Raw genomic sequence first — 43,446 nt, forward strand, 5'->3', positions numbered from 1 at the left:
GTGTTATTAACGGTTGTTTTATTGCCTTAATTGGTTTTGGGGGTTAGGAGATTTTATGCTAGAATGTTTGAAATTTGAGCGAAACTCATTTATATGAAACAAAAATTTAATAAATTTTCAATATATAATCAAAGTTGCTTAAAACAACAAAGTGCTTTTACGTTATTTGAGCTAATAGTAACAGTTGCTATCATAACAACTTTGAGTCTAATTGCAATGCCGATGGTACGAAAATATTTGCAGGATTCAGAGGCTACCCATGTAAAGCAAATTTTAGCGATAGTAACAAAAGAAGCACAGCTTCTTAGTTTTTCATATAGAACTAATTTAATAGTTTGTCCGGCAGATAATAACAATCAATGTAATCGTATGGCAAAGGACAAGATTATTATTTTTACTGATCGCGATAATAATCAACGTTTTGATGGTAATGAGGAATTAGTTAAAGAATACCCTTTAGGAATTAAGTATGGTAATTTTGAAATGCGTATGTCATTACATCGTCATTATATGAAGTATTTTGGCGATTCAGGGCATCCAAGAGGGCATTTTGGTCATTTTTTATATTGTTCACCATCATCAACGCCAAAATCAAGCTATAAGATTGTTGTCAGTCATATAGGTTATGTGTCAGAACAGCGAGGTTGTTTATAAATAATAAAGTTAACTTAAAAATTTATTGTAATAGATAATATACAAGGCAACTTGGATAAAACATGGCACAAAAACCACAGTAAGCAAACTAGCTTTGTAAAAATTGCTAAACACAGCTATTTTATGTTTCATGAAGATAATTATTTGGTATATTGATAAATATTAAGTTTAACCAAGAAATGTTATTAGTAACATTAAAAATTGAATAAAGTTTTTATTTGAATTATAAATCAGGATTAAGATTGCTATTTAAATGAGTATAAGCATAGTTACTACTTTGTATATAAAGCAAGATAAGTTTTTTTGCAAAAAGATTAAAAAATATTTAGTTTTAGTAAATACAAACTACATTATACAAATTATAATAATTTAGAATTAGAATGGTTCCTATTACTTCCAGGTTGTTATGTATGAACATTTACAGTTATTTGGATGGGCGTCATGAATGGATTTTGTCTATACATATAAGTAACTGCAAATTTACAAATATATACAAAAATAGACAATTTAGCTTAAAAAATACTAAAGAAAAACCCAAATGACGACTTACTACGCCCATTCCGTGCAAGACAAATTCGGCAACGTCTTACCTTACGAACATTGGCAAACCTTGCAAAGCCATTCGGTAAATGTTGGTGAAATGGCGGCGGAGTTTGCTCGGGTATTCGGTGCGCAGGAAATTGCCTACCAGACGGGACAGCTTCATGACTTAGGGAAATATTCGGAAGCCTTTAATCACCGATTGCATGGCGGTCCTCCAGTTGATCATGCCACCGCCGGAGCAAAGATTGCGGTGGAACGCTGGGGAAATGTGATCGGCAAGCTGATGGCGTTTTGCATTGCGGGGCATCATGCCGGATTGGCAAATGGAAACGGTGAAGGCGATAACCGCCGCACATTAAAACAGCGTTTGGCGTTGCAATTTGGCGCAGATATTCCTGCCCTTGATAACTTTTGGCAACAAGAAATCAAGCTCCCCCAAAACCTGTTCGCACCGCCACTCAAAGCCGACGCGCATCATCCTTTTTTCTCCTACGCCTTCTTCACCCGAATGCTCTATTCCTGCTTGGTGGATGCTGATTATCTTGACACCAAAGCCTTTTATTTAAACCTAGAAAACAAAGCCAGTGAGCGCGGCGGTTATCCCAAGTTAAACGCCTTACAACACAATTTCAATCAATTCATCAACGATTTCAGACGACGTATCGCCCAAGCTCCAGAGCAAACCGAAGCCGAAAAACGCAATGCCGCCTTAAACCGCCTGCGCAGCGAAATTCTCGATTACGCCGTAGAACAAGCGGCACAACCGCAAGGGCTGTTCATGCTCACTGTGCCGACCGGCGGCGGCAAAACGTTCACTTCCATGGCATTCGCGCTGGAACACGCCAAACGGCATGGTATGCGGCGCGTGATTTACGTCATCCCGTTCACCAGCATCATCGAACAAAACGCCGCCGAATTTCGCAAAGCCTTTGGCGAATTGGGCGAACAAGCCGTGTTGGAACACCACAGCACCTTCGACGACGGCAAATTACAAGGCGACGCCACCAAAGACAAATTGCGCCTTGCCTCGGAAAACTGGGACGCGCCGATTGTCGTGACCACCGCCGTGCAATTCTTCGAATCCCTCTTCGCCGACCGCTCCTCGCGCTGCCGCAAGCTGCATAACATCGCAGGCTCCGTCATCATCCTCGACGAAGCGCAAATGCTGCCGCTCAATCTTTTACTGCCCATCATGCAAGCCATCAAAGAATTGGCGCAAAACTACCGCTGCAGCGTCGTCATGTGCACCGCCACCCAGCCAGCCGTGCAAGCCGAAAACGGCTTCTATCGCGGCTTTGAAAACGTGCGCGAAATAGCCCCAAAACCGACCGCACTTTTCGACAAACTGCGCCGCACCACCGTGCACCACATCGGCACACAAACCGACGCCGACCTGCTCGCCAAACTTGCCGAACACCCGCAAATGCTCGTCATCGTCAACAACCGCCGCCACGCTCGCAGCCTGTACGACCAAGCCAAACACCTTGACAGCACGTTCCATCTGACCACCTTAATGTGCGCCAAACACCGCAGTCAAAAGCTCGATGAAATCCGAGGTCGCCTGAAAAATGGCGAACCCTGCCGCGTCATCGCCACCTCCTTAATCGAAGCCGGCGTTGATGTGGATTTTCCGCTGGTGATGCGAGCCGAAGCTGGTTTAGACAGCGTTGCGCAAGCTGCAGGACGCTGCAACCGCGAAGGAAAAAGGCTACCTGAAAACAGCTTTGTCTGGATATTCGCGCCCGAAGATAAATGGAAAGCCCCGCCTGAACTTGCCGCCCAAGCCGCCGTTATGCGCCTGACCGCCGACAGCTTTTCAGACGACCTCTTATCCACCCCAGCCGTCGCCGCCTACTTCGCCGAGCTTTATCAATTAAAAGGCAGCGAACTGGACAATAAAAAAATTCTGAAAATGCACAACGATACAGGACAAAGCCTCGATTTTCCCTTCCAAACCATTGCCGACAAATTCCGCATGATCGAAAGCCATATGCAGCCGCTGATTATTCCGTTCGATGTTGATGCCGAAAACCTCATTAGCAGCCTGCACCACGCCGACCACATCGGCGGACTCTTACGCAAACTGCAACCTTACACCGTCCAAATCCCCGAAAAGGCCCTAGCCGCCTTGTATAAAGCAGGGCGTATCGAACCGATAAACGAGAAAAACTTCGGCAAACAGTTTTATACGCTGATCGGGCTGGATTTGTATGATGACGTGGCGGGGTTGAGTTGGGAGGATGTGGAGTTTTTGAAAGGGGAGAGTTTGGTGTTTTAAAAGCTATCAATATTTCCTCCAGAATGATACTATCTTGCGCCATATTTATATGGCCAGTTAGATTTTAACAATAGGAGTTTTAATGAAATTAATTCAGAGCAAACTTGACTTAATTAATAAAACAAGAACCAGTAGATTACCTTGGAAAGGACAATTTTCCCCCCAGTTTATTGAATATTTATTGAGTGAGTTTAAGGAAGCAAATTATATTTACGACCCATTTTGTGGTAGTGGTACTGTGCTTTTTGAATCTGCCATTTTAGGAAAAAAAGCTATTGGCTCAGAAATAAATCCTGCCGCCTGGTGTTTAAGTGCTCTTTCAGAAAAAACAAGCTTATCTGAAATACAAGAAATTAAAGAACAAATAATACAATTACAAAAGGCTCAAGATTTAATTGGATATGTAAAAGATATTTCCTTAAATAAAAGTATTAATTTATTAACAAAAAGGATACTGCATACAATAATTTTATTATCTATGGGAAACTCTAAAGAAATTAAAAACAAAAATTATAACAAAGCAATATCTTTAGTTGAAAATTTAATATTAGATAGCAACATGTATTTAGGAACGTCTAAATGTAATTTAGAAGATGCTAGATATTCAGAGGTAGATGAAAAAAGTATAGATTTAGTGATTACATCACCACCATATATTAATGTTTTTAATTATCATCAAAACTATAGGCATGCTATGGAATTATTAGGTTGGCGTCCTTTAGAGGCTGCAAAAGGAGAGATTGGGGCTAATAGAAAATTTAGACAAAATAGATTTCTAACGGTGATTCAGTATGCTATAGATATGGGACTAATTTTAAATCAATTATTAAGAGTTACTAAGATAAACGGAAACGTTGTACTTATAATTGGAAGAACATCTTCTGTTTTAGGACAGCAATTCTCTAATTCTGGAATTATTTTAGATATGATTAAAGAGTCTAATATATTTATAATAGACAATATATACGAAAGATCTTTCATGAATAATTATGGAAAAACTATTACTGAGGATGTTTTAGTATTAAAAAGAAATGAAAGTAATAATATTATAAATAAGGATGTTTCAAGAAGTATAGCTGAAAGATACCTAAAAGATATAAAAACTAATAATGAAGAAACAGGAGTATTATTGAAATTAGCTATCGATAAAATAGACACCATAAACGAATCAGAGAAGGTTTTTATATCCAACCCTATTTTACAATAAAAGGAATCTATTATGAATATCCATAATACATCTCACGGTAGCAAATTATTAGCTTTATTAGATAATAAAAAATTACCAATGTCTGATAAATCTAAGGTTTGCGCTGCCATAGAATTTTATAAACAATGGTTACATGATCTTAGTTCATTAAAAAGTGAATATCTATTAATAGATATGGTTAAAAAGCTAAATGAATATAAAAATTATATAGATATCGAACTTATATTTAAATCTGAAAATGATTTCCTATATAGACAAAATGGTCAATTAAAATTATCTAACAGTATTCTGGAGGAATTTTTACCATTTTTGTTTGATCCCCGTTTAATACCTGGTTTAAAAAATTTTAAAAATCTCAGATCAGGTTCTATATCATCTTTTTCAGGGTTGAGTTTTGGCCCAGTCTATTTACCTACTAGCCAAAAAGTTAGTTTAAAAGTAAAAGATCAAGATTTTTCAGTAGCGCAAAAACATAGAATACAAATTTGTAGTGTAGATGAAAATGATAAGAGTGCTACAAATAATCTATTCTCTTCTGATTTTTATATTTCTTATTTTGCTGCTGAAATTAAAACAAATCTTGATAAAACAATGTTTCAAGAAGCAAGTCAAACTGCCGCAGAACTAAAAACTTCTATTCCATCATCAAAGTATATACTTGCATGTGAATTTTTAGATATGACTCCAATATCTACTAAGTTAACTGCTATAGATGAGGTAATTATTTTAAGGAAAACAAAACGGATTCCCTCTTATAAGCGTAGCGATTTCAGTACTTATTCTGGAAGGCAATCAGCTCTCAATTTATACCAAGATTTTATTGAGCAAAATCCTTTATCTGTTGATGGATTTGAAAGAATATTAATACATTTGAGACAGGTTTTCCCAGAACAAAATAATGAGTCAATAGATGCTATTCTTAATAGAGGTTATTTTTAATATATAGATAATAGAAATAAATTAAATTGTTCCATCCCAAAAGGAGAACCAAATGAACCAAATCCGCCTACACGTTTGGGGCGATTATGCCTGTTTTACCCGTCCGGAGATGAAGGTGGAGCGGGTGTCTTATGATGTCATCACGCCGTCGGCGGCGCGCGGGATTTTGGCTGCGGTGCATTGGAAGCCGGCGATTCGCTGGGTGATAGACCGCATTTATGTGTTAAAGCCGATTCGGTTTGAGTCGGTGCGGCGTAATGAGTTGGGCGGCAAGATTTCGGTAGGTAAGGTCAGCGGTGCGATGAAGCGCAAGAGCGTTGCCGATTTATATACGCTGATTGAAGACGACCGCCAGCAGCGCGCGGCGACGGTGCTTAAAGATGTGGCTTATGTGATTGAAGCTCATGCGGTGCTGACGGCAAAAGCGGGGGCAGATGAGACTGTTACCAAGCATATTGAGATGTTCAAACGCCGTGCGAAAAAAGGGCAATGCTTTCAGCAGCCTTGTTTGGGCGTGCGTGAATTTCCTGCCGATTTTGCGTTGATTGACGAAGACGAGCCGCTGCCGCCGTCGGCATTATCGGAAAACGAGGCAAACCGCGATTTAGGCTGGATGCTGCACGATATTGATTTTGACCACGGCAACACGCCGCATTTTTTCCGCGCACAAATGAAAGATGGCGTGATTGATGTGCCGCCGTTTTATGCCGAGGAGGTGAAAGCATGATTCTTGCGTCCCTTGCCCGCTATTACCGCCGTTTGGCAGCAAAAACCGATGAAATGGGCAACCCGAAAGTGCCGCCTTATGGCTTTAGCGAGGAGAAAATCGGCTGGATTTTGGTGTTGGATAAAGAAGGTCGTCTGAAAACCGTTGTGCCGAATCTGACTGCCGATAAAAAGCCGCAGCCGAAGCTGATGAGCGTGCCGCGCCCTGAAAAACGCACGTCGGGCATCAAGCCGAATTTTTTGTGGGATAAAACCGCCTACGCACTTGGCGTGGAAGCCAATAAAAACAAAGCCGAAGCAAAAGAAAAACCGTTTACGTCGTCTGAAAAAACTTTTGAAGCCTTCAAGCAATACCATCTCGATTTACTACAAAACAGCGAAGATGAAGGCTTGCAAGCCTTGTGCCGTTTTCTACAAAACTGGCAGCCTGCACATTTCGCCGCCGAAAATCTGCCTGCCGAAATGCTCGATGCCAACATCGCATTTTCTCTTGAAAAATCGACCGCACTTATCCATAAACGCGAAGCCGCGCAAACCTTATGGGCAGGCTGCCTGAAAAGCGACGAGGCGCTTGAGGGCTTGTGCTTGATTAGTGGCGATACTGCCCCGATTGCGCGGCTGCATCCGGCGATTAAAGGTGTGTTTGGCGGGCAAAGCTCCGGCGGCTCGATTATTTCGTTTAACAAAGAAGCCTTTGCCTCTTTCGGCAAGGAGCAAGGCGCAAATGCGCCTGTTTCCGAACAATCCGCGTTTGCCTACACCACCGCGCTGAACTATCTGTTGCGCCGCGAAAATAATCACTGCTTGACCATTGGCGATGCCAGCACAGTCTTTTGGGCGGAAGCGGACGATAACGCTACGGCGCAGGCTGCCGAGGGCTTCTTCGCACAAGTGTTCACGCCGCCGGATGATGAACAAGAAAGTGCCAAAATTTTTAATGTATTAGAACAAATCGGCAAAGGTTGCCCGCTGCAAGAAATTGCGCCCGAACTATCTCCCAATACCCATTTTTACATCTTAGGGCTTGCCCCTAATGCCGCGCGGATTTCTGTTCGCTTTTGGCTGGACACTACCTTTGGGCAGCTGGCGGAAAATTTGGCGCAGCATTGGAAGGATTTAGCCCTTGAGCCTTGCGCATGGAAAACGCCGCCGTCTATTTGGCGACTTTTATTGCAAACTGCCGTGCTGGGCAAAAGCGAAAACATCTCGCCCGTATTGGCAGGTGAAATGACTCGCGCCGTGATTTGCGGCACGCCGTATCCCTTGAGTTTACTGTCGCAACTGATTACCCGAATCCGCGCCGACGGCGATGTAAACGGCTTGCGCGTGGCAATGATGAAAGCCGTATTAGAGCGGCGTTTTAGAAAAGGTTTTATCGAAGAAGGAGTTCCTATGAGTTTGAACAATGAAAGCCCGAATCGCGCCTATCTTTTAGGGCGGCTGTTTGCCGTGTTGGAGCGCATTCAATATCAGGCGTTGGGCGAATTAAACGCCGGTATCGCCGACCGCTATTACGGCTCTGCATCTGCCGTGCCGTTTTCGGTTTTTCCTCGCCTTTTGTCGGGTGCAAAACACCATTTATCGCGCTTGCGTAAAGACAAAGCCGGTATGGCGGTGAATTTGGATAAAGATTTGGGCGAAATCATTGCCAAACTGCCCGAAACCTTTCCGCGCCATTTGAGCATTGACGAGCAAGGCCGCTTCGCCATCGGCTATTACCACCAAAAACAAAGCTATTTTGCTAAAAAAGAAACCGCTGAAACTATTGAAAACTAAGGAGCCAGAAAATGTCTGCCATTCAAAACCGCTATGAATTTGTTTACTTTTTTGACGTAACCAACGGCAACCCCAACGGCGATCCCGATGCGGGCAATATGCCGCGCCTCGATCCCGAATCCAGCAAAGGTTTGGTAACTGATGTCTGCCTGAAACGCAAAATTCGTAATTTTGTCGAAATCAGCAGCGAAAACAAAGCCGGTTACGAAATCTATGTCAAAGAAAAAAGCGTGTTAAACCTGCAAAACAAACGCGCTTATGAAGCACTCGGCATTGAGTCAGAAGCCAAAAAACTGCCTAAAGACGAAGCCAAAGCCCGCGACATTACCGCTTGGATGTGCAAAAACTTCTTTGATATCCGCACCTTCGGCGCCGTGATGACCACTGAAGTCAACAGCGGACAAGTGCGCGGTCCGGTACAACTGGCGTTTGCCCAATCCATCGACCCGATTGTACCGCTGGAAGTTTCCATCACCCGCATGGCAGTAACCAACGAAAAAGACTTGGAAAAAGAACGCACTATGGGGCGCAAATACATCGTTCCGTACGCGCTCTACCGCGTGCACGGCTTTATCTCCGCCAATCTTGCCGCCAAAACCGGTTTTTCAGACGACGACTTAGCCAAACTCTGGCAAGCCCTGACGCTGATGTTTGAACACGACCGCTCCGCCGCCCGTGGCGAAATGGCAGCGCGCAAACTGATTGTTTTCAAACACGACAACTCACTCGGCAGCCAGCCTGCACATAAACTGTTTGACGCCGTGAAAGTTGAACGCGTAAACGGCGAATCAGGTACGCCGGCAAGCGGTTTTGGCGATTACAAAATCAGCGTGGTTTCAGGCGGCCTAAATGGCGTGAGTGTGGAAGAGTTGCTGTAAAAAAACTTAAAAAGATGACCGCACTTTTAACCGAAAGCCAAGGGGAAAATCAGGACACGCGCCTGATTCCCCTTTCTGCCTTGCAACACTATGCCTTCTGCCCGCGTCAATGCGCGTTGATTCACAACGAGCAGGCGTGGGCGGAGAACTATTTAACCGCGCAGGGCAAGGCGCTGCATGAGCGGGTGGATTCGGGCGAGCCGGAAACGCGCAAGGGCGTGCGTTTCGAGCGAACGGTGCATGTATCGGCGGAGAAGCTGGGCATCAGCGGCGTGTTGGATTTGGTGGAAGTGGAAACGAAAACAGGCCGTCTGAAACCCGTGGAATACAAACGCGGCAAGCCCAAACCTGATCCAATGGACGAAATCCAGCTTTGCGCCCAAGGCTTGTGCCTAGAAGAAATGACAGGGCAAACCGTCTCTGAGGGCGCACTGTGGTATATGCAAACCCGCCACCGCGTCCCCGTCGTGTTTTCAGACGGCCTGCGCGCCCAAACACTCGCCACCATCACCGCCGTCCGCGAACTTTTAAACAGCGGCCAAACTCCGCCACCCGACTACGACAAACGCTGCAAAGCCTGCTCACTGGTGGAGATTTGCCAGCCGGAGTTGTTGGGAAAACGGGATAGGAGTGTGGGGTATGTGGAGGGGTTGTTTGGGGAGTGAGAAATTCTATATTTGCAATACCTTGTAGATTATTCTAAGTAATCATCAGCTTAATTAAGGAGCTTAATATGTCTTTAAATAGAATCGAAATTTTAGGTTATAGAGGATTTCAAGAAAAACAAGAAATTAAATTTGCTGTACCTAGAAAAATAGAAGAACAATCTGATTTTGGTCAAAATGGTTTGATTAAAGGAAGTGGACTTACAATTATTACAGGAGCGAATAATTCTGGTAAATCATCTATTATTGAATGTCTTAAGGCTAGAGAGGGGTACAATCCACCAAGTTTTCCTAATGGAGTACGAAACGCTTTGGTAGAAGAGGTTTTAATCAAATATTACTTTAAAGATGGGGATGAGGTTCTAAAATCTGTACGAAAGGGATCTAGTGAAACCGAATATTCAAGAAAGGCTGATAAAAAATTTTTTGTAGTTCCATCAAGAAGGGCTTTTGAACCATATTTTGGAAAGTCTAAGATAGACAGGGATTCTTATATTTTACAAACAGGATTCCAAGCTAGAAGAAGAGCTATGCTTGATCAGTTTTCATATAGATTATTTGCTATAGAAAAAAATGCAGATACAAAAACAAAATTTGATAGTATTTTAGAAAAAATTTTAGGCTTTAAGCCAGAATGGGCTATTGATCAAAATGAAGAGTCTCAATATTTTTTAAAATTTATTTCTGGAAGAAATAGTCATTCCAGTAATGGCATGGGAGAAGGAATAGTCAGTATTTTTGTTATTGTGGATGCGCTTTATGACTCTAAACCAGGGGATATAATTATTATAGACGAACCAGAGCTTTCTTTACATCCGTCACTACAAAAACGCCTAAATAAACTATTTATTGAATATTCTAAAGATAGACAAATTATTATTTCAACACACTCCACTTATTTTATTGATATTGATGCTTTGTCAAATGGTGCTGCTTTGGTTAGGGTTACTTCTGGTGAAGAAGGTACTAAAATTTACCAATTATCTGATAGCTCAAAGAACTTAATTTCTAATCTAGCAAAGGGAAATTTATATAATCCACATACTTGGGGATTAGATGCTCGAGAATTCTTTTTTCAGGAAGATGGCATCATTCTTGTTGAAGGGCAGGAAGATGTTCTTTTATATCCTGAAATTGCTAAGCAATTAGGAAAAGAAATCCAAGGAAGTTTTTTTGGATGGGGTGCAGGGGGAGCTGATAATATTCCACATTTATGTAGCATTGCAAAAGATTTAGGGTTTAAAAGAGTGGCTGCTATTTTAGATGGAGATAAAAAAGACTGTTTTGAAGATTTGAAAAATAATTTTTCTGAATATCATTTTGAAATCATTCCTGCTGATGACATCAGAACAAAGCCTGCCCGCAAGGCGAATCTTGAAAAACCAGGTTTATTAGATAAAGGTAAAGATAAAGATCTAGTTCTTCAAAGTAAGTATTTTGAAGCAATGAATAGTATAGTTGATAACTTAAATTGCTATTTGCAAGATGAAGGTACGCATTGCTAGGTTATCTGCTTTTTATTCTATGCCACCTGAAGTCTGATTTTTTCAGACGACCTTAGAAGCCGCTAATAAATAAAATGCGTGCGTGGCTTGCTATAAGCATAGAGTAGGATGGGCATTTATGCCCATCCTACGGGAACTATGGTAAAACTTTTTTCAGACAGCCTAAACAACAAGCCGTTTTAAAAAAGCACGGTCAAAACCCAAGGAGTCTTCCCATGCGCAAACTGCAAAACACGCTCTACATCACCACTCAGGGCAGCTATCTGCATAAGGAGCGGGAGACGCTGGTGGTGGAGCAGGAGCGTAAGAAGGTGGCGCAGTTGCCGGTGCATTCCATCGGGCATATTTTCTGCTTTGGGAATGTGCTGGTGTCGCCGTTTTTGCTGGGGTTTTGCGGTGAAAATAATGTGAATTTGGCGTTTTTTACCGAAAACGGACGTTTCTTGGGACGGCTTCAAGGGCGGCAGAGCGGCAATGTGCTGTTGCGTCGAGCGCAGTATCGGGTGTCGGAGCAAAATCCCGTGCCGATTGCGCGCAATATCATTGCGGCGAAGATTCAGGCGAGTAAGCGGGTGCTTCAGCGACAGATTCGCAATTATGGTGAGAATGCGGCGATTCAAAGTGCGGTCGATGCTTTGAATATTTCGCTGCGGCAGTTGAAGGGCGCGGCGGAGCTGGGCGTGGTGCGCGGTATTGAAGGCGACGCGGCGGCGCGTTATTTCGGCGTATTCGGGCAGCTTTTGAGCGAGAAAAGCGGCTTTACTTTTGACGGGCGCAACCGCCGTCCGCCTAGAGACGGAGTAAATTCGCTGTTGTCGTTTGTATACAGCATCTTGGGCAAGGATATCAGCGGCGCGCTGCAAGGAGTGGGGCTCGATCCGCAGGTGGGTTTTCTGCACGCCGACCGACCGGGGCGCGACAGTTTGGCGCAGGATATTTTGGAAGAATTTCGCGCGTGGTGGGCAGACAGGCTGGTGTTGTCGCTGATTAACCGCGGGCAAATTAAACCGCAGGATTTTGTTACCGAGGCAAGCGGCGCGGTGAGCCTGAAAGCCGATGCACGTAAGCTGTTGTTCCAAGCTTTGCAGGCGAAAAAGCAGGAGAAAATCGTGCATCCGTTTTTGGGCGAGGAAGTGGAAATCGGACTACTGCCGTATATTCAGGCAATGCTGTTGTCACGCCATTTGCGCGGGGATTTGGCGGAATATCCGCCGTTTTTGATGAGATAGGTTTGCAGGTCGTCTGAAAACGGGCGGGACATTTTCAGACGACCTCTAAAGCAGCCTGCACATGGGAATACAAAATGCTGATGCTGATTACTTACGATATTTCGCTGGAAGACGCAGAAGGACAAGCAAGGCTGCGGCGCGTGGCAAAATTGTGTTTGGACTACGGCGTGCGCGTGCAGTATTCGGTGTTCGAATGCGACATCGCGCCCGACCAGTGGGTTGTTTTAAAAGACAAACTCTTGAAAACCTACAACCCCGAAACCGACAGCCTGCGCTTTTACCATCTGGGTAGTAAATGGCGGCGCAAAGTGGAACACCACGGCGCAAAACCAGCGGTGGATGTGTTTAAAGACGTGTTAATTATATAAAAAAGCAGACCATAAGGTCTGCCTTAATGTTCTATCTTTTTATTTTTTTCGAGCAGGACCAAGCAGCATACCCATTTGGCGACCCTCTACTTTAGGTGCCTGTTCCACAGTTGCTACATCGGCAGTATCTGTAATGATGCGCTCTAATTGCGCCTTACCAATATCTTGGTGTGCCATTTCGCGACCACGAAAACGTATAGAAACCTTTACCTTGTCCTTATCTTCTAAAAATTCCATGATTTTACGAAGTTTTACTTGATAATCTGCTTCTTCAGTGCCAGGACGTAGTTTAATCTCTTTAACTTGCGTTTGTTTTTGGTTTTTTTTGGCTTCTTTGGCTTTTTGCTTTTGGTCGTACAAATAGCGTTTATAGTCCATAACTTTACAAACAGGCGGTTTAGCATCAGGAACAATTTCCACTAAATCAAGCCCTTCATCACTGGCGGTTTTTAAGGCGGTTTTTAAGTCAACCACACCCAGTTGTTCGCCATCTTCTTTGACTAAACGCACTTCTTTGGCGCGAATATCTTCGTTAATATTTAAACGGTTTGACGGTTTAATAAGTCTTACTCCCTAAAAAATGTTGTAAACGTCATTTTACTTGTTTCTGTGATGAGTTACAAGAGAGAAATGTCAAATAATTCTCCATAATGCATTGCTTTTTTAATAATGTTGTTTTTGGTATTAGTATTTTATCATTTATAATTTGCAGGTGCGAATTATAAGAATAATTTTTTAATCTCAGATAATCTGTAAATTACTGTATTGGGCATAAATGCACTATTTGATAATTTGTATTTTAAATTGACTATTAAAAACGATATTTTAATAAGTCGTATAAATAACCATAATTTTATTATTAATAAAAAACTGATTTAAAACAACTGGTTGTATTTTTAAGAGTTTTTAAGTGCGTAACCCATCAGTGTGTTAAAATAACAACTTTATTAATTTATTGGATTGTTTATGGACTGGTCAAAAGAGCTGATAGAGTCAGCGATTTGGATAAGCAAAAGTTTGGGTATTACAGCGGTGATTTTCACGCTAGCAATGTGGCTTTTGATTCGTTTTACGCATTGGGGGCAGCAGTTTTGGGCGATGGCAAAGGGTTATTTAACGCCAAAACGCAGCATTAAACCAATTTTATTTTTTACATTTATTGTTACTTTGACGCTTCTGGAAGTACGAATTAGTTTAATTCATTCTAATTGGTATAATATCATGTACAGTTCCCTACAAGATTTAAATCAACCAGTTTTTTGGCAGCAGATGGTGGTGTTTTGTTTTATTGCTGCAGCTGCGGTTTCAAATGCATTATTAACTTATTATGCTGAACAACGATTTTGCATTAATTGGATTGAAGAGCTTAATAAAGAGCTTTTGGATAAATACATGGCAAATCAGGCTTATTATCGCACCCAGCAGATTTTTGGTGAGCTTGATAACCCTGACCAACGCATTCAGCAAGATGTGCAATCCTATGTCAAGCATTCTCTATCCTTGGCAACAGGGCTCATCTCAGCGGTCAGCTCCATTATCTCTTACACCATTTTGTTATGGGGTCTGGCAGGACCGATGAAGGTTTTGGGTGTTGAAATTCCTCATATGATGGTATTTTTAGTGTTTGGTTATGTGATTATTGCTACAGTGATTGCGTTTTGGCTAGGTCGTCCATTGATTGATTTAAATTTTGCGAATGAACGACTAAATGCTAATTATCGTTATTCTTTAATTCGCGTCAAAGAATACGCAGAAAGTATCGCCTTTTATGCAGGTGAGAAAGTAGAAAAATCATTATTATATCGCCAGTTTAATCGGGTGATTGATAATATGTGGTCAATTGTTTTTCGTACTTTAAAGTTTTCAGGATTTAACCTAATTATTACTCAAATTTCGGTGGTTTTTCCATTATTGATTCAGGTGGGACGATATTTTGCAGAGCAAATCAAATTGGGTGATTTGATGCAAACGATGCAAGTTTTTGGTCGTTTGCATGAAAATTTATCCTATTTTCGCAATGTGTATGATACGTTTGCAGAATATAAAGCGACCTTAGACCGTTTGACCAGTTTCGAAAAAGCCACTGGCGCCATCAGTGAAAACAAAACAATTATTAATCATCATGACACTGATGTGATTTTTAAAGATTTAACCATTAAAACACCACTTGATACCATATTGATAGAAAAGTTGAATTTAAGCCTACCCAAAGGCTCAAGTTTGCTGATTCAAGGAAAATCTGGCTCGGGTAAAACCACGCTTTTGCGAACAGTAGCAGGTCTTTGGATTTACTCAGAAGGTGTGGTTATGCGTCCAACCAATGCTTTATTTTTATCGCAAAAACCCTATCTGCCACAAGGTCGATTGATTGATACTATCTATTACCCAAACATTGCTCCAGATGCACATGATGAGATAGTTTTACAAACGTTATTACAAAAAGTTCAACTTGGACATTTAGTAGATAAACTTACTCAGACTTGTGATTGGACGCACGTTTTGTCGCTTGGAGAACAGCAGCGTTTAGCATTTGCAAGACTTTTATTACTAAAACCTGATGTAGCATTTTTGGATGAAGCATCCGCCAGTATGGATGAAGGGCTTGAAGATGCAATGTATCGTTTATTAAAAGAATCTTTGCCAAACACTACCATTATTAGTGTTGGACATCGAAGTACATTACAAAAATACCATCAGCAAACCTTGCAAATCCACGAAAATAAAAATTGGAATGTGATTTAGTTAATACGCTGTTAAATATAGGGTTTACACTGATTTTGTTTGAATTTTGTTTTAGTTAAATTCTAAACACAGTAAGATAACGCGGTGGTATAATGATTTGATATCAGATTTATTAGATGGCTATTTTACACAAGATTGGAGTTTTATTATGAATATTACCGTTGTTAATCATCCTTTGGTGCGTCATAAATTATCTTTGATGCGTGAAAAAGATTGCAGCACTTACAAGTTTCGTACACTTACCAAAGAATTGGGTAGATTGATGGCGTATGAAGCTAGTCGTGATTTTGACGTTGAAACTTTTGAGATGGATGGTTGGTGTGGCGTGATAAACGGCGAGCAAATTAAAGGTAAGACCGTAACACTGGTACCAATTTTGCGTGCAGGGCTGGGAATGCTAGATGGTGTTTTGGATTTATTGCCCACCGCTAAAATTTCTGTAGTTGGATTGCAGCGTGATGAAACCACACTTGAGCCCGTGCCATTTTTTGAAAAATTTGTCAATGATATTAACAAACGACCTGCCTTGATTTTAGACCCGATGCTGGCTACAGGTGGTAGTATGGTTGCTACCATTGATATGCTTAAAAAACACGGCTGTACTAACATTAAAGCTTTAGTTTTGGTTGCAGCACCAGAAGGCGTAAAACTGGTGAATGAAGCCCATCCCGATGTAAAAATTTATACGGCTGCATTGGATAGTCATCTAAATGAAAATGGCTACATTATTCCAGGTTTAGGTGATGCAGGTGATAAAATCTTCGGCACAAAACAGCTATAAAGTAAGTCAAAAACAAAGCGCCTGAATCAGCTCAGGCGTTTTTACTGGGTAATTTAATTAATTTTGAGGTTGATTTGCTTGGGGTGCTGGAGGCTGTCCATCTTGTTCAACTTCCATTTTTTTGTCTGCTGATATTGGCGATTCTGTTTGCATTTCCACAGGTTCAGCACTCATCACCCCAGTAGGTTCGGCAGGTTCTGCCGACATAGGCACTTCTACTTCAGTTGCTGCAGGAGCAGGTTGTGGCGGCTCAGGCTCTTTTTTACCACAAGCGCTTAACATAAATAAACTACCAATAATTAGTGAACTTGCAATTAAAAGTTTCATTAAAGTTTCCTTTTTACTTAAAAACCCATTGGGTAAAATAAAAATCTATTAATACATTAAACCAGTTTGCCATGACATTGTTTGTATTTTAATCCAGAACCACAAGGACAGGGGGCATTACGGCTAATATTGCTCGGAATTTCCACATCCTCTGGCAATGCTTCTGGTAAAATATCCGCTGATTTTTGGGCATTGGCTGTGTTGCCTAAATTTAGGGTAATGTGCTGTACAGCAGCTGCACTTTTGGGCTGTTCTAAATTTTGATTATCGTCATCACTGCCTGAATGTTCAAAACGCATGCGAATCTGCTCAGCTTCCAAACGACGAGCTTCTTCCATTTGTGCAATTTCTTCAGCAGTTGGAATGTGAACTCGCGCTAAATCTTGCACCACGTCTGATTTAATAGCCCCAAGCATGGAACGAAACAGTTCAAACGACTCTCGCTTATACTCTTGTTCTGGATTTTTTTGGGCATAACCGCGTAGATGGATGCCTTTACGCAAATGATCCATTTGAGTTAAATGTTCTTTCCAATGACGGTCAAGATTACGCAGCATAAAGTCGCGCTCTAAACGCATGGCATTTTCTTCACCCATTTGGGCGCGTTTTTCTTCATAATGAGCAATGGCAGTATCAATGATTTTTTTGCGCAATCCTTCTTCATCCAAGCGTCTGTCAGCATCAAGCCAGTCGTTGATTGGCATATAGTAGCGAAATGCTTCTTCAATCTCATCTTCCAAACCATCGATATTCCATTGGTCATCCACCGAGCCGGGCGGTACAAATTGATTGATTAGTGCGGTATAAACCTCATGGTGCATTGCCTTGATGTCATCAAACAAATCCGCTTGACCAAGCAAATCATCGCGCTGTGAATAAATTACTTTACGTTGTTCGTTGGCAACATCATCGTATTTTAATAGACTTTTACGGGCATCAAAATCGCGAGCTTCTACCTTGCTTTGGGCGTTTTCAATTGAACGAGATACCATTTTGTGTTCAATGGCTTCATCATCTTTTAAGCCCATTGCTTTCATCATATTAACAACACGGTCGCCTGCAAAAATCCGCATCAAATCGTCTTCTAATGATAGGAAAAAGCGAGAGTATCCAGGGTCGCCTTGTCGCCCCGCGCGTCCACGTAATTGGTTGTCAATACGGCGCGATTCATGACGCTCTGAACCAATGATGTGTAGCCCGCCTGCTTTTTTGACTTGTTCATTTTTGATTTGCCAATCTGCTTCTAAGGCTTTACGTTCTTCGGCTGATAGTTCATTCAGGTTTTCAATGCTTGCCTGCCAATTACCTCCCAAGATAATATCGGTCCCACGTCCTGCCATGTTGGTGGCGATGGTAACGGTTGCAGGTCTGCCTGCTTGAGCGATGATTTCAGCTTCTCGCTCGTGTTGTTTGGCGTTTAAAACGTTATGAGCAATGCCTTCTTGGTCTAATAAAAATGACAATTCTTCGGAAGCTTCAATGGTCGCTGTTCCTACTAAAACCGGCGCGCCTTTGGCGGTAATTTCACGAATTTCACGAATGATGCCTTTATATTTACCCAATTTGGTTAAAAAGATTTGGTCGTTTAAATCCAAACGAGCAATTGGTCTGTGCGTTGGAATGATGACAACATCAAGATTGTATGTGGATTTAAATTCCACCGCTTCAGTGTCAGCTGTACCCGTCATGCCTGACAATTTGTCATATAAACGGAAATAATTTTGAAACGTGGTGGTTGCCATGGTTTGGTTTTCGGCTTGAATCTCAACCTTTTCTTTGGCTTCTACTGCTTGGTGCAATCCATCACTCCAGCGACGACCTGGCATGGTTCGACCAGTGTTTTCATCCACGATAACCACTTCGCCTTCATCATCTACAATATAATGGATGTTTTTGATAAAAAGATGATGGGCCCTGATTGCTGCTTGAACATGAGCAAGTAAGGGCAGGCGTGCAGGCGAATATAGACTTTCTTTTTCTCCAAGCTCACCAACTTCTATTAAAAATTTTTCAATCTTTTCATAGCCTTTTTCACTGATTTCAATGGCACGGTTTTTTTCATCAATCCAAAAGTCGCCTTCTTTGTTTTCTTTGTTTAATTCTTCGTCTTTAGAACGCACCAGTCGTGGAATGATGGTGTCAATGAGTGTGTATAAATGGGCTGAGTCCTCAGTTGCTCCAGAGATGATGAGTGGCGTACGTGCTTCATCAATCAAGATACTGTCAATTTCATCAATAATACAGTAATTAAGCGGACGCTGTTTTTTCTCATCCATACTAAATACCATATTATCTCTTAGATAATCAAAGCCGTATTCGTTATTTGTACCGTAGGTAATATCGGCTCGATAAGCATCAAATTTTTCATATCCTGGCTGTTGGCTATAAATTACTCCAACGGTCAGCCCTAAAAAATCAAATAAAGAACGGTTTAATTCAGCATCACGAGTTGCCAGATAATCATTGACTGTAACCACATGAACGCCTTTGCCACTCAAAGCATTCAGATAAATGGCAAGCGTTGCCATCAAAGTTTTGCCTTCCCCTGTTTTCATCTCAGCGATTTTGCCTTCATGTAGGGTAATTCCACCAATTAATTGCACATCATAATGACGCATGCCATTAACGCGCTTGGAGGCTTCACGACATACCGCAAAGGCTTCTGGTAAGATTTTATCCAAACTCTCGCCTGCTTGATAACGTTCTTTAAAACTTTGGGTTTTTTGGCGTAATTCTTCATCTGACAAAGCAGAAATGCTAGGTTCGTAAGCGTTGATTTTTTCAACGATTTTTCTCATGCGTTTTAATTCACGCTCATTTTTTGTGCCAATAACACTGCTGATGATTTTTGTTAGCATAACTTTTTTACCAAATAATTTTTTTTACCAAATAATTTTTTACAAATTTATTGTTTATAAAATATAAATCTTAAACAACACAATCAATGTGCTACCTGATATCTTTTAAATAATCTGCAAGAAAGATAAAGCACCTTCATCTATTGTTATAAATAAAGGCGAATCTTCATCACCTTTATTTTGTGTTGTCTTTATATAATTGCCAATTTATCAAAATCAAGTAAATTTGTCATAAAGACAGATGTTTATCAAAGCGACCCAAACACCTTATCTGCCGCTAAAAGCGTTTCATCAATATCATCATCACTGTGAGCAATTGACATAAATGCTGCTTCAAAGGCAGATGGCGCTAGATAAATACCTTGTTCTAACATGCCATGAAAAAATTTGGCGTATTTTTGGCTGTTAGATAAACTTACTTCAGTAAAGTTTTTTGGAGCAGTTTTAGCAAAATGCAGTCCAAACATGCCGCCAACATGACAGGTTGCAAAATCCACACCATGTTTATTTGCCAAATTTTGTAATCCTGTTGTTAATTTGGTGGTTTTTTGTGTTAATTTTTCATAAAAATCAGATTTGATAAGCTCTTCAAACATGACTTTGCCAGCTCGCATTGCCAAAGGGTTTCCAGATAATGTGCCTGCCTGATATACGCCACCTAAAGGGGCAATGTGTTCCATAATTTCACGTTTGCCACCAAACGCCCCAACAGGAAGACCTGCGCCAATGATTTTACCAAAGGTTGTTAAGTCGGGCGTGATGTTAAAATGCGCTTGAGCCCCCTTTAAACCCACGCGAAAACCTGTCATTACTTCATCAAAAATCAGCACTGTTTTGTATTCATCACAAAGGGTGCGCAAAGTTTGATGAAATTCTTGGCTTGGAATGACCATGTTCATATTGCCAGCGATGGGTTCAACAATAACACAGGCAAGCTCTTCACCAAACTTTGCAAAACAGGTTTTTAATGCGTCGATATCATTATAGGGTAAAGTTATGGTGTGCTTGGCAAAATCGGCAGGTACGCCTTTTGATGTTGGTTCGCCAATGTCAAGCATACCAGAACCTGCCTTAACCAAAAGACTGTCTGAATGACCGTGATAACAGCCCTCAAACTTAACTATTTTATCACGTCCTGTATAACCACGAGCTAAGCGAATGGCGCTCATGGTTGCCTCAGTACCAGAGCTTACCATGCGAATCAAATCAATGCTAGGCACAATCTCACAAATTAAGTCTGCCATTGTGGTTTCAAAGGATGTTGGTGCCCCAAAGGACAAACCATCATCAGCCGCTTTTTTGACCGCGTCAATAACTTTGTCGTGAGCGTGCCCCAAAATCATTGGACCCCATGACCCCACATAATCAATATATGCTCGACCGTTTGTATCGTACATTTTTGAGTCTTTGGCACGGCTGATAAAAATAGGCGTTCCGCCAACACCTGCAAAAGCACGTACGGGGGAATTGACACCGCCAGGAATATGGCGTTTGGCACTGGTAAATAATTCTTCGTTGGTGGTCATGGTGGTTGTCTTTTTATGTTGTGATGAATTGGCTATTTTAGCATTTTTTACCAATCATTGCTTGGCTTGTTTATTATTCTATTTTTGGCAAATTGGTTTCTAAGATTTAACATGATGCGTTTACAAAAATCTACAGTACCGTTCCGGCATCATCATGATTTTATGTTATTATTTTTTCTTGTAGCACTTATCCTAACAAATAAGCAGTTTGTCTTAAAAATCTTAAATGGATTTATTTTCTTATAAATTTGGCATAAATCTTGCTCATGATTTTTTAGACTGATTGTAAGATGTTCTGCCCACCAAAAACAACTCAATCAATTCTGTTAGGCAAAGTCCTATATTTGACTAACTTGCTTATTGTTTAATAAGTTTTTACAACACTAATCATAAGGTGAATTTATGCGTACCGATATGTTCCAACAAATCTTGGAAGATTTAAATAGCTCATCAGCAGACGTAGAAGCGTCAGCCCTGATTTCTACAGATGGTTTGATGATTGCATCAGCCTTGCCATCAGGGATTGACGAAGACCGTGTGGGTGCGATGAGTGCCGCTCTACTTTCTTTGGGTGACCGCGCCGGTAGCGAACTTGGTCGTGGTAGCACAGACCGCGTTTTGGTTCAAGGCGAAAAAGGCTACGTTATTATGACTTCAGCCGGTTCTGAGGCAGTATTGACAGTACTTGCCAAATCCAATGCTAAACTGGGTTTGATTTTCTTGGATATCAAACGTGCATCAGAAGCTCTATCAAAACTTCTTTAATTGATAATGCTCAAAAACACAAAGTTGGTCATTTAAGATTTTGTGTTTTTGACACATAAAATAGCAAAATATAGGAATGATTGTCATGACACAATTACCCGATATGCAAAGACCTGCTGGCGATTGCACAGAACACACACTAACTTTTTACGATGGCACTACTCGTACTGTTTATGATACTGGGGTTGAACACCCTTACCCAGATGGAAAATTGATTGTTTCAAGCACTGATTTAAATGGTATTTTAACACATGCTAATGATGCTTTTGTGGAAATTAGCGGTTATGAAAAAGATGAGCTAATTGGTATGCCGCATCATATCTTACGCCATCCTGACATGCCTGCTGAAGCGTTTAAAGATTTATGGGAAACCGTTAAAGCTGGCAAAAAATGGCATGGCTATGTAAAAAATCTATGTAAGGATGGCGGACACTATTGGGTGTATGCAACGGTTGTACCTAATGTACGTCGTGGTGAAGTAGTAGGCTATACTTCTGTACGTCGTAAACCATCGCGTACAAAAATTGAAGCTGCCAGTCAGCAATATGCCGCCCTAAAAGGAAACTAAATTATGTCTCATCGTTTTGTGATTGCCCCTGATTTTCCACCAAATCTTTTTAGTGGTTGGTATACTTTAAATACCTTGCTACAAAAACGCTCAAATTTGGCCGTGCATTTAGAAACTCCAGCATCGTCTTCTGAGCAGTCTTTGATGATTGCCAAAGGTGATATTGATTTGGTTTATGCCAATCCTTTTGATGCTGCTGAATTGATTCGTGAAAAAGGCTATAAAGCAATTGCTCGTCCTGTTGGCAAATCAGATGAAATGGTTATTGTATCTTCTGCTAAAGGCGATATTAAACAATTGTCTGACCTAAAGCCCGGTGCAAAAATTGCTATGGCTGATAACCGCGATGTAAAATTGATTGGTTTACGTTTGCTTGAAGCTGTCGATTTGACTGAAAACGACGTAACCTTTGAAATTACTGAAACCTATCAAGCCGCTGCTAAACAAGTTGCTCAAGGCAATGTTGATGCTGCATTTTTTATCGCTGAGATTTTCCATTCTTTGTCTAACTTAACTCGCATGCAATTAAATGTGTTAATCGAAAGTGATTTGGCGGATATCACCCATGTACTTTTGGTTAAAGATAGCTTTGGTGAGGCTGATGCAGTTCGTGATGTCTTATTAAACCTAAAAAATGATGCTGATGGTCAAGCAGTTTTGGCAGAACTTGGCATGCCTAATGGTTTTGAAGCGGTTAGTGAAGAAGAAGCTGAATTTATGATTGATTTGATGGATACATTATTAAGCTAATGGTTAGCGGTTAAAGGATTTATTAAAACGCCAAAAAAGTGCAAACTGGCAATCCGCCAACTGATAACTTATTGATTAGACTTGAATTTATCATGAATTCATTTTAAAATAGCCTGTTTAAATAAATAAAATGGCATATTTGGCATTGGGTAAGTTTGCCCAATGCTTTTTATGCACCCATAAAAACCTGTTTTATGTTAACACCTGTTTTTACTGCATTTTTTACACTGCATTTTTGCTGTATTTTATGAAACCGATTATTAACTTTTTTTAAAATAATATAAAAATATAAAAGAATGATTACTGTTTAAAGGTGGCATATGAGTGAATTACAAAGAACTTCGGCGGCTGTACGCGAACAATATCGCCGCATGTCTCGACGAATTATCATCGCCCCAAATTTAGCTGCCTATCACAAAGAACGCATTCGCACAGCCTTAAATTTTTTTGAAAATGAACCTTTACAAGGCGCTTTGGCGGATTATTTTTATGGTTGTTGGTATGATGTGCCTTTTTTGGGTAAAGAGATTTTAGATGAAGCCAAAGAACGCTTACCTGCGACAATTTATCAAGCCTTCTTAAACTGTGTGCACAAAAAATCTTATATCTGGTCAATCAGTCATTTGGCTACTCGTTGGAGTGTTTTGGTTACACCATCCATGGACGTACCAGCTCACAAACTGCGTACTAGCAGTGATAATGCTTGGTATGTTGCTGACAACATCATCATTACATTATTAAAAGCGCGTGATGACAAAAATCAAGCTCTAGGACAAATGGAAAATGACTTTTTGGAGCATTGCATTGCTTGTGCTGATCGTATGGCATTTATGATGGTTTGGTTTCGCTTAAATAAGGAAGATTGGGTATTTGATGATCGATGGATGGCCTGTCGCAATACTTTAGAAACCTTATAAATCAATAGAGATAGAGTTTTGCAATTTATGTATTGAATACATTGTTAAACTTGTTATTTTTAAAACTGTCGTCTTAAAAATTACTAATTTTGATGTGGTTGTCAACAAACCATCCATCAATTATCTAAACAAAGGAAATCCTTGATGAAATTACTGCTTGTGGGCTTTTCTGAACAAAACGCTAATCTTTTGAGTTTTTTAATTCAACAACATTTTAAAGATGTTAATTGTATTCATATTGACCGTGGTTTAACCAGTGATTTAAAGTTTGTTCTGCCAGAAATTCCCAATAAACATAAAGAGGCTCGAGGTTTTATCATTAATCTTGGTGGAGTGGGCATGCTGTCATATCAGCATCAACATAGCCAGATGATTATGGAGTATGTATCAGGTCGTCCAGCATTATTAACCACGCGTACAACCATCAATATTTGGGAAGAAGTATTGGGTATGCATGGCAATTTTCTTTATTTACAGTCGCCTTACACCAAGGATACCATCTTACCAGTTTTGCAAAACTTAATAGAAAAAGCCAAACATTTTGTTGTTATCCCAAAAAATGAAATTCAGATAGATAAGCCAGATACAATTATAGAAAAACCCATCATTACCCCCAAGGTTACCGAAGAAGATAAATCTGTACTCAGACAGCCACTATCACACAACGATTTGTTGGCACTGCCTAATAGCCCCGTGCAAAATGCATTACAACATATGCTAAAGGAACATTTTTCGTTGGTTTATACGCTACCCATGATTAAAGAATTTAGTAAACTGTTTTATCAAAATACGCCTTTTATTTTAAAAACCAGTCGTTACGATGTGTTGATTGACCCAAAAAACAATTTAGCGGTTAGTACCAATATCGCTCGAGTGTTGGATTATTTTACTGTTGCCAAAAGTCATCCAGAATTTGCAAATTCCATTACAATTGAAATATTAAACGTCAGTGAAAGTTTAAGCCAAGTAAGAAAGATGGAGCAGGCGGGTGCTAAAAAATACATCTTAAGCACATTACTATGGCAAATTTATGAAGCGATTTTGCCGGATGAAATTCAAACAATGGCACATAATTTGCAACTAAAGCTGAAATTTATGCCCAATTTTGCTGATATAGCAGGCACACCCAGTTATGTGCAGGCAGTCCTGGCGTCTTGTTTATCCACGCCAAAAACCATTAAAAATTTACATACTTTGTTTAGTGAAATTAAGCCTGAAACCATTCATCGTATTTTTTTATTGGCTAATCTTGCCAAAATTGCTGATGAAAGTGTGATTGGTACTATGGGCTTAGATGATGAGAAACCATCTGGACGCATGACCCAAAAAAATGCGGGTGTAAACAAGGCAGCCAAGGTTGGATTTTTTCAGCGTTTATTAAATAAATTAACAATGTAAGTTTTGGTAATCAATTCAGCATAAATAGGCATAATAATAAAAACAAACTAGATAGCTGCAATTGTTTTAAATAATTGAGCTGATTTGATTCATTTTGTACATTTTGTACGCCCCATTATATAACTCAATCGTTGGAGCATTTATGTCAGATTTAGAAATCGGTGCAGGCACCTACAAACTCATTATTGCAGGACCGGTAGGCGCAGGAAAAACCCAAGCAATCCGCTCATTATCAGATAAAGGCGTTGTAACCACCGAAGAAATCGCATCTGATGGTGTTGGTAAAATGAAAAAAACCACCACCGTTGCCATGGATTATGGGGTAATGATTTTAGATAGTGGCGAACAAGTCCGTTTATACGGTACTCCAGGACAGCGTCGCTTTGATTTTATGTGGGAAATCTTAAGTGAAAATGCTTTAGGTTTGGTGTTGTTATTGAACGCTGAAGAACAAGACCCTGTTGATGATTTGGCTTATTATTTGGAAAGTTTTCAACCTCTAATTAAAGGCAGTGCTTTGGTGGTTGGAGTAACACATGCCGAAAATGCCCCTTGGGATTTACATCAAAGATTATCGGACTTTTTAGTTCAAAAAGGGGTCGCTGCTAACGTTACTATGGTTGATGCTCGTGAACGTGAACAAATGCAAACTTTAGTTCGTTCGCTAGTTTATATGATTTCTGGTTAATTTTTACACTTTATTTATTGTTGTCTTGTAAACATTACGATAAAACCGTGAGCAGGGACGTTTTTAATTTTTGGGATTGGCTTCATGCATATACATTTTACCGATGACTCTTATATTATTTTAACACCTGCTGGCGTGTTTGAGGCATTTGCTCCAATCAAACCCAATGAGCAGCAAAAATCATTACAAGAAATTATTTCGGGTAAGGTTTGTATTCAAGTATCATCTTGGACAAATAAATATTATCGTGAATGGTTGGAAGATTTTGCGGGCAATGGTTGGATTGAATTTATGGATACACCATTATCTGCACCCAATCTGCCATTAGATAAATTTTTACCTTATGTAGTTGCTAGTTTATCTGGCTCAAGACGTGCCGCCATTGGCTCAAATGAAGGTTTTTGTTTGGCGCGTATTGGTTATACCCAAGAAGAAGCAGATACATTAAGTGTGGCAGCTGCGGATTTTTTTGATTTTTTAAATCGTCAACAGCAGCGCGGTTGGGTCATCAAAGAGCAGGCAATTTCTTTTTTTGGACAAATTGATTTATTAATGCCAAAAACTAGCTTTGTATTTTTGTGGATTGATGGTGGTGGTTATGTGCTTATTTTGGATGGCGAGCCACTGACCAATAATCGAGCATTTGTTGAGCTTATTTGGGCAATTAAAACATCTGGTTTGCGTTTTGAAGCGGGCGAATGATAAAAAGTTTCTAATCCAAATGAAAATATGGTAATGTCAGTTGATATTACCATATTTTTTAAAAGATAAAGTATTTCAAAAATAAAATCCAGTTACTTGATTTGATTAGCGATGATAATTTTTACGTCGTTTATGGCTGTTAAAATTATAACAAGTAAGCACAGCATTATTGTATTCCACGACAACCACCCCGCCTTTATCCAAAATTTGTTTTAAAATTTTTAAATCGTGCTGCAATGATGCTTGTTGGGATGGTGTTGCTTTTCGGCAGTTTTTTTGTAAATCATGAATGGTTTTTTGAGTGTTTTTTTGGTTTAAGACATAAGAATCGCAATTGATTTCACCATATTTTAATACAATTTGCGTATGTGCTTGCGTGATGCCCCGTTCGTGCATACGCTGTGTGGCGTGCATAGTATAGGTGGCAGAGGGTTTCATGATTACTCCTTAAATTACTGATTGTAACCCAGTATGAAACATCTTGCCAGTGATTTTAAAAATTTAATTATATTTTATAAAAAAATCTAATTTATCAATATGTTAATTATCGTATTTAAATATTACAGCGCTGTTTTTCTAGCTTGATTAGTTTTTCAAAGATAACCTGCATTTCTTTAGAATCTATTTTTTGTACATTGGTTTCTGCCTTTTTGGCAACGTCACTTTGCAAAAATTCATCAATTTTCTTTTCTTCTTCATCAGTTAAAGTAATGGGTTCGCCTGCGGGCTTGTTTTGTAATTTTAAAAGCTGCTGTTCGGTAATTTGAATGACCTTTTGACCTTCAGGTGTGCGATAAAAGTCATCAGCAATTTTTAAACCATCTTCCCCCATCGCTTTGGTCAGTGACAATCTGCCCTCTTGTAAGTAATTTTCTATATTGTTTTCATCTTCCAGGCATGATTTTTGACTATCGTTGATTTTTTGACTGCTATTAATCATGCCATTAACCGCAAATTTAATCCCTTTTACCCATAAAAATAGTGTGGGTGATTGTGATTTGATATCGTTATTGGAATTTTGATTTTCAGTGGTTGGCAAAACGGTTGAATGTTCTTGGGTTTTTTTAGATTGTATTTGTTTGGGTTTTTCACAAGCACTCAAAAAAGCGCTACAAATTCCAATAACTAATAAAGTTTTTAAAAGATTCATGATATTACCTTGGTAAAATAAAAAATATCATAATACAAAAAATTGTTTTGCAAAATAAAAACTGCCCCAAAAGAGCAGTTTTTGTCAGTGAAGTGGTAACGGTTTAGATTTTGCCAACCAAATCTAGACTTGGTTTTAGAGTTTCTTGACCAGCTTCCCAAGCAGCAGGGCAAACCTCACCATCATTTTCGCGTACGTATTGGGCAGCTTTTACTTTACGAATCATGTCTTTAGCAGAACGACCAATACCCAAATCGTGGATTTCAGCAACTTTAATCAAGCCGTCTGGGTCAACTAAGAAAGTACCACGAAGAGCAGCGTGCTGACCTTCAATCATGACATTAAAACCGCGAGTGATAGCACCTGTACCGTCGCCAAGCATTGGATATTGCACTTTACTGATGGCAGGTGAAGCATCATGCCATGCTTTGTGTACAAAATGAGTGTCTGTAGAAACAGCATAAACCTCAACGCCCAAGCCTTTTAGCTCTTCGTAATGGTCTGCCATATCTTCAAGTTCAGTTGGGCAAACAAATGTAAAATCATGTGGATAGAACATAAAAATTGCCCATTTGCCTTTTACATCTGCGCTAGTAATGGTTTTAAATTCACCATTAACAAAGGCTTCTGTGCTAAATTCTGGAATGTGTTGATTGATAATTGCAGTCATAATACACCTTTTATTTAAAAAGTTATCCAAGGAGAAAAACGCTAAAGCGTGTCACTATAATAACAAAAAACTACCAACAGCCAAGTTAAAACTTTTAAATGTACTGTTTTGTTTTATTAAACTTAGGTGTACAATAGAAAAGTTAAATTAAATGCGGAGAAATAAAATGATTACATTACGTCAGTTAGAGTTTGCTTTAGCGGTTGCCAAGCATAAGCATTTTAAACGTGCTGCTGAAGAATGTAGTATTTCCCAATCCGCTTTATCTTTGGGGATTGCTGAACTTGAAAAACAGCTGGATACCCAAATTTTTGAACGTAATAATAAGCAGGTATTAATCACACCAATTGGTGAGCAGCTACTACAAAGGGCTCAAACGATTTTTAGCGAAATTCAAGATTTGATTACGATGGCGCATAGCCATCAAACACCACTTGCGTATCCAATGACCATTGGCATTATTCCAACGATTGCTCCTTATTTGCTACCTAAAGTTTTACCTGCTTTGACTGATAAATATCCAACCTTTGAGATGACAGTAGTTGAGAAGCAAACCGAACGATTGCTCGATTTGGTGCGTTATGGGCATATTGACACGGCAATTATTGCTTTGCCTTATGTAGTGGAGGGCTTACATGTTTTTGAATTTTGGGCAGAAGATTTTTTTGCTGTATTTCCTAAAGGCAGTGATTTGGCGCGTTTAGACCATATTACAAGCAGTCAGCTGTCTAAGACTAATTTACTGCTTCTGGGTGAAGGACATTGTTTGACTGACCAAGTGTTATCCATTTGTTCTATGAGTAAAGAGCAAATTAAGTCTGGTTTTTCAGATGCCAGCTTAAATACCATTATTCAGATGGCATTGGCGGGTATGGGCACAACACTTGTGCCTGAGATTGCTATTGACCAAATCGCAGGCGATAATGTGATGGTTGTGCCATTAGCGGAAAAAGGACCACATCGCAAATTGGCTTTTGTAACGCGTCTTAATTATGCCAGAGTCAATGATGTAAAAATTTTAAGTGAAATTTTTAGTACTGTCTTGGCGGAAAATAATAACTAATATTAATTTTGAATTTATTTTATAAAATTAAGACTGATAATTGTATCAGTCTTTTTTTATCATGATTATTGAGTAACTATAATAATATTATCAATGCCTTATTATTTATAATAAATTCCTAAAGTTGTCAATCATATAATAGATTATTTATAAAATATTAAAAAAATGATGACTCAAAATAACAAATTTTAATTTAATAAAATAATATATTATTGTAAACATTAGTTTGACCCACTGCCAACTTTAAGCCGCTGCCAAATATCCTCAGTTATTTTTTCTGGAGTTCGATGGGCGTCAATGCGAATAATTCTTTTGTTGTCATTTTGATATTGCTGGCAAAATCCTTGATAGACTCGATGAAAAAACGCCTCATCATTTTGTTCCATTCTGTCAGCTTTACCGCGTTGTTTTGCGCGCATTAATCCGATTTTTGGGTCTAAATCCAACCAAAATGTCATATCTGGTAAGCGCGGAACAAAGTTTTGAATCAAAAAATCAATAATATTTAATTGTTTTTTATCACCATGATAACCGCCAAAACCTTGATAGGCAATCGTACTATCAATAAATCGGTCACAAATTACCCATGTGTTTTGAGCTAGAGCGGGTAAAATGACCTTATGTAAGTGGTCAGCACGAGCACTAAAGACTAGTAAAAGCTCACTATCAATGGTCATATCAGCTTTATTATCCAGTAAAATTTTGCGGCAACTTTCAGCAAACTCGCTACCGCCAGGTTCACGAGTGCGAATAAAAGAAATATTTTCTTGGCTTAGTTTTTCACACAAACGGTCAATCGCGGTAGTTTTTCCAACGCCTTCGGTACCTTCAAAGGTGATAAATTTTGCTGACATGGAGATTTCCTTATTGGGTGGAGTCAGATTTATTTTGAGCTTTAATTGCGCGATATTCGCCAACAGCTTGTTCGTGTTCAGCAAGTGTTTTGCTAAATTTATGCCCGCCTTTACCTGTTGCTACAAAATACAAATAATCCACATCGCTTGGATGTAAGGCGGCTTGGATTGCTTCGGCAGATGGTAGGGCAATTGGTGTCGGCGGCAAACCATCAATTTGATAGGTGTTGTAATCGGTGCGTTCTGCAATATTGCTTTTGTAAATTTTGCCATCATAACGGTCAAACAGTCCATAAATGATGGTTGGGTCAGTTTGTAGACGCATTTTTTTGGTGAAGCGATTGACAAATACTGCTGATACGTCGTTTCTTTCTGATTTGATGCCCGTTTCTTTTTCAATAATACTTGCCATAATCAACGCTTCATAAGGTGTTTGATAGGGCAAGTTTTCAGCACGATTTTGCCATGCTTGATTTAAAATATTTTTTTGAGTGTCATAAAGTCGCTGCAAAATCACTTTATCCGATGTGCCTTGTGCAAAAAAATAAGTATCAGGTGCAAAATAGCCTTCTAAATTACCATTAGGCGATTGAATGCCTAAAGACTCACTAACTGCTTTATTGTCTATAGCAACATCAGCCCATGTGTAGTTATCATTTTTTGGAGTTAGGATTTGCAGATTGATGCCATCGGTATTTTTAAGGGTATTGTATAAATCTTTGACTGTTTTTCCTTCTATGATTTGCACTTTTACCATAGCAACTTCAGCGCCTTTGCCTAAAATTTCAACTACTTCTTTTAAACTGGCGCCAGCAGGAATGCGGTAAACTCCTTGGTGTAATGAGCCTTTGGCGTGAAATTTAAGATATAGACGGGCGATAGGCTGTAAACTCAAAGGAGAATTTCGCCAAAGTTCTTTTCCTGCCAAAACTGAATAATAAGTATCGCCTTTATTAATAGTAAGAGTATGGGCATTTTTATCTGTTTTGGCAAAAGCAGTTTGATGCACCAAAGTAGCAAATAAAACCATTGCCATTACCAGTAATACAATCAGCCATTTTAGTACACTAAACTGTAATTTATTTTTCATCATAAAATATTTAAATATATTATCTTATTAAATTTAATCATTAAAGATTTCTATCATTGGTTCTGAAGTAATCTCTTGGCATGATTTATCTTTGGAATTTATTTTTAGATACGCTAAAGCATCGGATGTTTTTATTAATTGCGGTTTTTGGTTAAAATCAATAACAAATTTACCATGAATATCAATATAACCAATTTGTTCTTGACCGCCAATGGTTTGAATAATTTGGGCAACTCCGCAATTGTAAGAATCAATAAAAGTGTATTTTTCATCTAAGAGTTTTTTGCCGTTTTTATTATATAATCCATATTTACCATCTTTTTTGACAATAATTGGCAATTTTTCCTTATCATAATAAATATATTCATAAATAGGTGATAAAATTATTTTTCCATGAGTGTTGTACAGTCCAAAGTATTCATTATTGGATTTTTTATCATAAAAATTGACAGTAATAAAACTATTGATAATATTTTGATCTGGAATAATATTATCTTTGTAATTAAAAGATAAAATCGCTTTATTTTGTTTATTAATAAATTGATAACTTGTATTATTTTTTACCAAAGCTAAGTCATAATTTTTATTAAAATGGTAGGCATCTTGGTAGATAAAATTAATAACGGTTTTTCCATTTTTATCTAAATAGCCACATTGGTTATTTTTGCAAGCTGATGCCAAGCCATCAGAAAACGCATCTATTCGGCTGTAATTAAAATCCTGAACAATTTGATTATGTTGATTGACAATCCCCCATTTACCGTGTTTTTCAACAACAAACACCCCTGTATTTTCATGATAAGGTTGAATCTGGGTATATATGGGTGGAATCAAGATTTTGCCTTTATTATCAGCAACTCCCCATAAGTTATTTTTTTGTATATAAAAATAAGGGTAATTATCTTGAACGTCTATTTGTTCATATTGATTATCAATAATGATTTTGCCTTTGTTATCAATTGCCCCCAACAAATTTTTGGTGTTTTCAGTAATAAATAAGCCATGATGACTGCCACAATCTATACTGTCATATTTTTGTTTGATGGTTTGGCTAAAAGTATCAGATTCACAAATAGGTAAGACGTAAGCATGAGCTAATAAGGGGCATGTCAAAAAACCCAACATCATCAATTTTTTCATAACTAATCTCTAGATAATTATTTTGTAGAACTTATGCCATTATTGCTTGATGGCGAATTAAAAAACTGGTAATTTCATTTATTTTGTCTTGTAATAATAAATCATCACCACGAGTTTCAATATTTAAGCGAATCAAAGGTTCGGTATTTGATGAACGTAAATTAAATCGCCAATGACCAAAATCCAAACTTAAGCCATCTAGGGCGTCTTTGGTAAAATTTTGATTTTGATAATGTGCCTCTAATGCGGTTTTAAGATCATCAGCCTGAATACCAGCTAATTTAAAATTTAATTCTCCAGAGCTTGGGAATTCTTTAATATAATCATTGACAAGTTCTGATAAAGTTTTTTTGGTAACCGATAATAATTCAATAACCAAAAGCCAAACAATCATGCCGCTATCACAAAAGAAAAAATCCCTAAAATAGTGATGGGCAGACATTTCACCGCCATAAACTGCACCTGTTTTTCGCATGACGTCTTTGATAAACGAGTGCCCAGACTTGCTGATTTGTTTAATGCCGTGATTTTTATCAATGATATTTTGGGTGTTATAAATCACTCGAGGGTCATAGACGATTTGCTCATTGGGGTATTTTTTTAAAAATGATTCAGCAAGCAAACCCACAATATAAGAACCTTCAATGAATCGTCCGGTTTCATCAAATAAAAAACAGCGGTCAAAATCGCCATCAAAAGCTATGCCAATATCAGCTCGATGCTTGATAACAGCGTCGGATGTACTTTTTTGATTGGCAATAATCATTGGATTTGGAATGCCATTTGGAAATGAGCCATCGGGCGTATGATGAAGATTAATAAATTCAATAGGCGCATTGGCATCTTTGAAGCGTTTTTGTAGTTCATCAACAACCGGACCTGCCGAACCATTACCACTATTAATCACCAACGTTTTTGGCGTCAAATTATCCAAATTAATAAAACTCATCAGTTTATCAATGTAAGCTGTTTTGTCAGTATTTACAGTGACTTTGCCTTGCTGATGCTCAGTAAAATCACCACTTTGGGCAAGCTTTTGAATGTCGGCTAGTCCAGAATCGGCACTGATGGGTTTGGAGTTTTCACGTACTAATTTCATGCCATTATAATTGATTGGGTTATGACTTGCAGTCACTTCGATACCACCGATGGCATCATAATAACTGGTAGCAAAATAGACTTCCTCTGTACCAGTCATACCCAAATCAATCACATCAACACCAGCATCAATTATGCCATCAATAGCGGATAATTTGAGCTGCTGACTGCTTGGGCGAATATCGCAGCCAATTACAATGGCAGGATTGGTGTGGCTGGTTTGACTAAGTAAAATTTGGGCAAATGCGCGCCCAATACGGTAAGCAATGGTTTCATCAAGATTAACCCCAAGTTCGCCACGAATATCATAGGCTTTAAAACAATCAATGGTTATTGGGGAAAAGGTTTTCATATTAGGCTCTCTTGATGTTAAATAATGGCAAAAGTTTAGCAAATTTACAGAAACTTTACCAGATGATTAAGATGACAATTGTTATAAAATGATGATGACTTAATAGCAATTGGGTTAATTTTGTTCGAATATGTTATGCTAAAACAGAATAAAAACACCAAAATTTAGCATAGTTGTTTGGTGTGATAAAACTATAAAAAGCCTAAAAAATTTGTTATGCTAATTCAAACAGTAACAATTATCACTTGATAAAAGAGTAAAGATATGAATATTGCAAAAAACATTACTGATTTGATTGGTAATACGCCACTGGTTGAATTAAATCACTTAACAGATGGTGTCAAAGCTCGTGTGGTTGCTAAACTTGAATACTTTAACCCAGCCAGTTCAGTCAAAGACCGCATTGCTTTGGCGATGATTGATGATGCTCAAAAATCAGGAATAATCACTAAAGATACCGTCATTGTTGAAGCCACTTCAGGAAACATAGGTATTGGACTTGCGATGGTGTGTGCGGCTCGTGGTTATAAACTGGTGATTACCATGCCAGAAAGCATGAGTCTAGAACGTCGTGCTTTACTACGTGCTTATGGTGCAGAACTTGTTTTAACGCCAGCTTCTGAAGGTATGGGCGGAGCAATTGCCAAAGCTAATGAACTGGCAGAACAAGGTGGTTATTTTATGCCACGTCAATTTGATAATCTTGCCAACCCAGAAATCCACCGTCAAACCACCGCCCAAGAAATTTGGCGTGATACGGATGGTCATGTGGATATGGTGGTGGCAGGTATTGGCACAGGTGGCACAATTACTGGTATTGGAGAAGTATTAAAAGCTAAAAAATCAGACGTCAAAATGATTGCGGTAGAACCTGCAGACTCCCCTGTATTTAGTGGCGGCGAAAAAGGCGCACATAAACTGCAAGGATTAGCGCCAGGTTTTGTGCCAAGTATTTTAAATACCCAAATTTATGATGAAGTCATCACCGTAACCACCGAAAATGCTTTTGATACCGCCAAAGCGATGGCAAAACAAGAAGGAATTTTAGTAGGCATTAGTGCAGGTGCTGCGGTTTGGTCGGCTTTGGAAGTGGCAAAACGTCCTGAAAATGAAGGTAAATTGATTGTGGTGATTATTCCATCATCGGGCGAACGTTATTTATCTACCGCGTTGTTTGCTGATTTGGCTCAATAAGTAAATACAGCCAAAGAAAGACGAAATTCCCATAAAAAACCATTGTCATGATATAATTGGCAATGGTTTTTATTGCGATGAATGATTATGACAAACTGCCCAAAACCAACAAATGATTTTCAAGATTTATTGCAATTAATGGCAATTTTACGCGCCAAGTGCCCTTGGGATAAAAAACAAACTAATGACAGTTTGTTAAAGTATGCTGTTGAAGAGGTTTTTGAGCTTGTAGAGGCGGTCAAAAATGACGACAATACAGCATTTGCAACCAGTGAAATCAAAGGCGAGCTTGGCGATGTGTTGTTGCAGGTTATTTTTCATGCACATTTATACCAAGAGCAAGAACGATTTGATATTGGTGAAGTCATTTATGCGTTACAAGAAAAACTAATCCGCAGGCATCCACATGTTTTTGATGCAGAAAACCTCAAAACTGATGAAGATGTTAAAAAACGCTGGGATGAAATTAAAGCCTTTGAAAATCAACATAAACCTAAACGGTTATTGTCTGATGTAAAAGCAGGTACAGCACTAACTCAAGCACAAAATCTGCAAAAAAAGGCTAGCGAAGTCAATTTTGATTGGCAAAATTTAGAAGGTGTTTTGGTTAAATTGGATGAAGAAATCGCAGAATTAAAAGCAGTTTTACCTGATTCATCATTTTGCCATAAAACTGATAAACTAACCAATGAACAAAAACAAAAAATCAGTGATGAACTGGGTGATTGTTTGTTTGCTTTAGTTAATGTTGCAAGACATTTGAGTGTGGATGGTGAAATGGCATTGCAAGATACTATTGCCAAATTCCGCCGCCGTTTTGCTTATGTAGAAGAAAAAATTAACCAGTCTGGAAAAACTTTTGAGCAAAGCACACTTGAGCAAATGGATGTTTATTGGGAACAAGCTAAAAAATATGATAAAAATCACCCATAAGCTTTTGTATCTTTGGCTGATATTGTCGCCAGTATTAAGTTTTGCTCAAATATGTTATCCAGATGCTAAGTCAGCCTATCAAGCGATATTGGCTGCAGAAAATCAGCAAGCTTCAAACAATCAGAAAATCAATATCAATACTGCAACTGCAGGCGAGTTTGCCACATTAAAGGGCGTGGGCGCAAAAACTGCTCAAGCAATTGTGGATTATCGTCAAATGTTTGGTAATTTTTCATCTGTTGATGACCTAACAAAAGTTAAAGGCATCGGTGAGAAAACTTTGGAAAAAAATCGTCATAGACTTACGGTTTATTAGATTTTTTTTGGGATAACAGGTAAAATAAAAGTTTTATATATTATTTGAGAAATGTCATGGCAAAACGTAAGCCAGCAAAAGCAACAAAAATCTCTAAAAAACGCCATTCTGTACAAGCAAGCGTTTATGCTGCCAAAGATTTAGGACTGGACAAACGCATGCTACCTCACAGTATTATTGAAGTAGTTGCAACATTAAAACGTTCAGGATTCTACGCCTATATCGTTGGCGGTGGTGTGCGTGATGGTTTGCTGGGTTTGGCGCCAAAAGATTTTGATGCAGTAACCGATGCCCGCCCACATGAAATTAAAGCAATTTTTGGTGGTCGTTGCCGAATTATTGGTCGTCGTTTTCAGCTTGCCCATGTGTATTCAGGTAAGGATATGATTGAGGTGGCAACATTTAGAGCGCCACCAAAAGACGATACATTTACCACAGATGATGGTATGATTACTCGTGATAATGTCTGGGGTACGATTGAAGAAGATTTTGCACGGCGTGATTTTTCCATCAATGCTTTATATTATGACCCTATTGATGATGTGGTTCTGGATTTTTGTGGGGCAATTGACGATATTCGCCAAAAAAAACTAACCTTACTTGGCGATGCTAAAGTACGCATTGAAGAAGACCCTGTACGTCTTTTAAGAGCATTGCGATTCAAAGCAAAACTGGGGTTTGATTTTCATAAATCACTGGCGGTTCAATTTAATCAGGCAAACTGGAATTTATTAGAACAGGTATCCACTCACCGTTTGTATGATGAAACTCAAAAAATGTTTGGTGGCGGCTATTTAACCACGTTGTTACCTTTGTTGTTTAAATATGGAGCGATTCACCATATCATGGCTGCCCCGCCATCGGCACCAACTGCGCTTATGGGTGCAGCTGCTAACAATACGGATAAACGTGTCGCCAATAATCTGGGAGCAAATCCAGCATTTTTTTACGCGGTACTGCTTTGGGGAAATTACCTAACGGCATTGGTAGGTTTTAAGAAAAAAGGTTTGCCATTTTATGACGCTCAAAGTAAGGCGATTAGTAAAATCATGACTGCTCAGCGCCAAAAAACTGCCATTCCTAAATTTGCAGAGGAATTTATTGCAGGCATTTGGCTTTTGCAACCTAAATTGACCAATCCTCGCCAAAAAGACATTCATAATTTAGTTAATCATAATAAATTTCGTGCCGCTTTTGACTTTTTGCTAATGCGAGAATCGTACGATGATTGCGTTTTATCTGAACCAACAAATGGTATGGGGGTTTGGTGGCAAACTTATCAAGAAACCGATGGTAAAAATCCCCAAAAATCATTGCCAGTTGCACAAAAAACTGAAAATAGTAAAAAACAAATCACAGTAAGCACCAAGCAAGAAGAAGTTTTGTTGCCACAATTTGCTAAAATTACCTATACGGAAGCAGATTTTTTACGATTATTAAATTTAAGTGAAGAACCATTTATTCCTAGTCAACGATATAGAAGGCGTACACCATCATCTGAGCAGTCTGTTTTAGAGCAGCAAGAATTGGCAAAGGAAAAAATGGATAAAAATCATCCTAAAAAAGAAAAATCCGCCAAAAAGAAGCGTAAAAAATCTGCAGTAAAAAACGAGATAGCGAATAAGGATTTTAACAAGTCTAAAAAATCCAAAAGCAAGAAAGGGCGTAAAAAATCAAATGCCAAACCAAAGGCAAAAGAATAATGACTGATATTTATTTGGGACTTGGTGGAAACATCACCAATGAATTGGGTACGCCAAAAGAACATATTTTGATGGCATATGATTGCATTAAAAATTCAACGTTTTTTGACCAAGCAAAGTTGTCTGCTTTATATCAGTCAACACCTTTTGGAGTAACTGACCAGCCTGATTTTATTAATGCTGTTTTATTTGCCAAAACAACATTATCACCGCTGGAGTTGTTGTACTTTTGTCAGGATTTGGAACAAACTGCAGGACGGGTTCGGCTTCGCCATTGGGGTGAACGCAGTTTAGATGTGGATGTTTTACTTTATGGCAATCAAAACATACATCATGAGCGTTTAATTGTGCCTCATCTTGGGCTTTTTGAACGAAATTTTGTATTGATTCCTTTGCTAACTTTAACACCAGATTTGATTGTTGATGGTCAAAAATTATCCGAATTACCCGCTGCCCAAGATAATGCAGGTTTGACACTTTTAGAGTTTTGATGGAATGATTATGCAGACAGCACATTTATTACAAAAACCTTTTATCACAGTTGATGTGGTTTTTAATGACCATATTGATGTTGATGATATTATAAACGGCAAAACAACGCACCCAATCAATCAGCCACATTACACCTTTAAAGCCGAATTAGACAGCGGGCTAGCTGTTGGCGATTATGTGGTGGTTCATGCTCAACAAACGCTTAAGATTGTACAAATTATTGCTGTGCACGATACGCCAAAAATTGACTCTAATGCCAGTTTTGAATATAAATGGGTAATTGAACGCATAGATTTTCAAGCATTTTGTCAGCGGCGTCTTGAAGAGCAGCAAATTAACAAGCTTTTGGCTGAGTTAGAGCGCATTGAGGCAGAAAACCATTTGCAAAAACGTCTAGAGGCGGCATCTCAGCAGGATGAGAATTTTGCTACTTTATTAAAAAATTTTTTGCAGCAAAGCATCAAACAGACAGAAGAACATTGTCTGTTGGATAAATAATACACAATAAATAATATTAAAACTAAGGTAATCAATGAGTTATTCTTCAGAACCTAAAAAACCAATTACTTTATCCACCTTATTAAAATACAAAGCTCAAAACGAAAAATTTTCTTGCCTAACCTGTTATGATGCAAGTTTTGCTCACTTGATGCAAAAAGCAGATATTGATGTCATTTTGGTTGGCGATAGTTTGGGTATGGTAGTTCAAGGTCATGCTTCTACGTTGCCTGTTACCGTAGAAGATATGGCGTATCACACTGCTAATATTGCTCGTTCAAACAGTCATGCGTTGATTATGTGTGATTTGCCTTTTATGAGTTATGCAACATCTAATGATGCGATTTTAAGCACTCAAAAAGTCATGCAAGCAGGAGCGAACATGATAAAAATTGAAGGCGGTCGCAATCTTGCCAGTACTGTTGAAACACTGGCAAATCATGGTGTTCCAAGCTGTGTGCATTTGGGATTAACTCCGCAGTCAGTTAATATTTTTGGTGGTTATAAAGTACAAGGCAAAAATCAAGAAGCCGCAGATAAATTATTAGAAGATTGTCGTATCTTGACTGATTCAGGAGCAGCAATGATTTTATTAGAATGTGTTCCTTTTGATTTGGCAAAAACGGTCACTCAAACCTTTAATGTGCCTGTGATTGGTATTGGTGCAGGCGTGGAGACCGATGGGCAGGTTTTAGTGATGCACGATATGCTTGGAGTCTATACTCGTAAGCCTGCTAAATTTGTTAAAAATTTCCTAACTGACGCAAGCAATCAAACTTCAGATATTCTGGGCGCATTTTCGGCTTATCATCAAGCGGTTAAAACCGCTAGCTTCCCAGCTCATGGACATACTTTTTATTAAAATTGATACAGTCTACTAAATTTATGCGTATTTTTCATACAATCAACGAACTTCAAAGCGTTTTAAACAATCATCGTCAGCAAACAATCGCTTTGGTGCCAACGATGGGTAATTTGCACGATGGACATGTATCTTTGGTAAATATCGCCAAAAATCATGCTGATATTGTGGTAGTCAGTATTTTTGTTAATCCAACTCAATTTGGGGTTGGTGAGGATTTTGATAGTTATCCTAGAACATTAGACCAAGATTTGCAAAAATTAATCCAGGTCAATTGTGATTACATTTTTGCACCCAATATTGATGAAATTTACCCTGTTTATCCGCCCAATATTCAAGTATTAAGTGGAGATATTACTAAGATATTGTGTGGAAAAACCCGTCCAACCCATTTTGATGGAGTGGGGCTGGTTGTGAGTAAATTGTTTAATATCGTTAAACCCGATGTAGCTGTTTTTGGTAAAAAAGATTATCAACAGTTAGCAATTATCAAACAATTAAATCAAGAATTAAACTTTGGTATTCAAATTGTTGATGGGGAGATTGTTCGTGCAGATGATGGTTTGGCATTATCATCTAGAAATGGTTATTTAACAGATGAACAAAGAAAAATTGCTCCAATATTAAACCAATCATTAAATGCGCTTTCCCAAGAAATAATCAATGGATTTTCATTGGATAATTTATCTGATTTAACTGACAAATACAAAGAAAAAATAAATCAAAGTGGATTTGTTGTTGATTATTTGGAAATATTAACTGATAAATTAAAAACACCAAATGATAATGATAAAAAACTAGTTATTTTAGTTGCAGCCTATCTGGGTAAAACTCGGCTTTTAGATAATCAAGAGGTTGTTATTAGTGAATAAAGAAGTTTCAATTATTATTGTATCGGGTCGTTCAGGTTCTGGAAAAACAGCTGCACTAAATATTTTGGAAGATTTTGGTTATTATGTTATTGATAATTTACCTTTATCTTTGATTAATAATGCTGTTGATGAATTGATTGGTGATAATATTAAAAAAGTTGCTTTGGGTGTTGATGTTCGAACTGCAAAAGCTGACCTTTCAACATTTCCAAATGTTTATAATGATTTGACAAATAAATATCAACAATCAGTCAAGATATTATACGTTACCGCACAATTAGGTATTTTGGTTTCTCGTTTTGCTGCAACCAGACGTGTTCACCCTTTGATGTCTATGGTAAATGATTTGTCTGACGCTTTGACTAAAGAAATTGAGCTGTTAAAACCCATTTCTAGTTATGCTGATATTAAAATAGATACCAGTAATTTAAATATTCATGAATTAAAAGAAAAAATCCGCCAGCATTTGGGTGTAAAAAATCAAATCACTTTGAACATCTTATCATTTGGTTTTAAATATGGCTCACCCATCGATGCAGATTTTATTTTTGATATGCGAATATTGCCAAATCCCCATTGGCAAGAGAATTTACGTATCAAAACAGGATTGGATAATGAGGTTAGAAGGTTTTTTGCTAATTATCCAGAAGTAGATGAGATGGCAGAAGATATTTCAGCATTTTTAATCAAATGGTTGCCACATTTTTTAAATAATAATCGTTACAGTGTTACTGTAGCGATTGGTTGTACAGGCGGCAAACATCGTTCAGTCTATATCACGCAAAAAATAGCTCAATTATTAGAAAATAAGTTGCCAGAAAGTATGCTTATTGCTGTCAATCACAGAGAGCAAAAACATTGGTAAATAAATAAGGTCAAAGATGAATATTGATTGGTCAAAAATAGATATGCGAGTATCACGCACGGAAATTAAAAAATCATACGATAGACTACAGGCATTATCTGAACCGCTGGCAAATTTAAATAAAAAACAATTAGAAAACCTACCAGTGAGCGATTTTTTTTTGGATGAACTTAAACATTTATCACAGATAAAAACAGCGGCTGCAAAAAACCGTCAAATTAAACGTGTTGGCAAACTGATTCTTGAGGAAAATCGTCATGAGTTAATTGATGCATTGTTTGAACTACTGTTTGATGTCAATCAACGAGCAAAAATTGAAACTTGGATAACGAGGCTAAATTTATCAGATGACAATACGTTAAAATTATTTATAAAACAATATAAAGCCAGTGAATACAATAGTTTATATCAATTATTATTATGGATTGAATACGCAAAACATCTGCAAGATAATGAACTACTCCAAGAAAGTCTGTTGGATTTTAAAAGCTATGTTAAAGAAGTGGCAATTTTATCTCGATAGTTTTAGTAATCACTAAAAGATGGTAATCTTTAAAATAACAAAGATGACAACAAGCACCAAACCCTGTTTACACAGGGTTTATTGTATTGAAATTTAATTAATCAGCAGCGCCATCGGGTACAAAACAGTAACCAACCCCCCAAACGGTTTGTATATAACGAGCTTGGGAGGGATTATCTTCAATAAGTCTGCGAAGTCGGGATACTTGCACATCAATGGAACGCTCCATTGCCCCCCACTCACGACCACGCGCTAGATTCATTAGTTTATCACGCGTCAAAGGCTCTCTTGGATGCTGGACCAGTGCTTTTAAAACAGAAAATTCACCTGTTGTTAAGGTAACAACATTGCCATCTCGTTTTAAAGTTCTGGTGGATAAATCTAAGGTCCAAGAGCCAAACTCTACCACTTCCATTTGTTGTGTTGGTGCACCTGGCAATTCGCGATTTTGACGACGCAGTACAGCTTTGATGCGCACTAATAGTTCTTTGGGATTAAAGGGTTTGGGTAGATAGTCATCAGCACCCGCTTCAAATCCAGCGATTCGGTCAGCATCCGAACCTTTGGCAGTCAGCATAATAATAGGAATTTCTGAATTACTGGCGCGCAGTCTTTTGCAAATAGCAATACCATCTTCATCAGGCAGCATTAAATCCAACACAATCAGTGAAAACATTTCACGTTGCATCAGCTTATCCATTTGCTTACCATCATGAGCCACGCGCACAACAAATCCATCTTCTTCCAAAAAACGCTGTAATAAAGTACGCAAACGGACATCATCATCAACGACTAAAATGCGCTCATTTAAATTTTCATCAGCCATCATGTACTCCCATTAATTGAAATTTTATAATGATAACCATTGTACTACAGTTACCATCTATAAACTACTTTTATGTCAATAAATAGGGATTAAATCTTACTAGATAACTAATTGATTGTTATTATTTTTTTTATTTTTGATAAAAAAAATTAAAA

43 protein-coding genes are annotated in these 43,446 nt (G+C 38.6%); 31 read left to right on the plus strand and 12 right to left on the minus strand.

Annotated elements, in window-relative coordinates; genetic code table 11:
- Positions 1 to 93: 93 nt before the first annotated feature.
- The 11 genes from ACZBKJ_RS08810 to cas2 all read left to right on the plus strand — a co-directional run bounded on the left by ACZBKJ_RS08810 (position 94) and on the right by cas2 (position 12,768).
- On the plus strand, positions 94 to 654 hold the full coding sequence (locus ACZBKJ_RS08810; RefSeq protein WP_463200683.1) for a prepilin-type N-terminal cleavage/methylation domain-containing protein: 561 nt from the start codon (positions 94 to 96) through the stop codon (positions 652 to 654).
- A gap of 538 nt (positions 655 to 1,192) precedes the next feature.
- Positions 1,193 to 3,475 carry a CRISPR-associated helicase Cas3' gene (gene cas3, locus ACZBKJ_RS08815; protein WP_463200685.1) on the plus strand — a complete coding sequence of 761 codons (2,283 nt, stop codon included), beginning with the start codon at positions 1,193 to 1,195 and terminating at the stop codon, positions 3,473 to 3,475.
- A gap of 82 nt (positions 3,476 to 3,557) precedes the next feature.
- A complete protein-coding gene (locus ACZBKJ_RS08820) occupies positions 3,558 to 4,682 on the plus strand; it encodes a DNA methyltransferase (protein WP_463200686.1) in 1,125 nt (374 codons plus the stop codon).
- A gap of 12 nt (positions 4,683 to 4,694) precedes the next feature.
- A complete protein-coding gene (locus ACZBKJ_RS08825) occupies positions 4,695 to 5,621 on the plus strand; it encodes a Bpu10I family restriction endonuclease (RefSeq protein WP_463200687.1) in 927 nt (308 codons plus the stop codon).
- Positions 5,622 to 5,673: 52 nt separating this feature from the next.
- Positions 5,674 to 6,348, plus strand: coding sequence for a type I-C CRISPR-associated protein Cas5c (gene cas5c / locus ACZBKJ_RS08830; RefSeq protein WP_463200688.1), 675 nt, complete (start codon positions 5,674 to 5,676; stop codon positions 6,346 to 6,348).
- Positions 6,345 to 8,123 (plus strand): type I-C CRISPR-associated protein Cas8c/Csd1, encoded by a 1,779-nt coding sequence (gene cas8c, locus ACZBKJ_RS08835; protein ID WP_463200689.1) that lies wholly within the window; start codon positions 6,345 to 6,347, stop codon positions 8,121 to 8,123. Before cas5c ends, cas8c begins: the two co-directional genes overlap by 4 nt.
- 11 nt (positions 8,124 to 8,134) lie before the next feature.
- On the plus strand, positions 8,135 to 9,001 hold the full coding sequence (gene cas7c / locus ACZBKJ_RS08840) for a type I-C CRISPR-associated protein Cas7/Csd2 (RefSeq protein ID WP_463200690.1): 867 nt from the start codon (positions 8,135 to 8,137) through the stop codon (positions 8,999 to 9,001).
- Between the two features lie 14 nt (positions 9,002 to 9,015).
- Positions 9,016 to 9,666 carry a CRISPR-associated protein Cas4 gene (cas4, locus tag ACZBKJ_RS08845; RefSeq protein WP_463200691.1) on the plus strand — a complete coding sequence of 217 codons (651 nt, stop codon included), beginning with the start codon at positions 9,016 to 9,018 and terminating at the stop codon, positions 9,664 to 9,666.
- Positions 9,667 to 9,734: 68 nt separating this feature from the next.
- On the plus strand, positions 9,735 to 11,171 hold the full coding sequence (locus ACZBKJ_RS08850) for an ATP-dependent nuclease (protein WP_463200692.1): 1,437 nt from the start codon (positions 9,735 to 9,737) through the stop codon (positions 11,169 to 11,171).
- Positions 11,172 to 11,386: 215 nt separating this feature from the next.
- Positions 11,387 to 12,400, plus strand: a complete 1,014-nt coding sequence (gene cas1c / locus ACZBKJ_RS08855) for a type I-C CRISPR-associated endonuclease Cas1c (protein ID WP_463200693.1) — start codon at positions 11,387 to 11,389, stop codon at positions 12,398 to 12,400.
- 74 nt (positions 12,401 to 12,474) lie between these two features.
- Entirely contained in the window at positions 12,475 to 12,768 is a 294-nt protein-coding gene (gene cas2, locus ACZBKJ_RS08860) for a CRISPR-associated endonuclease Cas2 (protein WP_463200694.1), read from the plus strand.
- A 39-nt stretch (positions 12,769 to 12,807) separates the two neighbouring features.
- Here cas2 and infC read toward each other — a convergent pair whose 3' ends face one another.
- Positions 12,808 to 13,305, minus strand: coding sequence for a translation initiation factor IF-3 (gene infC / locus ACZBKJ_RS08865; protein ID WP_463200728.1), 498 nt, complete (start codon positions 13,303 to 13,305; stop codon positions 12,808 to 12,810).
- A gap of 429 nt (positions 13,306 to 13,734) precedes the next feature.
- Here infC and ACZBKJ_RS08870 point away from each other — a divergent pair, with 429 nt between their 5' ends.
- Together ACZBKJ_RS08870 and upp are read left to right on the plus strand one after the other, a co-directional pair.
- Positions 13,735 to 15,510, plus strand: coding sequence for an ABC transporter ATP-binding protein/permease (locus ACZBKJ_RS08870; RefSeq protein ID WP_463200695.1), 1,776 nt, complete (start codon positions 13,735 to 13,737; stop codon positions 15,508 to 15,510).
- Positions 15,511 to 15,658: 148 nt separating this feature from the next.
- Positions 15,659 to 16,291, plus strand: a complete 633-nt coding sequence (gene upp / locus ACZBKJ_RS08875; protein ID WP_463200696.1) for a uracil phosphoribosyltransferase — start codon at positions 15,659 to 15,661, stop codon at positions 16,289 to 16,291.
- A gap of 57 nt (positions 16,292 to 16,348) precedes the next feature.
- Here upp and ACZBKJ_RS08880 read toward each other — a convergent pair whose 3' ends face one another.
- From ACZBKJ_RS08880 to hemL, 3 genes are all read right to left on the minus strand, one after another.
- Entirely contained in the window at positions 16,349 to 16,618 is a 270-nt protein-coding gene (locus tag ACZBKJ_RS08880) for a hypothetical protein (RefSeq protein WP_463200698.1), read from the minus strand.
- Between the two features lie 56 nt (positions 16,619 to 16,674).
- Positions 16,675 to 19,476, minus strand: coding sequence for a preprotein translocase subunit SecA (gene secA / locus ACZBKJ_RS08885; protein WP_463200699.1), 2,802 nt, complete (start codon positions 19,474 to 19,476; stop codon positions 16,675 to 16,677).
- Between the two features lie 248 nt (positions 19,477 to 19,724).
- Positions 19,725 to 21,002, minus strand: coding sequence for a glutamate-1-semialdehyde 2,1-aminomutase (gene hemL, locus ACZBKJ_RS08890; RefSeq protein WP_463200700.1), 1,278 nt, complete (start codon positions 21,000 to 21,002; stop codon positions 19,725 to 19,727).
- 402 nt (positions 21,003 to 21,404) lie between these two features.
- On the opposite strand from hemL, the gene ACZBKJ_RS08895 reads away from it, so the two are divergent.
- The 7 genes from ACZBKJ_RS08895 (at position 21,405) to ACZBKJ_RS08925 (ending at position 26,790) form a co-directional block, all read left to right on the plus strand.
- A complete protein-coding gene (locus tag ACZBKJ_RS08895; RefSeq protein ID WP_463200701.1) occupies positions 21,405 to 21,767 on the plus strand; it encodes a roadblock/LC7 domain-containing protein in 363 nt (120 codons plus the stop codon).
- An 85-nt stretch (positions 21,768 to 21,852) separates the two neighbouring features.
- Positions 21,853 to 22,335 (plus strand): PAS domain-containing protein, encoded by a 483-nt coding sequence (locus tag ACZBKJ_RS08900; RefSeq protein WP_463200703.1) that lies wholly within the window; start codon positions 21,853 to 21,855, stop codon positions 22,333 to 22,335.
- A 3-nt stretch (positions 22,336 to 22,338) separates the two neighbouring features.
- A complete protein-coding gene (locus tag ACZBKJ_RS08905) occupies positions 22,339 to 23,085 on the plus strand; it encodes a PhnD/SsuA/transferrin family substrate-binding protein (protein ID WP_463200704.1) in 747 nt (248 codons plus the stop codon).
- Positions 23,086 to 23,405: 320 nt separating this feature from the next.
- A complete protein-coding gene (locus ACZBKJ_RS08910; protein ID WP_463200705.1) occupies positions 23,406 to 24,002 on the plus strand; it encodes a hypothetical protein in 597 nt (198 codons plus the stop codon).
- A 144-nt stretch (positions 24,003 to 24,146) separates the two neighbouring features.
- Positions 24,147 to 25,400: a hypothetical protein gene (locus tag ACZBKJ_RS08915; protein WP_463200706.1), complete on the plus strand. Its 1,254-nt coding sequence runs from the start codon at positions 24,147 to 24,149 to the stop codon at positions 25,398 to 25,400.
- A gap of 142 nt (positions 25,401 to 25,542) precedes the next feature.
- Positions 25,543 to 26,088, plus strand: coding sequence for a GTP-binding protein (locus ACZBKJ_RS08920; protein WP_463200707.1), 546 nt, complete (start codon positions 25,543 to 25,545; stop codon positions 26,086 to 26,088).
- Positions 26,089 to 26,172: 84 nt separating this feature from the next.
- Entirely contained in the window at positions 26,173 to 26,790 is a 618-nt protein-coding gene (locus ACZBKJ_RS08925) for a hypothetical protein (RefSeq protein WP_463200708.1), read from the plus strand.
- A 105-nt stretch (positions 26,791 to 26,895) separates the two neighbouring features.
- On the opposite strand, the gene ACZBKJ_RS08930 is transcribed toward ACZBKJ_RS08925, so the two are convergent.
- The 3 genes from ACZBKJ_RS08930 to ahpC all read right to left on the minus strand — a co-directional run bounded on the left by ACZBKJ_RS08930 (position 26,896) and on the right by ahpC (position 28,610).
- On the minus strand, positions 26,896 to 27,228 hold the full coding sequence (locus ACZBKJ_RS08930; protein WP_463200709.1) for a DUF4258 domain-containing protein: 333 nt from the start codon (positions 27,226 to 27,228) through the stop codon (positions 26,896 to 26,898).
- 115 nt (positions 27,229 to 27,343) lie between these two features.
- Entirely contained in the window at positions 27,344 to 27,940 is a 597-nt protein-coding gene (locus ACZBKJ_RS08935; protein ID WP_463200710.1) for a hypothetical protein, read from the minus strand.
- A 103-nt stretch (positions 27,941 to 28,043) separates the two neighbouring features.
- A complete protein-coding gene (ahpC, locus tag ACZBKJ_RS08940) occupies positions 28,044 to 28,610 on the minus strand; it encodes an alkyl hydroperoxide reductase subunit C (protein ID WP_463200711.1) in 567 nt (188 codons plus the stop codon).
- Positions 28,611 to 28,776: 166 nt separating this feature from the next.
- Between ahpC and ACZBKJ_RS08945 the strand changes: the two genes are divergently transcribed.
- Positions 28,777 to 29,673 (plus strand): hydrogen peroxide-inducible genes activator, encoded by an 897-nt coding sequence (locus ACZBKJ_RS08945; RefSeq protein ID WP_463200712.1) that lies wholly within the window; start codon positions 28,777 to 28,779, stop codon positions 29,671 to 29,673.
- Between the two features lie 221 nt (positions 29,674 to 29,894).
- Here ACZBKJ_RS08945 and tmk read toward each other — a convergent pair whose 3' ends face one another.
- The 4 genes from tmk to ACZBKJ_RS08965 are packed head-to-tail and all read right to left on the minus strand — an operon-like array spanning position 29,895 to position 34,207.
- Positions 29,895 to 30,527: a dTMP kinase gene (gene tmk / locus ACZBKJ_RS08950; RefSeq protein WP_463200713.1), complete on the minus strand. Its 633-nt coding sequence runs from the start codon at positions 30,525 to 30,527 to the stop codon at positions 29,895 to 29,897.
- 10 nt (positions 30,528 to 30,537) lie between these two features.
- The gene (mltG, locus tag ACZBKJ_RS08955; RefSeq protein ID WP_463200714.1) at positions 30,538 to 31,620 is read right to left on the minus strand and encodes an endolytic transglycosylase MltG; all 1,083 of its coding nucleotides are present in this window, start codon (positions 31,618 to 31,620) and stop codon (positions 30,538 to 30,540) included.
- 30 nt (positions 31,621 to 31,650) lie between these two features.
- Positions 31,651 to 32,757, minus strand: coding sequence for a WG repeat-containing protein (locus ACZBKJ_RS08960; protein WP_463200715.1), 1,107 nt, complete (start codon positions 32,755 to 32,757; stop codon positions 31,651 to 31,653).
- Between the two features lie 31 nt (positions 32,758 to 32,788).
- Positions 32,789 to 34,207 carry a phosphohexomutase domain-containing protein gene (locus ACZBKJ_RS08965; protein WP_463200716.1) on the minus strand — a complete coding sequence of 473 codons (1,419 nt, stop codon included), beginning with the start codon at positions 34,205 to 34,207 and terminating at the stop codon, positions 32,789 to 32,791.
- 264 nt (positions 34,208 to 34,471) lie between these two features.
- Here ACZBKJ_RS08965 and cysK point away from each other — a divergent pair, with 264 nt between their 5' ends.
- The 10 genes from cysK (at position 34,472) to yjgA (ending at position 42,465) form a co-directional block, all read left to right on the plus strand.
- A complete protein-coding gene (gene cysK, locus ACZBKJ_RS08970; RefSeq protein ID WP_463200717.1) occupies positions 34,472 to 35,401 on the plus strand; it encodes a cysteine synthase A in 930 nt (309 codons plus the stop codon).
- A gap of 87 nt (positions 35,402 to 35,488) precedes the next feature.
- Positions 35,489 to 36,334 (plus strand): nucleoside triphosphate pyrophosphohydrolase, encoded by an 846-nt coding sequence (mazG, locus tag ACZBKJ_RS08975; RefSeq protein WP_463200718.1) that lies wholly within the window; start codon positions 35,489 to 35,491, stop codon positions 36,332 to 36,334.
- Positions 36,315 to 36,650 (plus strand): ComEA family DNA-binding protein, encoded by a 336-nt coding sequence (locus tag ACZBKJ_RS08980; RefSeq protein ID WP_463200719.1) that lies wholly within the window; start codon positions 36,315 to 36,317, stop codon positions 36,648 to 36,650. The genes mazG and ACZBKJ_RS08980 overlap by 20 nt, the downstream gene beginning before the upstream one ends.
- Before the next feature lie 56 nt (positions 36,651 to 36,706).
- Positions 36,707 to 38,353 (plus strand): polynucleotide adenylyltransferase PcnB, encoded by a 1,647-nt coding sequence (gene pcnB / locus ACZBKJ_RS08985; protein WP_463200720.1) that lies wholly within the window; start codon positions 36,707 to 36,709, stop codon positions 38,351 to 38,353.
- Complete coding sequence (gene folK, locus ACZBKJ_RS08990; protein WP_463200721.1) at positions 38,353 to 38,844, plus strand: 2-amino-4-hydroxy-6-hydroxymethyldihydropteridine diphosphokinase; 492 nt, start codon at positions 38,353 to 38,355, stop codon at positions 38,842 to 38,844. Before pcnB ends, folK begins: the two co-directional genes overlap by 1 nt.
- A gap of 10 nt (positions 38,845 to 38,854) precedes the next feature.
- On the plus strand, positions 38,855 to 39,343 hold the full coding sequence (locus ACZBKJ_RS08995; RefSeq protein WP_463200722.1) for a hypothetical protein: 489 nt from the start codon (positions 38,855 to 38,857) through the stop codon (positions 39,341 to 39,343).
- 34 nt (positions 39,344 to 39,377) lie between these two features.
- On the plus strand, positions 39,378 to 40,205 hold the full coding sequence (gene panB, locus ACZBKJ_RS09000; RefSeq protein WP_463200723.1) for a 3-methyl-2-oxobutanoate hydroxymethyltransferase: 828 nt from the start codon (positions 39,378 to 39,380) through the stop codon (positions 40,203 to 40,205).
- 23 nt (positions 40,206 to 40,228) lie between these two features.
- Entirely contained in the window at positions 40,229 to 41,077 is an 849-nt protein-coding gene (gene panC / locus ACZBKJ_RS09005) for a pantoate--beta-alanine ligase (protein ID WP_463200724.1), read from the plus strand.
- Positions 41,070 to 41,942, plus strand: coding sequence for an RNase adapter RapZ (rapZ, locus tag ACZBKJ_RS09010; RefSeq protein WP_463200725.1), 873 nt, complete (start codon positions 41,070 to 41,072; stop codon positions 41,940 to 41,942). Before panC ends, rapZ begins: the two co-directional genes overlap by 8 nt.
- 16 nt (positions 41,943 to 41,958) lie before the next feature.
- Positions 41,959 to 42,465, plus strand: a complete 507-nt coding sequence (gene yjgA, locus ACZBKJ_RS09015) for a ribosome biogenesis factor YjgA (RefSeq protein WP_463200726.1) — start codon at positions 41,959 to 41,961, stop codon at positions 42,463 to 42,465.
- 97 nt (positions 42,466 to 42,562) lie between these two features.
- On the opposite strand, the gene ompR is transcribed toward yjgA, so the two are convergent.
- Positions 42,563 to 43,291, minus strand: coding sequence for an osmolarity response regulator transcription factor OmpR (ompR, locus tag ACZBKJ_RS09020; protein WP_463200727.1), 729 nt, complete (start codon positions 43,289 to 43,291; stop codon positions 42,563 to 42,565).
- Between the last annotated feature and the right edge of the window lie 155 nt (positions 43,292 to 43,446).

The sequence above is a fragment of the Moraxella sp. I5G genome, assembly GCF_055193055.1.

Coding starts and splice junctions, on each gene's coding strand:
- ACZBKJ_RS08810 (WP_463200683.1), top strand. CDS start 94: ATGAAACAAAAATTTAATAAATTTTCAATATATAATCAAAGTTGCTTA.
- cas3 (WP_463200685.1), top strand. CDS start 1,193: ATGACGACTTACTACGCCCATTCCGTGCAAGACAAATTCGGCAACGTC.
- ACZBKJ_RS08820 (WP_463200686.1), top strand. CDS start 3,558: ATGAAATTAATTCAGAGCAAACTTGACTTAATTAATAAAACAAGAACC.
- ACZBKJ_RS08825 (WP_463200687.1), top strand. CDS start 4,695: ATGAATATCCATAATACATCTCACGGTAGCAAATTATTAGCTTTATTA.
- cas5c (WP_463200688.1), top strand. CDS start 5,674: ATGAACCAAATCCGCCTACACGTTTGGGGCGATTATGCCTGTTTTACC.
- cas8c (WP_463200689.1), top strand. CDS start 6,345: ATGATTCTTGCGTCCCTTGCCCGCTATTACCGCCGTTTGGCAGCAAAA.
- cas7c (WP_463200690.1), top strand. CDS start 8,135: ATGTCTGCCATTCAAAACCGCTATGAATTTGTTTACTTTTTTGACGTA.
- cas4 (WP_463200691.1), top strand. CDS start 9,016: ATGACCGCACTTTTAACCGAAAGCCAAGGGGAAAATCAGGACACGCGC.
- ACZBKJ_RS08850 (WP_463200692.1), top strand. CDS start 9,735: ATGTCTTTAAATAGAATCGAAATTTTAGGTTATAGAGGATTTCAAGAA.
- cas1c (WP_463200693.1), top strand. CDS start 11,387: ATGCGCAAACTGCAAAACACGCTCTACATCACCACTCAGGGCAGCTAT.
- cas2 (WP_463200694.1), top strand. CDS start 12,475: ATGCTGATGCTGATTACTTACGATATTTCGCTGGAAGACGCAGAAGGA.
- ACZBKJ_RS08870 (WP_463200695.1), top strand. CDS start 13,735: ATGGACTGGTCAAAAGAGCTGATAGAGTCAGCGATTTGGATAAGCAAA.
- upp (WP_463200696.1), top strand. CDS start 15,659: ATGAATATTACCGTTGTTAATCATCCTTTGGTGCGTCATAAATTATCT.
- ACZBKJ_RS08880 (WP_463200698.1), bottom strand. CDS start 16,618: ATGAAACTTTTAATTGCAAGTTCACTAATTATTGGTAGTTTATTTATG.
- secA (WP_463200699.1), bottom strand. CDS start 19,476: ATGCTAACAAAAATCATCAGCAGTGTTATTGGCACAAAAAATGAGCGT.
- hemL (WP_463200700.1), bottom strand. CDS start 21,002: ATGACCACCAACGAAGAATTATTTACCAGTGCCAAACGCCATATTCCT.
- ACZBKJ_RS08895 (WP_463200701.1), top strand. CDS start 21,405: ATGCGTACCGATATGTTCCAACAAATCTTGGAAGATTTAAATAGCTCA.
- ACZBKJ_RS08900 (WP_463200703.1), top strand. CDS start 21,853: ATGACACAATTACCCGATATGCAAAGACCTGCTGGCGATTGCACAGAA.
- ACZBKJ_RS08905 (WP_463200704.1), top strand. CDS start 22,339: ATGTCTCATCGTTTTGTGATTGCCCCTGATTTTCCACCAAATCTTTTT.
- ACZBKJ_RS08910 (WP_463200705.1), top strand. CDS start 23,406: ATGAGTGAATTACAAAGAACTTCGGCGGCTGTACGCGAACAATATCGC.
- ACZBKJ_RS08915 (WP_463200706.1), top strand. CDS start 24,147: ATGAAATTACTGCTTGTGGGCTTTTCTGAACAAAACGCTAATCTTTTG.
- ACZBKJ_RS08920 (WP_463200707.1), top strand. CDS start 25,543: ATGTCAGATTTAGAAATCGGTGCAGGCACCTACAAACTCATTATTGCA.
- ACZBKJ_RS08925 (WP_463200708.1), top strand. CDS start 26,173: ATGCATATACATTTTACCGATGACTCTTATATTATTTTAACACCTGCT.
- ACZBKJ_RS08930 (WP_463200709.1), bottom strand. CDS start 27,228: ATGAAACCCTCTGCCACCTATACTATGCACGCCACACAGCGTATGCAC.
- ACZBKJ_RS08935 (WP_463200710.1), bottom strand. CDS start 27,940: ATGAATCTTTTAAAAACTTTATTAGTTATTGGAATTTGTAGCGCTTTT.
- ahpC (WP_463200711.1), bottom strand. CDS start 28,610: ATGACTGCAATTATCAATCAACACATTCCAGAATTTAGCACAGAAGCC.
- ACZBKJ_RS08945 (WP_463200712.1), top strand. CDS start 28,777: ATGATTACATTACGTCAGTTAGAGTTTGCTTTAGCGGTTGCCAAGCAT.
- tmk (WP_463200713.1), bottom strand. CDS start 30,527: ATGTCAGCAAAATTTATCACCTTTGAAGGTACCGAAGGCGTTGGAAAA.
- mltG (WP_463200714.1), bottom strand. CDS start 31,620: ATGATGAAAAATAAATTACAGTTTAGTGTACTAAAATGGCTGATTGTA.
- ACZBKJ_RS08960 (WP_463200715.1), bottom strand. CDS start 32,757: ATGAAAAAATTGATGATGTTGGGTTTTTTGACATGCCCCTTATTAGCT.
- ACZBKJ_RS08965 (WP_463200716.1), bottom strand. CDS start 34,207: ATGAAAACCTTTTCCCCAATAACCATTGATTGTTTTAAAGCCTATGAT.
- cysK (WP_463200717.1), top strand. CDS start 34,472: ATGAATATTGCAAAAAACATTACTGATTTGATTGGTAATACGCCACTG.
- mazG (WP_463200718.1), top strand. CDS start 35,489: ATGACAAACTGCCCAAAACCAACAAATGATTTTCAAGATTTATTGCAA.
- ACZBKJ_RS08980 (WP_463200719.1), top strand. CDS start 36,315: ATGATAAAAATCACCCATAAGCTTTTGTATCTTTGGCTGATATTGTCG.
- pcnB (WP_463200720.1), top strand. CDS start 36,707: ATGGCAAAACGTAAGCCAGCAAAAGCAACAAAAATCTCTAAAAAACGC.
- folK (WP_463200721.1), top strand. CDS start 38,353: ATGACTGATATTTATTTGGGACTTGGTGGAAACATCACCAATGAATTG.
- ACZBKJ_RS08995 (WP_463200722.1), top strand. CDS start 38,855: ATGCAGACAGCACATTTATTACAAAAACCTTTTATCACAGTTGATGTG.
- panB (WP_463200723.1), top strand. CDS start 39,378: ATGAGTTATTCTTCAGAACCTAAAAAACCAATTACTTTATCCACCTTA.
- panC (WP_463200724.1), top strand. CDS start 40,229: ATGCGTATTTTTCATACAATCAACGAACTTCAAAGCGTTTTAAACAAT.
- yjgA (WP_463200726.1), top strand. CDS start 41,959: ATGAATATTGATTGGTCAAAAATAGATATGCGAGTATCACGCACGGAA.
- ompR (WP_463200727.1), bottom strand. CDS start 43,291: ATGGCTGATGAAAATTTAAATGAGCGCATTTTAGTCGTTGATGATGAT.